This is a genomic window from Streptomyces sp. HB132 (genome assembly GCF_016909575.1).
Classification (GTDB): Bacteria; Actinomycetota; Actinomycetes; order Streptomycetales; family Streptomycetaceae; genus Streptomyces.
On the sequence record NZ_JAFBGA010000011.1, the window covers coordinates 1 to 55,132 of the forward strand.

General features: G+C 70.9%; 55 protein-coding genes, 1 pseudogene and 1 riboswitch. Of the genes and pseudogenes, 29 read left to right on the forward strand and 27 right to left on the reverse strand.

Features of this window, described 5'->3' with window-relative positions:
- Positions 1-212: 212 nt before the first annotated feature.
- From JOC24_RS22885 to JOC24_RS22910, 6 genes are all read right to left on the reverse strand, one after another.
- Entirely contained in the window at positions 213-614 is a 402-nt protein-coding gene (locus JOC24_RS22885; RefSeq protein WP_205022256.1) for a CBS domain-containing protein, read from the reverse strand.
- A gap of 182 nt (positions 615-796) precedes the next feature.
- The gene (gene hisN / locus JOC24_RS22890; protein ID WP_205022257.1) at positions 797-1,600 is read right to left on the reverse strand and encodes a histidinol-phosphatase; all 804 of its coding nucleotides are present in this window, start codon (positions 1,598-1,600) and stop codon (positions 797-799) included.
- Positions 1,601-1,673: 73 nt separating this feature from the next.
- Positions 1,674-1,997, reverse strand: a complete 324-nt coding sequence (locus JOC24_RS22895; RefSeq protein WP_205022258.1) for a DMT family transporter — start codon at positions 1,995-1,997, stop codon at positions 1,674-1,676.
- A 122-nt stretch (positions 1,998-2,119) separates the two neighbouring features.
- A complete protein-coding gene (gene rsgA / locus JOC24_RS22900) occupies positions 2,120-3,136 on the reverse strand; it encodes a ribosome small subunit-dependent GTPase A (protein ID WP_205022259.1) in 1,017 nt (338 codons plus the stop codon).
- 4 nt (positions 3,137-3,140) lie between these two features.
- On the reverse strand, positions 3,141-4,520 hold the full coding sequence (gene aroA, locus JOC24_RS22905) for a 3-phosphoshikimate 1-carboxyvinyltransferase (protein ID WP_205022260.1): 1,380 nt from the start codon (positions 4,518-4,520) through the stop codon (positions 3,141-3,143).
- A 136-nt stretch (positions 4,521-4,656) separates the two neighbouring features.
- A complete protein-coding gene (locus JOC24_RS22910) occupies positions 4,657-5,370 on the reverse strand; it encodes a M50 family metallopeptidase (RefSeq protein WP_205022261.1) in 714 nt (237 codons plus the stop codon).
- Between the two features lie 75 nt (positions 5,371-5,445).
- Between JOC24_RS22910 and JOC24_RS22915 the strand changes: the two genes are divergently transcribed.
- From JOC24_RS22915 to JOC24_RS22955, 9 genes are all read left to right on the forward strand, one after another.
- Positions 5,446-6,261: an SOS response-associated peptidase gene (locus JOC24_RS22915; protein WP_205022262.1), complete on the forward strand. Its 816-nt coding sequence runs from the start codon at positions 5,446-5,448 to the stop codon at positions 6,259-6,261.
- 17 nt (positions 6,262-6,278) lie between these two features.
- Complete coding sequence (locus JOC24_RS22920) at positions 6,279-6,932, forward strand: alpha/beta hydrolase family protein (RefSeq protein WP_205022263.1); 654 nt, start codon at positions 6,279-6,281, stop codon at positions 6,930-6,932.
- A 322-nt stretch (positions 6,933-7,254) separates the two neighbouring features.
- On the forward strand, positions 7,255-7,911 hold the full coding sequence (locus JOC24_RS22925; protein WP_030123667.1) for a sigma-70 family RNA polymerase sigma factor: 657 nt from the start codon (positions 7,255-7,257) through the stop codon (positions 7,909-7,911).
- A complete protein-coding gene (gene rsrA, locus JOC24_RS22930) occupies positions 7,908-8,225 on the forward strand; it encodes a mycothiol system anti-sigma-R factor (protein ID WP_053930450.1) in 318 nt (105 codons plus the stop codon). Before JOC24_RS22925 ends, rsrA begins: the two co-directional genes overlap by 4 nt.
- Before the next feature lie 198 nt (positions 8,226-8,423).
- Complete coding sequence (locus JOC24_RS22935; RefSeq protein WP_205022264.1) at positions 8,424-9,812, forward strand: HD-GYP domain-containing protein; 1,389 nt, start codon at positions 8,424-8,426, stop codon at positions 9,810-9,812.
- A complete protein-coding gene (locus JOC24_RS22940; RefSeq protein ID WP_205022265.1) occupies positions 9,809-11,056 on the forward strand; it encodes an HD-GYP domain-containing protein in 1,248 nt (415 codons plus the stop codon). The genes JOC24_RS22935 and JOC24_RS22940 overlap by 4 nt, the downstream gene beginning before the upstream one ends.
- Positions 11,057-11,147: 91 nt before the next feature.
- A complete protein-coding gene (locus JOC24_RS22945; RefSeq protein ID WP_205022266.1) occupies positions 11,148-12,140 on the forward strand; it encodes a tetratricopeptide repeat protein in 993 nt (330 codons plus the stop codon).
- Positions 12,141-12,221: 81 nt separating this feature from the next.
- Positions 12,222-12,860 (forward strand): peptide deformylase, encoded by a 639-nt coding sequence (gene def, locus JOC24_RS22950; protein ID WP_205022267.1) that lies wholly within the window; start codon positions 12,222-12,224, stop codon positions 12,858-12,860.
- Positions 12,861-13,043: 183 nt separating this feature from the next.
- Positions 13,044-13,781: a D-Ala-D-Ala carboxypeptidase family metallohydrolase gene (locus JOC24_RS22955; RefSeq protein ID WP_205022268.1), complete on the forward strand. Its 738-nt coding sequence runs from the start codon at positions 13,044-13,046 to the stop codon at positions 13,779-13,781.
- A gap of 22 nt (positions 13,782-13,803) precedes the next feature.
- On the opposite strand, the gene JOC24_RS22960 is transcribed toward JOC24_RS22955, so the two are convergent.
- Positions 13,804-14,778 (reverse strand): GlxA family transcriptional regulator, encoded by a 975-nt coding sequence (locus JOC24_RS22960; protein WP_205022269.1) that lies wholly within the window; start codon positions 14,776-14,778, stop codon positions 13,804-13,806.
- Positions 14,779-14,859: 81 nt separating this feature from the next.
- On the opposite strand from JOC24_RS22960, the gene JOC24_RS22965 reads away from it, so the two are divergent.
- Positions 14,860-15,072: a hypothetical protein gene (locus tag JOC24_RS22965; RefSeq protein ID WP_205022270.1), complete on the forward strand. Its 213-nt coding sequence runs from the start codon at positions 14,860-14,862 to the stop codon at positions 15,070-15,072.
- Here JOC24_RS22965 and JOC24_RS22970 read toward each other — a convergent pair.
- The 6 genes from JOC24_RS22970 to JOC24_RS22995 all read right to left on the reverse strand — a co-directional run bounded on the left by JOC24_RS22970 (position 15,069) and on the right by JOC24_RS22995 (position 22,272).
- Positions 15,069-16,085: a ribonucleotide-diphosphate reductase subunit beta gene (locus JOC24_RS22970; RefSeq protein ID WP_205022271.1), complete on the reverse strand. Its 1,017-nt coding sequence runs from the start codon at positions 16,083-16,085 to the stop codon at positions 15,069-15,071. The two genes, JOC24_RS22965 and JOC24_RS22970, sit on opposite strands and share 4 nt — an antisense overlap.
- Positions 16,085-18,481, reverse strand: a complete 2,397-nt coding sequence (locus JOC24_RS22975) for a ribonucleoside-diphosphate reductase subunit alpha (RefSeq protein ID WP_205022272.1) — start codon at positions 18,479-18,481, stop codon at positions 16,085-16,087. Before JOC24_RS22975 ends, JOC24_RS22970 begins: the two co-directional genes overlap by 1 nt.
- Positions 18,482-18,617: 136 nt before the next feature.
- Positions 18,618-18,755: riboswitch (cobalamin riboswitch) on the reverse strand.
- Positions 18,756-18,797: 42 nt separating this feature from the next.
- A complete protein-coding gene (locus tag JOC24_RS22980; protein ID WP_205022273.1) occupies positions 18,798-19,298 on the reverse strand; it encodes a GNAT family N-acetyltransferase in 501 nt (166 codons plus the stop codon).
- A 146-nt stretch (positions 19,299-19,444) separates the two neighbouring features.
- Positions 19,445-21,079: a monocarboxylate uptake permease MctP gene (mctP, locus tag JOC24_RS22985; protein ID WP_205022274.1), complete on the reverse strand. Its 1,635-nt coding sequence runs from the start codon at positions 21,077-21,079 to the stop codon at positions 19,445-19,447.
- The gene (locus tag JOC24_RS22990; RefSeq protein ID WP_205022275.1) at positions 21,076-21,330 is read right to left on the reverse strand and encodes a DUF3311 domain-containing protein; all 255 of its coding nucleotides are present in this window, start codon (positions 21,328-21,330) and stop codon (positions 21,076-21,078) included. Before JOC24_RS22990 ends, mctP begins: the two co-directional genes overlap by 4 nt.
- Before the next feature lie 177 nt (positions 21,331-21,507).
- Positions 21,508-22,272, reverse strand: a complete 765-nt coding sequence (locus JOC24_RS22995; protein WP_205022420.1) for a GntR family transcriptional regulator — start codon at positions 22,270-22,272, stop codon at positions 21,508-21,510.
- A 286-nt stretch (positions 22,273-22,558) separates the two neighbouring features.
- Here JOC24_RS22995 and JOC24_RS23000 point away from each other — a divergent pair, with 286 nt between their 5' ends.
- The 4 genes from JOC24_RS23000 (at position 22,559) to JOC24_RS23015 (ending at position 27,405) form a co-directional block, all read left to right on the forward strand.
- Positions 22,559-23,857, forward strand: a complete 1,299-nt coding sequence (locus tag JOC24_RS23000) for a sugar ABC transporter substrate-binding protein (RefSeq protein WP_205022276.1) — start codon at positions 22,559-22,561, stop codon at positions 23,855-23,857.
- A 129-nt stretch (positions 23,858-23,986) separates the two neighbouring features.
- Positions 23,987-25,003, forward strand: a complete 1,017-nt coding sequence (locus tag JOC24_RS23005; protein ID WP_205022277.1) for a carbohydrate ABC transporter permease — start codon at positions 23,987-23,989, stop codon at positions 25,001-25,003.
- Positions 25,000-25,872 carry a carbohydrate ABC transporter permease gene (locus JOC24_RS23010; protein ID WP_205022278.1) on the forward strand — a complete coding sequence of 291 codons (873 nt, stop codon included), beginning with the start codon at positions 25,000-25,002 and terminating at the stop codon, positions 25,870-25,872. Before JOC24_RS23005 ends, JOC24_RS23010 begins: the two co-directional genes overlap by 4 nt.
- A gap of 9 nt (positions 25,873-25,881) precedes the next feature.
- Positions 25,882-27,405, forward strand: a complete 1,524-nt coding sequence (locus tag JOC24_RS23015) for a glycoside hydrolase family 3 protein (protein WP_205022279.1) — start codon at positions 25,882-25,884, stop codon at positions 27,403-27,405.
- A 67-nt stretch (positions 27,406-27,472) separates the two neighbouring features.
- Here JOC24_RS23015 and nagB read toward each other — a convergent pair whose 3' ends face one another.
- Positions 27,473-28,258 (reverse strand): glucosamine-6-phosphate deaminase, encoded by a 786-nt coding sequence (gene nagB, locus JOC24_RS23020; RefSeq protein WP_205022280.1) that lies wholly within the window; start codon positions 28,256-28,258, stop codon positions 27,473-27,475.
- 526 nt (positions 28,259-28,784) lie between these two features.
- Here nagB and JOC24_RS23025 point away from each other — a divergent pair.
- Positions 28,785-30,251 (forward strand): sensor histidine kinase, encoded by a 1,467-nt coding sequence (locus tag JOC24_RS23025; RefSeq protein ID WP_205022421.1) that lies wholly within the window; start codon positions 28,785-28,787, stop codon positions 30,249-30,251.
- A 186-nt stretch (positions 30,252-30,437) separates the two neighbouring features.
- On the opposite strand, the gene JOC24_RS23030 is transcribed toward JOC24_RS23025, so the two are convergent.
- A complete protein-coding gene (locus JOC24_RS23030; protein WP_003953983.1) occupies positions 30,438-30,695 on the reverse strand; it encodes a WhiB family transcriptional regulator in 258 nt (85 codons plus the stop codon).
- A gap of 320 nt (positions 30,696-31,015) precedes the next feature.
- Positions 31,016-31,984 (reverse strand): diacylglycerol/lipid kinase family protein, encoded by a 969-nt coding sequence (locus JOC24_RS23035; RefSeq protein ID WP_205022281.1) that lies wholly within the window; start codon positions 31,982-31,984, stop codon positions 31,016-31,018.
- A gap of 149 nt (positions 31,985-32,133) precedes the next feature.
- Here JOC24_RS23035 and JOC24_RS23040 point away from each other — a divergent pair, with 149 nt between their 5' ends.
- A complete protein-coding gene (locus JOC24_RS23040; RefSeq protein ID WP_205022282.1) occupies positions 32,134-32,583 on the forward strand; it encodes a hypothetical protein in 450 nt (149 codons plus the stop codon).
- Positions 32,584-32,611: 28 nt separating this feature from the next.
- Here JOC24_RS23040 and JOC24_RS23045 read toward each other — a convergent pair whose 3' ends face one another.
- From JOC24_RS23045 to JOC24_RS23055, 3 genes are all read right to left on the reverse strand, one after another.
- Positions 32,612-33,574, reverse strand: a complete 963-nt coding sequence (locus JOC24_RS23045) for an RNA polymerase sigma factor SigF (protein ID WP_374104518.1) — start codon at positions 33,572-33,574, stop codon at positions 32,612-32,614.
- A complete protein-coding gene (locus JOC24_RS23050; protein WP_014154139.1) occupies positions 33,571-33,984 on the reverse strand; it encodes an ATP-binding protein in 414 nt (137 codons plus the stop codon). The genes JOC24_RS23045 and JOC24_RS23050 overlap by 4 nt, the downstream gene beginning before the upstream one ends.
- Before the next feature lie 230 nt (positions 33,985-34,214).
- Positions 34,215-34,475 carry a UBP-type zinc finger domain-containing protein gene (locus JOC24_RS23055; RefSeq protein ID WP_205022283.1) on the reverse strand — a complete coding sequence of 87 codons (261 nt, stop codon included), beginning with the start codon at positions 34,473-34,475 and terminating at the stop codon, positions 34,215-34,217.
- A gap of 35 nt (positions 34,476-34,510) precedes the next feature.
- Here JOC24_RS23055 and JOC24_RS23060 point away from each other — a divergent pair, with 35 nt between their 5' ends.
- Positions 34,511-36,112, forward strand: a complete 1,602-nt coding sequence (locus JOC24_RS23060) for a Na+/H+ antiporter (RefSeq protein WP_205022284.1) — start codon at positions 34,511-34,513, stop codon at positions 36,110-36,112.
- Here JOC24_RS23060 and JOC24_RS23065 read toward each other — a convergent pair.
- The 4 genes from JOC24_RS23065 to JOC24_RS23080 form a co-directional block, all read right to left on the reverse strand.
- Complete coding sequence (locus tag JOC24_RS23065) at positions 36,088-37,020, reverse strand: 1-aminocyclopropane-1-carboxylate deaminase/D-cysteine desulfhydrase (RefSeq protein WP_205022285.1); 933 nt, start codon at positions 37,018-37,020, stop codon at positions 36,088-36,090. The genes JOC24_RS23060 and JOC24_RS23065 overlap by 25 nt on opposite strands.
- Positions 37,021-37,048: 28 nt before the next feature.
- On the reverse strand, positions 37,049-37,639 hold the full coding sequence (locus JOC24_RS23070; RefSeq protein WP_205022286.1) for a peptidoglycan recognition protein family protein: 591 nt from the start codon (positions 37,637-37,639) through the stop codon (positions 37,049-37,051).
- 168 nt (positions 37,640-37,807) lie between these two features.
- Positions 37,808-39,004 (reverse strand): globin domain-containing protein, encoded by a 1,197-nt coding sequence (locus JOC24_RS23075; RefSeq protein ID WP_205022287.1) that lies wholly within the window; start codon positions 39,002-39,004, stop codon positions 37,808-37,810.
- 134 nt (positions 39,005-39,138) lie between these two features.
- Complete coding sequence (locus JOC24_RS23080) at positions 39,139-39,591, reverse strand: RrF2 family transcriptional regulator (protein ID WP_205022288.1); 453 nt, start codon at positions 39,589-39,591, stop codon at positions 39,139-39,141.
- A 97-nt stretch (positions 39,592-39,688) separates the two neighbouring features.
- Here JOC24_RS23080 and JOC24_RS23085 point away from each other — a divergent pair, with 97 nt between their 5' ends.
- Entirely contained in the window at positions 39,689-41,116 is a 1,428-nt protein-coding gene (locus JOC24_RS23085) for an FAD-binding oxidoreductase (protein WP_205022289.1), read from the forward strand.
- A 7-nt stretch (positions 41,117-41,123) separates the two neighbouring features.
- Here the strand turns inward: JOC24_RS23085 and JOC24_RS23090 are convergent, their stop codons facing one another.
- Positions 41,124-42,134, reverse strand: a complete 1,011-nt coding sequence (locus JOC24_RS23090; RefSeq protein ID WP_205022290.1) for a questin oxidase family protein — start codon at positions 42,132-42,134, stop codon at positions 41,124-41,126.
- Positions 42,135-42,404: 270 nt separating this feature from the next.
- Between JOC24_RS23090 and JOC24_RS23095 the strand changes: the two genes are divergently transcribed.
- The 3 genes from JOC24_RS23095 to JOC24_RS23105 all read left to right on the forward strand — a co-directional run bounded on the left by JOC24_RS23095 (position 42,405) and on the right by JOC24_RS23105 (position 46,115).
- Entirely contained in the window at positions 42,405-43,808 is a 1,404-nt protein-coding gene (locus tag JOC24_RS23095) for a family 2B encapsulin nanocompartment shell protein (protein WP_205022291.1), read from the forward strand.
- 96 nt (positions 43,809-43,904) lie between these two features.
- Positions 43,905-44,948: a family 2 encapsulin nanocompartment cargo protein polyprenyl transferase gene (locus JOC24_RS23100; protein ID WP_205022423.1), complete on the forward strand. Its 1,044-nt coding sequence runs from the start codon at positions 43,905-43,907 to the stop codon at positions 44,946-44,948.
- A 501-nt stretch (positions 44,949-45,449) separates the two neighbouring features.
- A complete protein-coding gene (locus tag JOC24_RS23105; RefSeq protein WP_205022292.1) occupies positions 45,450-46,115 on the forward strand; it encodes a DUF6304 family protein in 666 nt (221 codons plus the stop codon).
- A 100-nt stretch (positions 46,116-46,215) separates the two neighbouring features.
- Here JOC24_RS23105 and snpA read toward each other — a convergent pair whose 3' ends face one another.
- The gene (snpA, locus tag JOC24_RS23110) at positions 46,216-46,887 is read right to left on the reverse strand and encodes a snapalysin (RefSeq protein WP_205022293.1); all 672 of its coding nucleotides are present in this window, start codon (positions 46,885-46,887) and stop codon (positions 46,216-46,218) included.
- Between the two features lie 257 nt (positions 46,888-47,144).
- Between snpA and JOC24_RS23115 the strand changes: the two genes are divergently transcribed.
- The 5 genes from JOC24_RS23115 to JOC24_RS23135 all read left to right on the forward strand — a co-directional run bounded on the left by JOC24_RS23115 (position 47,145) and on the right by JOC24_RS23135 (position 51,726).
- A complete protein-coding gene (locus JOC24_RS23115; RefSeq protein WP_205022294.1) occupies positions 47,145-48,098 on the forward strand; it encodes a LysR family transcriptional regulator in 954 nt (317 codons plus the stop codon).
- 84 nt (positions 48,099-48,182) lie between these two features.
- The gene (locus JOC24_RS23120) at positions 48,183-49,175 is read left to right on the forward strand and encodes an NAD-dependent epimerase/dehydratase family protein (RefSeq protein WP_205022424.1); all 993 of its coding nucleotides are present in this window, start codon (positions 48,183-48,185) and stop codon (positions 49,173-49,175) included.
- Positions 49,176-49,184: 9 nt separating this feature from the next.
- Positions 49,185-49,538 carry a DUF952 domain-containing protein gene (locus tag JOC24_RS23125; protein ID WP_205022295.1) on the forward strand — a complete coding sequence of 118 codons (354 nt, stop codon included), beginning with the start codon at positions 49,185-49,187 and terminating at the stop codon, positions 49,536-49,538.
- Positions 49,535-50,416, forward strand: coding sequence for an NAD(P)H-binding protein (locus tag JOC24_RS23130; RefSeq protein WP_205022296.1), 882 nt, complete (start codon positions 49,535-49,537; stop codon positions 50,414-50,416). The genes JOC24_RS23125 and JOC24_RS23130 overlap by 4 nt, the downstream gene beginning before the upstream one ends.
- A gap of 263 nt (positions 50,417-50,679) precedes the next feature.
- On the forward strand, positions 50,680-51,726 hold the full coding sequence (locus JOC24_RS23135; protein WP_205022297.1) for a peptidoglycan-binding protein: 1,047 nt from the start codon (positions 50,680-50,682) through the stop codon (positions 51,724-51,726).
- A 147-nt stretch (positions 51,727-51,873) separates the two neighbouring features.
- Here JOC24_RS23135 and sodN read toward each other — a convergent pair whose 3' ends face one another.
- A complete protein-coding gene (gene sodN / locus JOC24_RS23140; protein WP_205022298.1) occupies positions 51,874-52,269 on the reverse strand; it encodes a superoxide dismutase, Ni in 396 nt (131 codons plus the stop codon).
- A 178-nt stretch (positions 52,270-52,447) separates the two neighbouring features.
- Between sodN and sodX the strand changes: the two genes are divergently transcribed.
- On the forward strand, positions 52,448-52,885 hold the full coding sequence (gene sodX, locus JOC24_RS23145) for a nickel-type superoxide dismutase maturation protease (RefSeq protein ID WP_205022299.1): 438 nt from the start codon (positions 52,448-52,450) through the stop codon (positions 52,883-52,885).
- On the opposite strand, the gene JOC24_RS23150 is transcribed toward sodX, so the two are convergent.
- Entirely contained in the window at positions 52,789-53,418 is a 630-nt protein-coding gene (locus JOC24_RS23150; RefSeq protein WP_205022300.1) for a CGNR zinc finger domain-containing protein, read from the reverse strand. The genes sodX and JOC24_RS23150 overlap by 97 nt on opposite strands.
- A 157-nt stretch (positions 53,419-53,575) precedes the next feature.
- Between JOC24_RS23150 and JOC24_RS23155 the strand changes: the two genes are divergently transcribed.
- Both JOC24_RS23155 and JOC24_RS34260 read left to right on the forward strand, forming a co-directional pair.
- Positions 53,576-54,265, forward strand: coding sequence for a class I SAM-dependent methyltransferase (locus JOC24_RS23155; protein WP_239580879.1), 690 nt, complete (start codon positions 53,576-53,578; stop codon positions 54,263-54,265).
- A 258-nt stretch (positions 54,266-54,523) separates the two neighbouring features.
- Positions 54,524-54,967 (forward strand): annotated as a pseudogene (locus JOC24_RS34260) (transposase); the annotation flags it as partial.
- Positions 54,968-55,132: the final 165 nt, after the last annotated feature.

Consider the following 55,132-nt stretch of genomic DNA (forward strand, 5'->3'; position numbering starts at 1 on the left):
GGGGGGGGGGGGGGGGGGGGGGGGGGGGGGGGGGGGGGGGGGGGGGGGGGGGGGGTGGGGGTTGGGGGGGGGGGGGGGGGGGGGGGGGGGGGGGGGCGGCGGGGGGGGGCGGGGGGGGGGGGGTGGGGGGGGGGGGGGCCCCCCCGCCCCCCCCCCCCCCCCCCCACCGCCGTGCGCGGGGCCGAAGGCACCGGGGAGGAGCGGACCGGGGATCAGAGGGGCATGCCTGCGGCCTGTCTCCTGGCCGGCGCCCAGCACCTGATGATGTCGCGCACCGAGACGATGCCGACCGGACCGTCGCCGTCCAGCACGATCAGATGCCGGAAGCCACCGTGCGTCATGGCCTGCGCGGCCTCCTCGAGGGTCCAGGCCGGGGAGGCGAAGACCACGTCGGTGGTGGTGTGGGTGGAGGCGGTCTCGACATCGGGGTCCAGCCCGGTGCCGACCGCGTCGAGAATGTCGCGCTCGGTGATGATGCCCAGGCCGCAGGTGTCCGGATCGTGGACGACGGCCGCTCCGACGCGGCGGGCCGACATCAGCCGCGCTGCCTGTCGGAGCGTGTGGGCCGGGCCGATGGTGAGGACCAGGGTGCTCATGGCGTCACGGACAAGCATGTAGGGAGCCGCCTCCTTCGGGAAGTGAGCTGTGCGGTCGCCTTCGTGAGGCGATTCACAAGTTCACAAGTGGGGGGGACTCCCAGAGTCGCACCCAGGAGGGGAGCCAACAAGAGGGAGGGCGCCCGCCGTCGGTGAATACCCGCGGCGGGCGCCCTCGGCCGGTCAGCTCCCGGACCGGGTCACTCGTAGCGCTGGTTGAGATAGCCGAGCAGCTCGTGGTGCAGCAGCCCGTTGGACGCCGCCGCGTTGCCGCCGCCCGGGCCGGACACCCCGTCCAGGCTGGTGAACCGGCCGCCGGCCTCCTGGACGATGATCGCGTTCGCCGCCATGTCCCACAGGGAGAGCTCAGGCTCCGCACAGATGTCCACCGAACCCTCGGCGACCATCATGTACGGCCAGAAGTCCCCGTATCCCCGGGTGCGCCAGCAGGCCCGCGTGAGGTCCATGAAGCCGTCGAGCCGGCCCTGTTCCTCCCAGCCGGTCATGGAGGCGTACGCGAACGACGAGTCCGAGATCCGCTCGACCTTCGACACGTGCAGCCGCGACGCGGAGGTCAGGCTGCGGCCCGAGAAGGCGCCGGCGCCCTTGGCCGCCCACCAGCGACGGCTCAGCGCGGGTGCCGACACCACGCCGACCACCGGCTGGAAGCCGTTCTCGCCGGCTTCCATGAGGGAGATCAGCGTCGCCCAGACGGGGACGCCCCGTACGTAGTTCTTGGTGCCGTCGATCGGATCGATGACCCAGCGCCGCGGGCCCGTGCCCTCGATGCCGTACTCCTCGCCCAGGATCGCGTCACGCGGACGCGCCCGGTGCAGGTGCCCGCGGATCAGCTCCTCCGCGTGTTTGTCGGCCTCGCTCACCGGCGTCATGTCCGGCTTGGTCTCGACCTTGAGGTCCAGAGCCTTGAACCGGTCCATCGTCGCCGCGTCGGCGGCGTCCGCCAGTACGTGGGCGAGGCGCAGATCATCGTGGTAATCGGGCATGCCGTCACAGTATCCACAGCCACCCGCCCGGGCTACACGGCCCCGCGGGGGCGGTTCCAGGCGGGCCCGGGGCTCATTGCGCCGAACCGGACAGCTGCAGACCGATCACGCCGACGATCACCAGCGAGATCGACGCCAGCTTGAGCGCCGAGACCACGTCGTCCAGGAAGACCATCCCGTAGATCGCGGTACCGGCCGCACCGATGCCCGTCCACACCGCGTACGCCGGGCCGACGTCGAGCTTCTTCAGGGCGAGCGTGAGCAGACCGAAGCTGCCGAGGGCGAACGCGCAGAACGCGACCGTCGGCCAGAGCCGGGTGAATCCGTGCGAGAGCTTCAGACACACGGCGAAGCCGGTCTCGAGCAGTCCAGCGACCACGACCAGCAACCACGCCATCGTCAGGTGCCTCCCACGTAGGTGACGCTTCGTCTCGCTTGCGCGATTATGCCCTTACCAGCCGTGGGAGACCGCAAACGTGCGCGAGTCGGGCAGTCCGGCGTCCGTCGCCGTGCCGCGCCTCAGTCGCCCTCGCGCCGTTCCCGGGTCGCGAGCAGCCGTCGCAGGGAGTCGAGCCGCGCCGGATCGGCGTGCCCCTCCGTGACCCACGCGTCCAGGGCGCACTCCGGCTCCTGGCCGTCATGGGTGCAGCCGCGGGGGCAGTTCTCCGTGCCCGGATGGAGATCGGGGAAGGCGTTGATGACCCGTGAGGGGTCGACGTGGTGCAGCCCGAACGACCGCACGCCCGGAGTGTCGACGACCCAGCCCCGGCCGTCGGGCAGCGGCAGTGCGAGTGCCGACGTGGTGGTGTGCCGGCCGCGCCCCGTGACGGCGTTGACCACCCCGGTCGTGCGCCGCCGGTCCTTCGGCACCAAGGCGTTGACCAGCGTCGTCTTACCGACCCCCGAGTGCCCGACGAACGCGGTCACCCGGTCGTTCAGCAGCTCTCGCACCCGGTCCGCGGCGTCGCCGTTCTCCAGCTCCTCACGGCTCGTCACGATGTAGGGGACACCCAGGGGGGTGTACGCCTCCAGGAGCTTGTCCGCCGAGGCCAGGTCCGACTTGGTCAGCACCAGGAGCGGGGTGAGCCCGCCGTCGTACGCCGCCACCAGACAGCGGTCGATCATGCGGGGACGTGGCTCGGGGTCGGCCAGCGCCGTGACGACGGCCAGCTGGTCCGCGTTTGCGACGACCACCCGCTCGAAGGGGTCGTCGTCGTCGGCCGTGCGGCGGAGCACCGACGTACGCGCACCGATCCGCACGATCCGGGCCAGCGTGTCCTTGTCGCCGGAGAGGTCGCCCACCAGGGAGACCCGGTCGCCCACCACGGCGGCCTTGCGGCCCAGCTCGCGGGCCTTCATCGCCGTCACCGTGCGGTCGTCGACCAGACAGGTCAGCCTGCCCCGGTCCACGGTGAGGACCATGCCGTCCTGTGCGTCCTCGTGCTTGGGGCGGGTGTGCGTCCGCGGCCTGTTGCCCTTGGGGTTGGGGCGGACGCGGATGTCGTCCTCGTCGGGGTTCTTCCCGTAGCGGCGCATGCCCTCAGACCCCGCGGCTTCCCGCGGAGGCGCCGAGCGCGCCGGGCGACACGCCGACGGCACCCGAGGGCTCCCCGAGCATGGCGGTCCACATGTCGGGGAAGTCCGGCAGGGTCTTGGCCGTCGTGCCGACGTTCTCGATCTCCACGCCCGCGACGGCGAGGCCGATGATCGCGCCCGCGGTGGCCATCCGGTGGTCGTCGTACGTGTGGAAGACGCCGCCGTGCAGGGGGCGGGGCCGGATCCGCAGACCGTCGGCGGTCTCCGAGACATCGCCGCCGAGACCGTTGATCTCCTTGGTGAGCGCCGCCAGCCGGTCCGTCTCGTGCAGCCGCAGGTGCGCTACGCCGCTCAGGGTGGACGGGGAGTCCGCCAGGGCGGCGAGAGCCGCGATGCCGGGCGTCAGCTCACCGACCTCGCTCAGGTCCACGTCGATGCCGTGGACCGAGCCCGAGCCCGTGAAGGTGAGTCCGTGCTCGGTCAACTCGCACGTGCCACCCATCGCGGTGAAGATCTCGCGCAGCGCGTCACCCGGCTGGGTGGTCCGCAGCGGCCAGTCGGGGACGGTGACACGGCCGCCGGTCACCAGTGCGGCGGCCAGGAAGGGCTGGGCGTTGGAGAGGTCGGGCTCGACGGTCAGGTCGCGGCCCAGCAGCGCGGAGGGGGAGACGCGCCAGACGTTCGGTTCGCCACCCGTCTCCGGCTCGTCGACCTGGGCGCCGACCGAGCGCAGCATGTCGACGGTCATCCGGATGTGCGGCATGGACGGCAGGGCCGAGCCGGTGTGGCGCACTTCCACCCCCTGGTTGAACCGGGGCGCGGACAGCAGCAGGGCGGAGACGAACTGGGAGGACGAGGAGGCGTCGATGGCCACGGGCCCGCCGTCCAGCGCACCCGCGCCGTGCACGGTCAGCGGCAGCGTCCCCCGGCCGTCGTCGTCGATCCGTGCGCCCAGGGACTTCAGCGCGCCGATCACGCCGTGCAGCGGGCGTTCGTAGGACCGCGGGTCGCCGTCGAAGTGGACGGGGCCGTCCGCGAGGCAGGCCACGGGCGGCAGGAAACGCATCACCGTTCCCGCGTTGCCCACGTCCACCCGGGCAGGGCCGTGCAGGCCGGCGGGGATGACCCGCCAGGCCTCGCCCGAGCCGTCCGGGCCGACGCCCTCCTCGATGCCGACGCCCATCGCGCGGAGCGCCTGGGCCATCAGCAGGGTGTCGCGGGAACGCAGCGGGCGGCGCAGCCAGCCGGGCTCCGAGGACAGCGAGGCGAGGACGAGCGCGCGGTTGGTGACCGACTTGGATCCGGGCACGGTGACGGTCGCGTCGACGGCCCCGGTCGCTCGGGGGGCGGGCCAGAGGGCGGGGCGCACGGAACTTTCGGTCATGCCCCTCACTTTAGTGGCTCACAGCAAACCCAGATCCTGAACATAAGGGCCGAAACCGGGGCGTAACGCAAGGGTGGTAAGGGCAGGCAGTCGCCCGTGGCCGGGTCGGCGTCCTCACCGTGCCGGGGCACGTCTCTCACAGTCCGAGCAGCCAGCGTCCCCCGCCGATCAGCGAGCAGAGCGACACCGCGTGGAAGAGGAAGAGCCAGATCGCGGCAGGTGCGTGCGTCAGCCGGGCGAGCTGGTCGGCGTCGGAGTCCGGGGCGCCCCCGTGCCGGCGCTTGGACTGGAGCTCGAATGCCGGGCGCACACCGCCGAGCAGCAGGAACCAGACCACGGTGTACGCGAACGCCGACTGGACGTCGGCCGAGGTCAGCCACGACACCAGCAGGAAGGCCGCCCCCGTGAGGATGACCGTCAGCGCCCCGTACAGGTTGCGGATCATCACCAGCATCACCGCCAGGAGCGCGGTCGCCAGCCACAGCAGCAGCGTGATCCTGCCGTTGGTCAGCAGCCAGGCACCCCCCAGGCCGAGCAGCGGTGGTGCCGTGTATCCGGCCGCCGCGGTGAGGATCATGCCGATGCCGGTGGGCTTGCCGCGGCTGACGGTCAGGCCGCTGGTGTCCGAGTGCAGCCGGATACCGGAGAGCTGCCGCCCGGTGAGGAGGGCGACAAGTCCGTGTCCGCCCTCGTGCGCGATGGTGATGGCGTTACGGGAGAGGCGCCATATGAGGTTCGGCACCACGGCGACGAGCGCAGCCGTGGCCGTGACGACCACCAGCCACTGCTCGGGGGCGGGCTGGGTTCCGAAGACGCGATCCCACAGATCGCCCAGTTCGCTGCTGTCCATGGTGCGGGCGGCTCCTTGAGGTGCTTGAGGGGATCGGGTCCCACTCGGCCGGCGGGTCGTGGCAGTCTGGCACTTATGTGCGGACGGTATGCAGCGAGTCGGCGGCCGGAGGACCTGACCGGACTCTTCGGCGTGGAGAAGTGGGAACCCACGGAGACCCTGGAGCCCGACTGGAACGTCGCGCCGACCAAGAACGTCTACGCGGTTCTCGACCGTCCTGTGAAGGACGCGGACGACCAGCGTCCGGTTCGCCAGCTGCGCTCCCTGAAATGGGGACTCGTGCCGTCCTGGTCGAAATCGCCGGAGGGCGGGGCCCGCATGATCAACGCCCGCGCGGAGACCGTCCACGAGAAGCCGTCCTTCCGCCGGCCCTTCGTGTCGAGGCGCTGCATCCTGCCCGCCGACGGCTACTACGAGTGGGTCACCGGGGCCGACGAGCGGCAGCTGGAGGAGAAGAAGGGGAAGAAGCGGCCCCGCAAGCAGCCGTACTTCGTTACGCCCGCGGACGGCTCGGTCTTCGCCATGGCCGGCCTGTACGAGTTCTGGCGCGACCGGACGCTGCCCGACGACCATCCGCAGGCATGGTGGGTGACCTGCTCGGTGATCACCACCGAGGCGGAGACGACCCCGCTCGCCGTGGCCCCCGCCGAAGGTCCCGCCTCGCTCTCCGACATCCACCCCCGGATGCCGCTGATGCTGACCCCGGACCGCTGGGACGCCTGGCTCGACCCGTCGCGCACCGGCATCGACGAGCTCAGGGCGCTGTTGGAGCCGCCGCCGGGCGGGCTGATGCGGGCCTATCCGGTGGCGACGGCCGTCAGCAACGTCCGCAACAACGGCCCGGAACTCCTGGAGGAGCTGGCCGCGCCCGAGGTGGGCACGCTCTTCTGAACAGGCAGGATGGCTCCGTGAGCCGAACTGCGGGGACAACGAAGAGGACAGAGAGCGTCGGCACGGACGCCGGGGAGGCCAGGATCACCTGGATCCCCGCGAAGGACGCGCGGCTGGTGCTCGCCGTCGGCCACGGGGCCGGCGGGGGCATCGAGGCCCGTGACCTCCAGGCCCTGGCCGCCGTGCTGCCGGGCCGCCGGGTGACCGTGGCCCTGGTGGAGCAGCCGTGGCGGGTGGCCGGGAAGAAACTCGCACCGGCGCCGAAGGCCCTCGACACCGGCTGGCGGGGGCTGTGGCCGGCCTTGACCGCCCCGGGGCTTCCCCTAGTCGCCGGAGGGCGCAGCGCGGGGGCCAGGGTGGCCTGCCGCACGGCGGCGGAACTCGGGGCCCGCGCGGTGCTGGCGCTGAGCTTTCCGTTGCATCCTCCGGGCAGGCCCGAGAAGTCCCGCGCCGACGAACTGCTCGGCACGGGCGTGCCCACCCTCGTGGTGCAGGGCGGCCGCGACCCCTTCGGACGGCCGGAGGAATTCCCTCCCGGCGGCCACGGACTCGTCGAGGTGCCGTACGCCGATCATGGCTTCGCCGTGCCGAAGAAGGCACCGCTGACCCAGGATCAGGCGATGGACCTCCTCACAGGGGCGGTCGCCGGATGGCTGGACGGACTCTCCTGACGACGTAGCCCCGCTCACACTCCCCGCGCCCGCCGGGACACCGGGAATGCGCCGTGAGGGGCGGCTGTTGTGGCTGGTGTCGGTACACCGCCGATGTCGGTACCACGCCGTCGTACGTGGAGAGGGAGTCCGTCGCATGGGTTCGACCATCTGCCCGAGCCGCTCGAATGCCGCAGAACTCGAGTGGACGGTGCTTCACGCGGCCAGGAGCACTCCGGTGCGGGCCCCCGGCGAAGCCGATCGGCAGCCCGCGAAGAAGCAAGGTCGACTATTCTCCGAGGCGAGCGGGTCCGGTCTCGGTTCCGCCACATCGTTGGAGGAGGTGGGTCCGGTCACTGGGACCGACACAGGGACCGACGACGGCCGTGCGCAGGAGACGACCGCCGAGCGCAACGCGCGCTTCGAGCGGGACGCCCTGGGATATCTCGACCAGATGTACTCCGCGGCGCTGCGCATGACACGCAACCCGGCGGACGCCGAGGACCTGGTGCAGGAGACCTACGCGAAGGCGTACGGCTCCTTCCACCAGTTCCGTGAGGGCACGAACCTCAAGGCGTGGATGTACCGCATCCTCACCAATACCTTCATCAACTCGTACCGCAAGAAGCAGCGCGAACCCCAGCGGAGCGCCGCCGAGGAGATCGAGGACTGGCAGTTGGCGCGTGCGGAGTCGCACATGTCGACCGGTCTGCGCTCGGCGGAGTCCCAGGCACTCGACCACCTGCCGGACTCCGACGTGAAGTCCGCGCTGCAGTCGATCCCGGAGGAGTTCCGCATCGCCGTGTATCTCGCCGATGTAGAGGGCTTTGCCTACAAGGAGATCGCGGACATCATGGGGACACCCATCGGTACGGTGATGTCCCGGCTGCACCGGGGACGCCGTCAGCTGCGCGGCATGCTGGAGGACTACGCGCGTGAGCGCGGGCTCGTCCCGGCCGGAGCCGGTGAGTCGGACGAAACGAAAGGCTCGGCCTCATGAGCTGCGGAGAGCCGCACGAGACGGACTGCTCAGAGGTTCTCGATCATCTCTACGAGTTCCTCGACCATGAGATGCCCGAGGGCGACTGCACCAAGTTCGAGGTGCATTTCGAGGAGTGCTCCCCGTGCCTGGAGAAGTACGGCCTGGAGCAGGCCGTGAAGAAGCTGGTCAAGCGCTGCTGCGGACAGGACGACGTCCCCTCCGACCTGCGCTCGAAGGTGATGGGGCGGATCGACCTGATCCGTTCGGGGCAGGCCGTTCCCGAGCAGGACGTGGCCATGGGCGGCGCCGACCGTCCGGCCGCCGCTGAGTGACCGCCGACGGTCCGGCCGCGGCGGGGTGAACCGCCGCTCGTCCGGCCGCGGCGGGGCGACGGCCGGACATCCCTCCGGCCGCCCGCCCGACCCAGGCCATGTCACCCGAATGTGCTAATCGGACTCGTTCGGGCCCTGACCGTCCCACCGCTCGCTAGCGTGGCGCCTCCATCGACCATGCGGGGGCGGGCGGTACGGGTGAGGGGCACACCGGGGGCGGCACGCGTCCACATCCTGTGCGCGGCGCTCTGCGCCGCGCTCTGCGCCGTTCCCGCACTGTCCCCCGGTGCCGGCACCCCCTGGGGCACCCTGGGACTCCTGGCCGCGCTCTCCACCGCCTGTGAACTCCCAGGCCGCTGCCGCTTCTTCGGCAGGGCCGTGCCGGTCGGTGCCGGATCGTTCTTCCCCGTGCTGCTGACCGCGGCCTTCCTGCTGCCGCCGTCCGCGGCCGTCCTCGTCGCCGTACCCGGCGCACTCGCCGGGCGTGTGGACCGGCCGCCCGTCACGGCCCGCCGCCTCTGGCGGGCCGCCCAGCTCGCCCTGACCGTCGGTGCGGCCTCATGGACCTACGCGATCCTGGGAGGGCCGGCCACGCTCGGCGGCGCCTCCGGGGGCACCGTTCCCGATCTCCCGTACGCCCTGGTCCCCGCCTGCGCCGCCGCGCTCGTCTTCAGCCTCGTGCTGGCCGCGCTGGACGGCGGCATCCGCGTCACGGCCGAGCGGGTGGCGGTCAGGCACGCCTGGCGCGGACTGCCGGCCCGCTCCGTCGGACCGCATCTGGTGCACGCGCTCGCGGGACTGATGATGGCCGTCCTGTGGCGCAGTACCTACGGACCGCTGTCCGCGCTGGTCGTCCTGCTGCCGATGTACATCTCCTGCTGGGTCTTCGCCCAGTACCACCGACGGAACGCGGCGCACCGCGCCACCATCAGGGCGCTCGTCCAGGCCGTCGACATCAAGGACGGGTACACCCGTGGACACAGCGAGCGGGTGGGCCGCGCCTCCGAGCTGATCGCACGTGAACTCGGCATGGAGGAGAGCCGGATGGAAGCCCTCCGCTTCGCCGGCATCCTCCACGACGTCGGCAAGCTGGGCGTCCCGACGAGGATCCTGCGCAAGGACGGGCCCCTCACCCCCGAGGAGCGACGGGTCATCGAACTGCACCCGGAGTACGGCCACGAGATCGTCCGCGGCATCGGCTTCCTGGACGAGGCGCGCGCCGCGATCCTGCACCACCACGAGCGGCTGGACGGCAGCGGCTATCCGTACGGCCTCGCCGGTGACGGGATCCCCGAGTTCGCCCGGGTCGTCGCCGTCGCGGACGCCTTCGACGCGATGACCTCGACGCGCTCCTACCGCCGCGGACGGCCCGTTCCCGCCGCCGTGGAGGAACTGCGGCGCTGCGCCGGAAGCCAGTTCGACCCGCGGATGGTGCGAGCGCTGGCGCGCGCCCTCGACCGCCACGGCTGGTCCGCCGCGGCCAACATGGTCACCTCGGACGAGGAACGACCGGGTCTGCCGACGCAGCGGGCGGGGTCCCGGCCGCCCGCCACCGGGTCCCCGGACCGGCCGGGGCAGCCGCGATGACCCCCGTCCGGACGCCGCCGGCCGTCCTCGCGGTGCGTGGGGCCGCGCTCGGCCTCGCTGCCGTCGCGCTCGGGTACACCCTGTGGCACGGCGTCGTCGAGCCCGGGCACGCCCTGGCCTTCGGAGTGCTGGTCACCGTGGGTGAGATGGCCCGCTGGGGCGCCCAGCCCGGCGAGCGGGAGCCCGCGCCGCTGGGGGCGGCCGGCGCCCTCGCGTACGCGCTGCTCGGACGCAGCGCCGGGCAGGACACGTCGCACGGCGTCCTCCAGGTGGTCACCGTCGTGGTCGCGGCCCAGCTGCTCGCCTCCGTGCCGCACATGGCGCGCGGCAGCGCTCCCGGGCCCGACCAGGCGGCCCGCCGCGTGCTGGCCGTGGCCTTCGCCGCCGTGTGCTTCCAGCCCCTTCATCATGCGGGCAGGTCGGACCGCTGGTTCGGGGAGGGACCCTACTTCGCCCTCTTCCTGCTCGTACTGCTGGTGCTCACCGCTCTCTGCGACGCCGTACTCGCCGCCCTGACGGCAGACCCCTCCCGTCCGTTCGGGCCGCGGCTCCGTGACGAGCTCCGCGCGCTCAGCGGCATCGGCTCGGCGGTCGGCGCGACCGGCGCCGTGATGGCGCTGGGGGTCGCCGTCGCCGGACTGTGGGCCCTGCCCGTCCTGTGCGTTCCGCTGCTGCTCACCCAGGTGTCGTTCCGCCGGTACGCCGCCGTCCGCACGACGTACCGGCAGACCATCGCGTCGCTGGCCCGCTCCACGGAGATCGCCGGCTACACCCCGCACGGGCACGCCCGCAGGGTGGCTGAGCTCTCCACGGCCGTCGGGCGGGAGCTGGGGCTGGCCGGCCCCGAGCTGACCGTGCTCGAGTACGCGGCGCTCATGCACGACATCGGCCAGCTCTCGCTCGTCGACCCGGTGGCCGACGGGGCCACCGCCGTCCTCCCGGTGGCCGAGCAGCGGCGTATCGCCCTGCTCGGCGGGGCGGTGGTCCGGCAGACCGGGGTGGATCCCGCGGTCGCCGTGGTGGTGGAGCAGCAGGCCGATCCGTACCGGGACCAACAGACCGCCGCCAGGATCGTCCGTGCGGTCAACGCGTACGACGACCTGTGCGGGGAAGGCGTGAAGGGGCCTCTGGGGGCTCTGGAGCAGCTCAGGCTCGGCACCGGCAACGACTACCAGCCACAGGTGGTGGAGGCGCTGGCCAGAGTCCTGGCGCGGGGTGGTCCGGCCCCGGTGGGGGCTGGGTAACCCATGGGTAATGAGCGGGCGTCCGGCCGGGCATGGTTGGATGCGAAGGAGAGCGGAAAACGAGGGTGTCCAGTCGGGACAGGCGGGAATCGTGAGGATCTTCGGGAAGGTACGGCATCGGCCGTCCGCCTCTTGGCGGCAGGCCACGGACCGCGCGTTCACGCTGATCGGCGACGGCCGGTACGAGGACGCGGGGGCCCTGCTGACGCGCGCGGCGGACCTGGAGCCCTGGCTCTCCGAGTCCTGGTTCAATCTCGCGCTGCTGCACAAGTTCCGGCACGACTGGGAGCAGGCGAGGGCCGCGGGCCTTCGTGCCGTGGCCCTGCTCGACCGTGAGTCCGGGGCTCCGGACTGGTGGAACGTCGGGATCGCCGCGACCGCGTTGCAGGACTGGCCGCTGGCGCGCCGGGCCTGGCAGGCCTACGGGCTGAGGGTGCCGGGCAGCGGTCAGCACGGCGCCGCGGCGAACAGTGAGCCCACCGGTATGGAGCTGGGCAGCGCGGCCGTGCGGCTCTCGCCCGAGGGCGAGGCGGAGGTCGTGTGGGGCCGGCGGCTCGATCCGGCACGGCTGGAGGTCCTGTCGATCCCGCTGCCGTCCTCGGGGCGGCGCTGGGGCGAGGTCGTCCTGCACGACGGGGTGCCGAACGGCGAGAGGGTCACGGCGGCGGGGCCGTCGTACCCGGTCTTCGACGAGATCGAGCTGTGGGCGCCCTCGCCGGTCCCCACCTGGGTGGTGCTCCTGGAGGCCGCCACCGAGTCGGACCGGGACGCGCTGGAGCAGCTCGCCTCCGACGCCGGCTTCGCCGCCGAGGACTGGTCGTCGTCCGTGCGGCTGCTGTGCCGTGCCTGTTCGGAGAGCCGGATGGAGAGCGACGAGGGTGATGGCGAGCATCTGGACCCGCACGACCACAGTGAGCCAGGCCACCCCGGCCCCCTGGGGCACCGCACCGCCGGTGACCTGTGGGTACCGGAGCGTGAGTGCGGCATAGCGGCCCCGGCCGGGCTGGTCCGCGGTCTGCTGGACGGCTGGGTGGCGGACAGCCCGGACAGCCGTGAGTGGCGGGATCTGGAAGAAGTCTGCTGAGCGGTGCCCGTAGGCTGTACGGGCACCGATTCCGGTGCGGGTACTCACGGGTTCAGGTTTGCAGGAAGGCGTACGGCGGACATGTCGCAGCAGGAGACGGACGAGCAGACCGGTGTGGACGACGAGGGCTTTCTCGTGGACACCGAGGACTGCGAGGCGCGCGAAACCGCGCACCGGGAGCGCGGCACCTCCCGCCCGGTCACGGTGGTCGGCAATCCGGTGCTGCACAAGGAGTGCAGGGATGTCACGGAGTTCGACGACGAGCTCGCACAGCTGATCGACGACATGTTCGCCAGCCAGCGGACGGCGCAGGGTGTGGGCCTGGCCGCCAACCAGATCGGTGTGGACCGCAAGGTCTTCGTCTACGACTGCCCGGACGACGACGGGGTGCGGCACGTCGGTGCGATCTGCAACCCGGTGCTGGAGGATCTCGCGCCGGAGCTGCGCAACCTCGACGACTCCAACGAGGGCTGCCTCTCCGTGCCCACGGCGTACGCCTCGCTCGCGCGTCCCGACTACGCGGTCGTGCGCGGCCAGGACGCCCGGGGCAACGCGGTGAAGGTGCGCGGCAGCGGCTACTTCGCGCGTTGCCTCCAGCACGAGACGGACCACCTGTACGGCTATCTGTACATCGACCGGCTCTCGAAGCGGGACCGCAAGGACGCGCTGAAGCAGATGGCGGAGGGCACCCCCCGTTACGAGACCGTCCCGAACGACTGACCTGGGTACGCACGGAGAGGGGCCCCGCCGCCGGCGGGGCCCCTCTCCTGTGCCCCGGTGGTGCGGACGCTCGGCGGGCCTTGATCAACCGGCTTTCCGCGCCGCGTAGTTGACGCGCGTCGACCCGTCCGACAGGCTCGTCCCCACACCTCACCTCTACGCCTCACCGTGCAGGGAGATCCCATGCTCAGACGTACCGCACATCTGTTGCTCGGCCTTGTCATGACCATGGCCTTCGCCATCGGCGGTGCCGTGGTCACAGCCGGTACCGCCCAGGCCGACGGCTGCTACACCTGGACCCGCACCCTGTCACCCGGCGCCACGGGCAACGACGTCACGCAGCTCCAGATCCGGGTGGCCGGCTATCCGGGGTACAACTCGGTGCTGGCCATCGACGGCTCCTACGGCCCCGCCACCACGGCTGCGGTCAAGCGCTTCCAGTCCGCCTACGGACTCGCCGCGGACGGCGTCGCCGGCCCGGCCACCCAGTCCAAGCTGTACGCGCTCCAGGACGACGACTGCACGCCGATCCACTTCACCTACCCCGAGCTCAACCAGTGCAACAGCACCTGGGCGGGCGGAGCGGTCGCCGCGGGCACGGCCAAGGCCAACGCCCTGAGCAGCATGTGGAAGCTGGAGGCCCTGCGGCACGCGCTCGGTGACCAGTCCATCCGGGTCACCAGCGGCTTCCGGTCCACCTCCTGCAACTCGGCGGTCGGCGGAGCGACGAACAGCCGTCACCTGTACGGCGACGCCGTCGACCTCGGCTCCGGACCGCACTCGTTGTGCACGATCGCCAAGCAGGCCCGCAACCACGGCTTCAACGGCATCCTCGGCCCGGGTTACGCCGGCCACAGTGACCACATCCACGTCAACCAGGGGCCGAACCACTTCTGGTCGGCCTCCGGCTGCGGGATCTGACGGCTCTCCGGGGGCCGTCCGGTCAGGCCGCCTCGGTCATGCCGGCCGGCCCCCGGAAGGTGCGGCGGTACGCGTTCGGAGTCGTGCCCAGCGAACGTACGAACTGATGGCGCAGTGCCGCCGCGTTCCCGAAGCCGGTCTGTCCGGCGATCGTGTCCACGGTCTCGTCCGAGGTCTCCAGCAGGTGCTGTGCGAGCAGCACCCTCTGCCGGAGCAGCCAGCGGTACGGGGTCGTGCCGGTCTCCTGCTGGAAACGGCGGGCGAAGGTCCGGGGCGACATGTGAGTCTGGGCGGCCAACTGCTCCACGGTCATCTCCTCGTCGAGGTGGCGTTCCATCCACGCGAGGGTCTCGCCGACCGTGTCGCACCGGGTGCGGGGCAGCGGGCGCTTGATGTACTGCGCCTGCCCGCCGTCCCGGTGCGGGGGGACCACCATGCGGCGCGCGAGGGCGTTCGCGACGGCGGGACCGTGAGCCTGGCGGACCAGGTGCAGGGCGGCGTCGATTCCGGCGGCCGTACCCGCGGAGGTGATGACCGGGCCCTCGTCCACGTAGAGCACGTCCGGCTCCACGTGCGCCTCGGGGAAGCGGCGGGCCAGCTCGTCGGAGTGCCGCCAGTGGGTGGTGCAGCGGCGGCCGTCCAGCAGTCCGGCGGCACCGAGGACGAAGGCGCCGGAGCAGACGCTCAGCACCCGGGCGCCGCGATCCACGGCCCGGCGCAGGGCGTCGAGGGCCTCCTCGGGGTACTCCCGGTCGATGAAGTGGCTCCCGGCGGGTACGGCGATGAGATCGGCCTCCTCCAGGCGATCCAGCCCGTAGGGGGTGCTGATGGAGAAACCGGCGTGGGTCTGGAGGACCGGCCCCTCGGCCGACACGACCGCGAAGTCGTGGACAGGCAACCCGTCCTCGGACCGGTCGAGCCCGAACACCTCACATATGACGCCGAGTTCGAAGGGATGGATCTCGTCGAGCAGTAGGGCGGCGACGTTCTTCAGCATGACGCCAGTGTGGCAGTAATTCGATGGTGTGTGACAGTCCTGCCACTGACGAAATCGTGGCGGGCGGACGACAGTAGAGCCATGAACACATTCCTGAGCTACCTGGCCATAGCCGCCCTTTTCGCCCTCGTCCTGCTGCCCGCCCTCGTCGGCCTCGCTCGGGAGCGCCGGATCGACCGCGAACTGCGGGACGCGCGACGGGGCATGGGGGAGGCGCCCCCGCGGACGGCGGGCGCCGTGCGGCCGGTCACGGCGACACGGCGCCCGTACATCAGGTCCTGGGCACGGATCTAGAAGTCGTCGTCGAAACCGACGGACCCCTCCACCGCCACCTGGTAGGCGGAGGGACGGCGCTCGAAGAAGTTCGTCAGCTCCTGCACCCCCTGGAGCTCCATGAACGAGAACGGGTTCTCGGAACCGTAGAGCGCGGGGAAGCCGAGCCGGGTGAGCCGCTGGTCGGCGACGCACTCCAGGTACTGGCGCATGGACTCGGTGTTCATGCCCGGCAGGCCCTCGCCGCACAGATCCCGGCCGAACTGCAGCTCCGCCTCGACGGCCTCCCGCAGCATGTCGGTGACCTGCTGCTGGAGCTCGTCGTCGAAGAGCTCGGGCTCCTCCTTGCGGACGGTGTCCACGACCTCGAAGGCGAAGTTCATGTGCATCGTCTCGTCACGGAACACCCAGTTGGTGCCCGTCGCGAGACCGTGCAGCAACCCGCGCGAGCGGAACCAGTAGACGTACGCGAAGGCGCCGTAGAAGAAGAGTCCCTCGATGCACGCGGCGAAGCAGATCAGGTTGAGCAGGAAGCGCCGGCGGTCAGCCTGTGTCTCCAGCCGGTCGATCTTCTCGACCGAGTCCATCCACCGGAAGCAGAACTGCGCCTTCTCACGGATCGACGGGATCTCCTCGACCGCGTCGAAGGCCGCGGCACGGTCCTCCGGGTCCGGCAGGTAGGTGTCGAGCAGCGTCAGATAGAACTGGACGTGCACGGCCTCCTCGAACAGCTGACGCGACAGGTAGAGGCGCGCCTCGGGCGAGTTGATGTGCTTGTAGAGCGTCAGCACCAGGTTGTTGGAGACGATCGAGTCACCCGTCGCGAAGAACGCGACCAGCCGGCCGATCATGTGCTGCTCACCGGGCGAGAGCTTCGCGAGGTCGGACACGTCGGAGTGGAGGTCGACCTCCTCCACCGTCCAGGTGTTCTTGATCGCGTCCCGGTAGCGCTCGTAGAAGTCCGGGTACCGCATGGGACGCAGGGTCAGTTCGAAGCCCGGGTCGAGCAGGTTCTTGTTGTCGGTCGAGCTCATTACTGGCAGGCCTCGCAGGACTCGGGGTTTTCGAGGGAACAGGCGAGCGCGTCCGCGTCGGGAGCCGACGCCTGCTGTACGGGAATGGGGGCGGCGGCCGACGCCGCGCCGGATGCCGCGCGGGCGATCCGGGTCGCCGGGCGCGAGCGCAGGTAGTACGTCGTCTTCAGCCCCTGCTTCCAGGCGTACGCGTACATCGAGGAGAGCTTGCCGATCGTCGGCGTCTCCAGGAAAAGGTTCAGCGACTGGCTCTGGTCGAGGAACGGCGTACGGGCCGCCGCCATGTCGATCAGGCCGCGCTGCGGGATCTCCCACGCCGTGCGGTACAGCGCCCGTACGTCCTCGGGGATCCAGGCGAAGCCCTGAACGGAGCCGCTCGCCTCGCGCAGTGCCTCACGGGTCCGGGCGTCCCAGACGCCGAGCTTCTTCAGCTCGTCCACGAGGTAGGCGTTGACCTGGAGGAACTCACCGCTGAGCGTCTCGCGCTTGAAGAGGTTGGAGACCTGCGGCTCGATGCACTCGTACACCCCGGCGATCGAGGCGATCGTCGCGGTCGGCGCGATGGCGAGCAGCAGGGAGTTGCGCATCCCGGTCTTCGCGACCCTGGCGCGCAGCGCGTCCCAGCGCTCCGGCCAGTTCAGCTCGGTGTCGTAGTGGTCGGGGTGCAGTACGCCCCGGGCGGCGCGGGTCTCGGACCACGCGGGCAGCGGGCCGGACCTCTCCGCGAGGTCGCAGGAGGCCTCGTAGGCGGCGAGCATGATCCGCTCGGAGATCCTCGTCGACAGCGCGCGGGCCCCGGGGGAGTCGAACGGCAGCCGCAGCTGGAAGAAGACGTCCTGCAGGCCCATCGCGCCCAGGCCCACCGGCCGCCAGCGGGCGTTGGAACGGCCGGCCTGCTCGGTCGGGTAGAAGTTGATGTCCACGACCCGGTCCAGGAAGGTCACGGCGGTGCGCACGGTGGCGTCCAGCCGCTCCCAGTCGATGGTGCCGTCGGCGACGAACGCGCCGAGATTGACCGAACCGAGGTTGCAGACGGCCGTCTCGCCGTCGTCGGTGACTTCGAGGATCTCGGTGCAGAGGTTCGAGGAGTGCACGACCCGGCCCGGCTCGGCGGTCTGGTTCGCCGTGCGGTTGGAGGCGTCCTTGAACGTCATCCAGCCCTGGCCGGTCTGCGCGAGGGTGCGCATCATGCGGCCGTACAGCTCACGGGCCGGCATCGTCCTGCGGGCCAGCCCCTTCGCCTCGGCCGAGCGGTACGCCGCGTCGAACTCGTCGCCCCACAGGTCCACCAGCTCGGGGGCGTCGGCGGGAGAGAACAGCGACCACTCCGTGTCCGCGTCGACACGGCGCATGAACTCGTCAGGGATCCAGTGCGCGAGGTTGAGGTTGTGCGTACGCCGCTGGTCCTCGCCGGTGTTGTCGCGCAGCTCGAGGAACTCCTCGATGTCCGCGTGCCAGGTCTCCAGGTAGACGGCGGCGGCGCCCTTGCGCCGGCCTCCCTGGTTGACCGCGGCGACCGAGGCGTCGAGCGTCTTGAGGAACGGCACGATGCCGTTGGAGTGCCCGTTGGTGCCCCGGATGAGTGAACCCCGGGCGCGGACACGGGAGTACGAGAGACCGATGCCGCCCGCGTGCTTGGACAGGCGCGCCACCTGGTGGTAGCGGTCGTAGATCGAGTCGAGCTCGTCCAGCGGCGAGTCCAGCAGATAGCAGGAGGACATCTGCGGGTGGCGGGTGCCGGAGTTGAAGAGGGTGGGGGAGGAGGGCAGGTAGTCCAGCCGGCTCATCAGGCCGTACAGCGCTGCCACTTCCTCCAGGGCCCGCTCGGAGGTGTCCTCGGCGAGGCCCGCGGCGACGCGCAGCATGAAGTGCTGCGGGGTCTCGATCACGTGGCGGGTGAGCGGGTGGCGCAGCAGGTACCGGCTGTGCAGCGTGCGCAGCCCGAAGTAGCCGAAGCGGTCGTCGGCGCCGTCGGCGAGCGCCCGGTCGACCAGGGCGTCGAGAGCGGCGGCGTGCAGCGTGACGAACTCGGCCGTGCGGTCGGCGATCAGACCCTCGCGATGCCCGACGGCGACCGACGACGAGAAGGAGACAGCGCCCTGGCCGGCGGCCTCGTCCGCCACGGCCCGGGTGAGCAGCCGCGCGGCGAGCCGGGAGTAGGCCGGGTCCTCGGAGATCAGACCTGCGGCCGCCTCGGTGGCCAGCGACCGCAGCTCCGCCTCGTCCGACCGGGCGTTGCGGCCGCGCAGCGCGGCGGCGGCGACCCGCCCGGGGTCGGTGTCGGGCAGATCGGCCGTGAGGCCGGTCAGGGTCCGCAGCAGTGCGGTCCCGGGCGCGTCGGGCGTGTGGCCTTCGAGTTCCGTGGCTGAAACCGGGTCGGCTGGCGCGATGGTCACTGGGGCTATCCCTCGCTCGGCTCGGGGCCTGCGGGAGCGGGGCAGCCGGGCACGGAGGCACCCGGGGAGGGGCGGCGCGGCGCACGGCGTCCACCGGCCCTCCGCGGGGCCCGGACGTCTCTGCGTCCGGTTCGGTCGAGCCGGACGCGCTGTCGACAGGTCTTCGGACTATCGCGGTGCACAGAAGCACACCGGTCACACCGTTGCGGGACAGTTCCGGATTCGCACCGGATTCCCCTGCGGCGACAGCGAGGTCGAGCATACATGTGGGGGCTGCTGATTGAGGCAGCCCCCACATGTAGTGTCGCGGCGCGGTTCAGAGCTCCAGGCGGAATGTCAGGAGTACGAAGCCGGGCAGCGGACTCCAGTCCCGCTCCGGGGACCGCGCGAAGCCCAGCCGCCGGTAGATCCCATGGGCGGCCGACATGGACGACTGCGTCGACAGCACGATGCCGGACAGCCCTCCGCGAGCCCGTGCCCGGTCGATGCAGGCCCGTACGAGCGCCTCACCCACGCCCCGGCCACGGGCCTCCGGCGAGACGGCCAGCATCCTGAACTCCGCCTCGTCCTTCCCCGCGATGTCCGCCCACGGACTGCCCGGCTCGACGTAGGTGACACCACCCAGCAGCCGGCCGTCGTCGTCCAGCGCGACCAGCACCTCGGCCTCGGCCGCACGCCGCTCCACGGCGCGGAGCTGCTCCAGGTAGGGGTCGCCGGCGCCGAAGTCCAGCAGACCGTCTCCGAGATACGCCTGAGCGGTGATCTCGCCGAGTTCCTCGAACTGATCCCGGCGGACCGGCCTGATCGATGCGTCCATGGGCCGCAGTCTGCCGCAGAGGGGGAGCGTGGCGCGCCCCGTTTTGACGGCGGCACCGCTCTCGCGGGCCCTGCCCGGTACGACGCCGTCCCGGCAGGTGGACCTGCCGGGACGGACGGATGTCACGCCGGACGACTGCCGAGGGATCAGTGACCGCCCGGCGCGCCCGCCGTGGCCGGCGGGAGCTCGGCCTTGACGCCCGGGTCGCCCACGTCCGCGGTGTAGTCGGACGGCGAGGTCTCGTCCACACCGGCCGGTGCCTTCAGCGCGTTGAGGACGAAGGTCAGCACGACCACGACGACGATGTTCAGCACGATCGCGGTGAGACCGATGTAGCCGATCTCGCCGATGCCCGGGATCTCCTTCGAGGAACCGCCGAAGTGCTTCTGGGTCGGGCTGGCGACGCCGTACGCGGCCGCCGTGCCGTAGAGCATGCCGACCGCCCAGCCGGCGAGCAGGGCCCAGCGGTGGAACCACCGGGTGAACAGGCCGCCCACGAGGGCCGGCATGGTCTGCAGGATCCAGATACCGCCCAGCAGCTGGAAGTTGATCGCGACCGTCTTGTCCATGGTGAGGACGAAGGCGAGCGCGCCGACCTTGACCAGCAGCGAGACCAGCTTGGAGACCTTCGTCTCCTGGGCCGGGGTCGCGTCGGGCTTGATGAAGTCCTTGTAGATGTTGCGGGTGAAGAGGTTCGCCGCGGCGATCGACATGATCGCGGCCGGTACCAGGGCGCCGATGCCGATCGCGGCGAAGGCCACGCCCGCGAACCAGTCGGGGAACATGGTCTCGAACAGCTGGGGGATCGCGAGCTGGCCGTTGTCCACCTTGATCCCGGCGGCGATCGCCATGAATCCGAGCAGGGCCAGCAGACCCAGCATCAGCGAGTACAGCGGCAGGATCGTGGTGTTGCGCCGGATCACCTCACGGCTGCGGCTGGAGAGCGTCGCCGTGATGGAGTGCGGGTACATGAAGAGGGCCAGGGCCGAGCCCAGAGCCAGTGTCGCGTAACCCCACTGGCCCATGTCGCCGGGCACCAGCGCGCCGCGCGGCTGGCCCGTCGCCTCGTTGGTCTGTGCGAACGCCTCGCCCGCCTTGGAGAAGATCTCGTCGAAGCCGCCGAGCTTGATCGGGATGTAGATGATCGCCACGGCGATGACCAGGTAGATCAGGCCGTCCTTGACGAACGCGATGAGCGCGGGCGCGCGCAGTCCCGAGGAGTAGGTGTACGCGGCGAGGACCGCGAAGGCGATCAGCAGCGGCAGGTCCTTGATGAACCAGTGTGTGGTCTCGCCGCCGCCGACGCCCATGACGTCCAGCACGGCCTGGATGCCGACCAGCTGGAGCGCGATGTACGGCATCGTCGCGAGGATGCCGGTGAGGGCGACCGCCAGCGAGAGCCCCTTCGAGCCGAAGCGGCCCCGGACGAAGTCCGAGGTGGTGACGTAGCCGTGCTTGTGCGACACGGACCACAGACGCGGCAGGAAGGTGAAGATCAGCGGATAGACGAGGATCGTGTACGGGACGGCGAAGAAGCCGGCCGCACCCGCCGCGTAGATCGCCGCGGGCACCGCGACGAAGGTGTACGCCGTGTAGAGGTCGCCGCCCAGCAGGAACCAGGTGACCCAGGTGCCGAACGACCGTCCGCCCAGGCCCCATTCGTCGAGGCTGGCCTCGTTCTCGGCCTTCCGCCAGCGCGAGGCCATGAATCCGATGACCGTGACGGCCAGGAAGAAGAAGATGAATACGGCGAGTGCGACGCCGTTCACGCCGTCCTTCATGCTGACGCACCCCCGTTGCGGGCACGCTGGTCACGCTGCCACAGCTTGTAAGCGATCATGGTCAGAACGGTCGAGACCAGCACCCAGAGCATCTGGTACCAGTAGAAGAACGGGATGCCGATGAAGGTCGGTTCGAGCTTCGCGTACGAACTGACCCAGAGCAGCGCCACGAACGGGGCGATCAGACATAGTGCGATGACCACCCTGGCGGGTGTTACCGTCGGTGGTTTCGCACCGGTTTCTTCTTGCATGTGGCGACTCCGTCCCCTCGCTGATCACCTGTGTAATGCGCAGGAAATCTAAGCGAGAGTTCCGGCCACCGTCACCCCCCGTCCGCATTGCGGTCCTGCAACGGTCCGGTGTCGCCCGGAACGTCCGATCCCCCCGCGTGTGCAGGGGGATCGGACGTTCCGGGGGCCGGGCCGGTCTCAGTCCGTGGGGCGCTTCAGGCGGGCCACGAACTTGTACCGGTCGCCCCGGTACACCGAGCGCACCCACTCCACCGGTTCGCCGTCACCGTCGATCGAATGGCGGGACAGCATGAGCATCGGAAGGCCGACGTCGGTGCCGAGCAGACCCGCCTCGCGCGGCGTGGCGAGCGAGGTCTCGATGGTCTCCTCCGCCTCGGCGAGCCGGACGTCGTACACCTCGGCCAGTGCGGTGTAGAGCGAGGTGTACTTCACCAGCGAACGGCGCAGCGCGGGAAAGCGCTTCGCCGAGAGGTGGGTGGTCTCGATGGCCATCGGTTCGCCGCTGGCGAGCCTGAGCCGTTCGATCCGCAGTACCCGCCCTCCCGCCGTGATGTCGAGCAGTCCGGCGAGCGTGTCGTCCGCCGTGACGTAGCCGATGTCCAGGAGCTGGGACGTGGGTTCCAGGCCCTGGGCGCGCATGTCCTCGGTGTACGAGGTGAGTTGCAGCGCCTGGGAGACCTTCGGCTTGGCGACGAAGGTGCCCTTGCCCTGGATGCGTTCCAGCCGGCCTTCGACCACGAGCTCCTGGAGGGCCTGGCGCACGGTGGTGCGTGAGGTGTCGAACTCCGCGGCCAGGGTCCGCTCGGGCGGCACCGGGGTGCCCGGCGGCATGGTGTCCGTCATGTCGAGGAGATGGCGCTTGAGCCGGTAGTACTTGGGGACGCGTGCGGTACGCGCACCCGCACCGGTCTCGCTCGTGCTGCTGCCCCCGTCGGCACCCATGGCCCGCCTTCCCGACTGCTGCGTTGCTGCCGTCACCGGCTCCTCCGTCTGTCGCGGCTCACATGGTGGCACGGCCTCGTCACGGGTCGTCGCCCTCCCTCAGGTGTCGGTCCGATAACGGACGCGAGTGCACTTCTTATACACCCTTGACACCCCTAAAGGTCTAGGCCAAGCTCCCGGTACTGGTCTAAACCATTAAAGACCAGGTCCCAGACCCACAGGTAGCGCCAGGCGTACGTCTTCGCGGTGGGCGGGGGGTTGCTGGTATCCCTGAGGAGGGTGTGGCATGAAGCGCAAGCTCATTGCGGCAGTAGGCGTCGCAGCGATGATGACCGGAATCGCGGCGTGTGGTGGGGACAGTGACGACAACGCTTCGAAGGACCCGAAGGACCGCACCGAGAGCCTGACGGTCTGGCTCATGGTCGACGCGCAGAGCACCTGGCCGGAACTGGTCAAGGACGTCAACGCGCAGTTCAAGAAGAAGTACCCCAAGGTCAAGGTGAACGTCCAGTACCAGCAGTGGGCGGACAAGGCCAAGAAGCTCGACACATCCCTCGGCGGCGACAAGTTCCCGGATGTCGTCGAGCTCGGCAACACCGAGACGATGCAGTACATCCTCAACGGCGCCCTGGCCGAGATCGACCCCAAGAAGTACGACAACTCGGACACCTGGATCAAGGGCCTCAAGGACACCTGCGCCTTCGAGGGCAAGCAGTTCTGCGTGCCCTACTACGCGGGTGCCCGTGTCGCGGTCTACAACAAGGACATGCTCAAGAAGGGCACCGGCAGCGACGCCCTTCCGCAGACCGAGGACGAGATGCTCGCCGCACTCGACAAGGTCTCGGCCGAGTACGGCAAGAAGGACAAGCGCTTCTCGTCCCTCTACCTGCCGGGCCGCTACTGGTACGCGGCCATGTCCTACGTCGCGGCCTACGGTGGCTCCATCGCCGAGTACGACGAGGGCGCGAAGGAGTGGAAGGGCAACCTCTCCGCCCCCGAGTCCCAGAAGGGCATCGAGCACTTCGTCGACCTGGTCAAGAAGTACAACAAAGCCGACCAGACCAAGGACGAGCAGGACCACGCCAACGTGATGGCCAACGAGAAGGCGGCCCTGATCTACGGCAACGGCTGGGAGGCCGGCTCCGTCGTCGACGGTGCCAACAACGGCAACCCGAAGCTCGAGGGCAAGATCGGCACGGCCGGTATGCCCGGCCCCGACGGCAAGGCCCTCCCGTCCTTCATCGGCGGTTCGGACCTCGCGGTGACCGCCAAGTCCAAGGTCACCGACCTGGGCGAGGAGTGGATCTCGATGTTCACCAGCGAGAAGTCGCAGGAGGTGCTCACCTCCAAGAACATCCTTCCGAACAACGAGAAGCAGCTCGAGCCGCTGAAGTCGAAGCCTGAGACGGCCGCAGTCGCCAACGCCGTGCCGGACGCCTGGTTCACGCCGATCGCGCCGGGCTGGACCTCGATCGAGAAGGAGGAGGTCCTGGAGAACATGCTCCTGGAGATCCTCAAGGGCGCCTCGGTCGCCGACTCCGCCAAGAAGGCCGACGACAAGATCAACGAGCTCATCAACAAGTAGTCCCCGGGCCTTCGGCTCTCCAGGTGGGGGTCCGGCGAAGACCGGGCCCCCGCCCCCCCTTTTTTCTCAGGTAGAAACGCCGTGATTCCCGGGTGCAGATCCCGGGGATCCCGATGGAAGGTCAGTCACGTGACTGCTGCCGACACCAAGGCCGCCGGTCCACCGGTCCCCGTACCGCGTGTCCCGGAGAAGACCGGGGCCTCGCCGTCCGAGCGGGAAGCCGGCGGGCCGAGCCCGAAGAAGCGGCGGAAGAAGGGTGAACTCCTTCCCTACTTCCTGATCCTGCCGGCGATCCTGGCCATCGCCGCCGTGTACGTCTACCCGCTGGTCAAGACCGTGATCATGTCCTTCCAGGACCTGGGACGGGCGGCCCTCTGGGGCAACGGCGAGACCCCCTGGGTCGGCTTCGAGCAGTTCACCAACATCCTCGGCGACCCGGAGTTCTGGGCGGTCGTCGGCAGGACCGTCGTCTTCATGACCGTCTGCGTCGTGCTGACCATGGGCATCGGCCTGCTGATCGCCCTGATGATGCTGAAGGTCTCCACCTGGGTGCGACTCGTCCTCACGGTCGCCCTGATCGCCGCGTGGTCCATGCCGCTCATGGTCGCCGCCTCGGTCTTCCGCTGGCTCTCGGACTCCGACTACGGCCTGATCAACACCCTGCTCGCCGACCTCACCGGCGACGAGGACCGGTGGCTCGGCCACAACTGGTTCCTCGACCCGTGGCAGGGCTTCGGCATCATCACGCTCCTGGTCGTCTGGGGAGCCATCCCGTTCGTCGTGATCACGATGTACGCGGCCCTCACCCAGGTCCCCAAGGAACTGGAGGAGGCGGCCTCCCTCGACGGGGCCACCGCGTTCGGCGTCTACCGCTTCGTGACCTGGCCGGTCATCAAGCCGGTCTTCACCATGGTCGCCACGCTGTCGGTCATCTGGGACTTCAACGTGTTCGGCCAGATCTGGCTGCTGCGCGGCAACAAGCCCGAACCCGACTACGAGACCCTCGGCCTCTACTCGTTCTCCAAGGCGTTCGAGTCCACCTCCTTCAGCCAGGGCAGCGCGATCGCACTGATCACCGTCCTGATGCTCTCCGCCGTCGCCGTGTACTACCTGCGCCAGCTGATCAAGACGGGAGAGGTCGAATGAGCGCCTCCACGCCCACGAACGCGCCGGCCCAGGTCCTGAGGCCCGACCGCAAGAGGAACCGTCTCGGCTACAACATCCTGGCGCTGGTCACGGCCGGGCTCATGGCCTTCCCGGTCTACTGGCTGATCGTCAGCTCGCTGCGCCCCAACCACGAGATCCGGTCCTACGACCAGACCCTGTGGCCGTCCTCCTTCACCTTCGACAACTTCGCGCGCGCGGTGAAGCAGGACAACTTCGCCACGGCGATCCAGTCGAGCCTCATCGTGTCGGTCACCGCGGTGGTCGGCGGCATGATCATCGCGACGCTCGCCGCGCTCGCCATCGGTCGCTTCCGCTTCTTCGGGCGGAAGGCGCTGATGATGATCATGATCCTGGTCCAGATGCTGCCGCCGACCGCGATGCTGATCCCGATCTACCTCCAGCTCAACGCCCTGGGCGGCATCGACGAGTACTGGGGTCTCATCGTCGTCTACCTGGTGTCCACACTGCCGTTCGCGACCATCATGATCCGCGGGTTCGTGATCAACATCCCCGTGGAGCTGGAGGAGTCCGCGATGGTGGACGGCTGTACGCGCATGGGGGCCTTCCGCCGGGTCATCTTCCCGCTGCTCGCCCCGGGTCTCGCGGCCGCGTCCATCTTCGCCCTGGTGAACGCGTGGAACGAGTACCTCTTCGCGTACATCCTGATCAACGACAACTCCAAGTACACGCTCAACGTGTGGCTGATGACCTTCACGACGGAACGCGGTACGGACTACGGCGCGCTGATGGCCGCCTCCACGCTCATCTCCATCCCGGTCGTCATCTTCTTCATGATCATTCAGGGGAAGATGGCCACGGGGCTCACCTCCGGCGCCGTGAAGGGATAACGCAGCCCCATGACCACCCTCGTATCCACCACGGACACCGTCACCCGCGACGCGCTCGCCGTCCTCCAGCCGGGTTTCACCGGCACGAGCGCCCCGGACTGGCTCCTGCGCAGGGTCGGCGAAGGCCTGGCCTCCGTCGGACTGTTCGGCCGCAACATCCACTCGCCCGAGCAGCTCGCCGAACTCACCGCCCGGCTGCGGGCCGAACGGGACGACGTACTCGTCGCGATCGACGAGGAGGGGGGCGACGTCACCAGGCTCGAGGTCCGCAACGGCTCGTCCTTCCCCGGCAACTTCGCCCTCGGTGCCGTCGACGACGTGGACCTGACCAGGGCCGTCGCCCGGGAGCTCGGCCGCCGGCTCGCCGAGTGCGGGGTCAACCTCAACTGGGCCCCGTCCGCGGACGTCAACTCGAACCCGGACAACCCGGTCATCGGCGTACGCTCGTTCGGCGCCGAGACCGGGCTCGTCGCCCGTCACACCGCCGCCTACGTCGAGGGCCTCCAGGCCGCCGGTGTCGCCGCCTGCACCAAGCACTTCCCCGGTCACGGCGACACGGCGGTGGACTCCCACCACTCGCTGCCCCGCATCGATGTGGACCTCGACACCCTGCACGCCCGTGAGCTGGTGCCTTTCCGCGCGGCCATCGCAGCGGGTTCCAAATCGGTGATGAGCGCCCATATCCTGCTTCCCGCACTCGACCCGACGCGGCCGGCGACCCTGAGCCCGCAGATCCTCACCGGTCTGCTGCGCGGTGAACTGGGCTACGACGGGTTGATCGTCACCGACGGCATGGAGATGGACGCCATCGCCGGCACGTACGGCATCGAGCGCGGATCGGTGCTCGCCATCGCCGCGGGCGCCGACGCCATCTGTGTCGGCGGCGGCCTGGCCGACGAGGGCACCGTGCTGCGCTTGCGCGACGCGCTGGTGACGGCGGTGCGCGGCGGTGAACTGCCCGAGGAGCGGCTGGCCGACGCGGCCGCACGTGTACGGGCCCTCGCGTCCTGGACGCGGAGGGTCAGGGGGGCTGCCTCGGAGCCGGGCGCGGACATGCAGGAGGGGACCGCGCCCGGCGCCGGAGCCGGCGTCGGGCTGGTCGCGGCCCGCCGGGCCGTGACGGTGACGGGCACCGCCGAGCCGCTGCGGGAGCCCGCGTACGTCGCCGCGTTCACCCCGGTCGCCAACATCGCGGTCGGCGACGAGACGCCGTGGGGCGTGGCCGCCGAGCTGGCCCGGACGCTGCCGGGCACGGAGACGGGCACCTACGGCAGCGGGAGCGCGTCACCGGCCGCCGAGGTCCTGAGGGCGGCGGGGGAGCGGCGCATCGTCGCCGTCGTCCGCGACGTCCACCGGCACGCGTGGATGAGCGCGGCGCTGGACGCCCTGGTGGCCGCTCGTCCCGGCACGGTCGTGGTCGAGATGGGCCTGCCCGTGGCGCCGCCCCGGGGCGCGCTGCACATCGCCACGCACGGCGCGGCACGGGTGTGCGGGATCGCGGCCGCGGAGGCCATCACGGGCGCGGCCCGCTGAGACGTGCGGCGACGCGTGAGGGCCGGGTCACCGTGCGGGTGACCCGGCCCCCACGCGTCCGGGGCTCCTACAGGCCCTGCCACTGCGGCTTCGCCGCGTACGTCGCGCGGAAGTAGTCCGCCAGCTTCAGCTTCGACGCCGCCGCCTCGTCGACCACCACCGTCGCGTGCGGGTGCATTTGCAGCGCCGACGCGGGCACGACCGAGGCGACGGGGCCCTCGACGGTCAGCGCCACCGCGTCGGCCTTGCCCGCGCCGGTGGCCAGCAGAACAGGGTGGCGGGACTCCAGGATCGTGCCGATGCCCTGGGTGATGACGTGGTGCGGCACCTGCTCGATGTCGTCGTCGAAGAAGCGCGCGTTGTCGATCCGCGTCTGCTCGGTCAGCGTCTTGATGCGGGTACGGGAGGCGAGCGAGGAGCACGGCTCGTTGAAGCCGATGTGTCCGTCGGTGCCGATGCCGAGCAACTGGAGGTCGACGCCGCCCGCCTCGGCGAGCGCCTTGTCGTAGGCGTCGCAGGCCGCCTGCACGTCCGTGGCGCTGCCGTCCGGGCCCATGAAGGACTTCTCGGACAGACCGAGCGGCTCGATGACCTCGCGCAGCACGACCGAGCGGTACGACTCGGGGTGGCCGGCGGGCAGCCCGACGTACTCGTCGAGCTGGCAGATGCGGGCACGCGCCGCGTCCACGGCGCCGGAGCGGACCTTGGCCGTCAGTGCCTGGTAGATGGGCAGCGGGGTCGAGCCGGTGGCAACGCCGAGCAGGGCGTCGGGCTTGCGGCTCAGCAGGGCGGCGATGGCCTCCGCGATGAGTTCGCCGCCTGCCGTGGCGTCCGGGACGATGACAACTTCCACGCTGTGCCTGCCGATCTGGAGAGTGGCGTCATGTGGTATAGACCAATCTTGGACCCCAATCTAGCAGAACGGCGCGGCACGGAGGTGAACCGTCCACGTGTGCGCCACCGCTTGTCGCCCTGTCGGCGGACGGTCCCGTCCGCGAGGTGAAAGCCCCCGGAAACACCCGCGGGCCGCGGCGCCGGGACGGGACCCTCAGCCCGTCCGGCACCGCAGCCCGGAGCTACCTGGCCGGCGGTGTGCGGTGCCTCCGGCCACTGGAGGCACCGGCGCAGTCAGGGCAGAGAGCGCCGGATACCTCGGTCCGCCCTCCTGTGCGGGGAGAGCGGAGGTCTGTCGCGCAGGGGAGGCATCCTGCCTGTCATGCCCCTACGTGGTGCATTGTGGACTAGACCAATAGCCGATGTCTATCCATCGGCGCGGACATTCTCCGGTCCGGATCCTTCCCTCACAGTGTCACGCATCCGCGGGCCGATCGGTTCGGAACCTCTTCGCCTCCACGGGTACGCTCGCACCTGTGCCCTCCATGAACGACCTCGTCCGCCAGCACACAGCCCTGAGTGACACCGACCTCGAGTGGCTCCACCTGCTGGTCTCGGAGTGGCAGCTGCTCTCCGACCTGTCCTTCGCCGACCTCGTCCTGTGGGTACCCACCCGCGACGGGACCCGTTACGTGTCCGTGGCCCAGATGCGGCCGAACACCGGCCCCACGTCCTACCAGGACGACATGGTCGGCCACCTCGTGCCCCGCGGCCGCCGGCCGCTGCTGGACGCCGCCCTGGACGAGGGCCGCATCGTGCGTGAAGGCGATCCGGAGTGGCGGGAGGAAGTGCCCGTCAGGGTCGAGTCGATCCCCGTACGGAGGGAGGGCCGGATCCTCGGCGTCATCGCCCGGAACACGAACCTCCTCACCGTGCGGACGCCGTCCCGGCTGGAGCTCACCTACCTCCAGTCCGCCTCCGACCTCGCCCAGATGATCGCCGCCGGATCCTTTCCCTTCCCCGGCCAGCAGGTCGACATGGACGCGTCGCCGCGCGTCGGTGACGGGCTGATCCGGCTGGACGCCGACGGCGTCGTGCAGTACGCGAGCCCCAACGGCCTCTCCGCCTACCACCGGCTCGGCCTGGCCTCGGACCTCGTCGGCCACAACCTCGGCGAGACCACCGCGGAACTCGCGCCGTCACGCGGGCCGGTGGACGAGGCCCTGGTCAAGGTGGCGAGCGGCTACGCGCCCCGGGAGTTCGAGGTCGAGGGCGCGGGCGGGGTCATCCAGCTGCGTGCGATCCCGCTCAAGCCCAAGGGGGTGCGCATCGGTTCGCTGGTGCTGCTCCGTGACGTCACGGAACTCCGGCGCCGCGAGCGGGAATTGATCACGAAGGACGCCACCATCCGGGAGATCCATCACCGGGTCAAGAACAACCTCCAGACGGTGGCCGCACTGTTGCGGCTCCAGGCGCGCCGGATGGACTCGGAGCGTGGCCGTGAGGCGCTCAACGAGGCGGTGCGGCGCGTCGGTTCGATCGCCATCGTGCATGAGACGCTGTCCCAGAATCTGGACGAGCGCGTCGAGTTCGACGAGATCGCCGACCGGGTGATCGCGATGGTCGCCGAAATCTCGCCGGGCAAGGTGACCTGCCGCCGCACGGGACGCTTCGGAATCCTCGACGCGGAGGTGGCCACCCCGCTCTCCATGGTGCTCACCGAGGTGTTGCAGAACGCACTGGAGCACGCGTTCACCGTGGCGGAACACGGCACGGTGGAGGTGTCCGCGGTGCGCGGCGGCTCTCCGGCCGAGGGCCGGCTGCTGATCACCGTGACGGACGACGGTCGTGGGCTGCCCGAGGGGTTCGACCCCCAGCGCGCGGGCAATCTTGGGCTGCAGATCGTGCGGACACTGGTCGAGGGCGAGTTGGGTGGAACGTTCGGCATGGTCCCGGCGCCGGTGCGCGGCACTCAGGTGGTGCTCGACATCCCGGTCCAGAACGACAAGTAGCCGGACGGGACGGCGGTCGCCGCCACACAGCAGTGGGCCCGGACCGTGGTGACGGTCCGGGCCCACTGCGTGGTGCTCACGATGCGATGCGCTTCGGGGGTACTGCGCGCTGCGACTCGAAGGCGGGGCTGTGCGTACGCTCTGTACGCGCCGCCTGGCTGAGGCTCGTCGTGCGGGGGGCGTCGGTCAGGCGCTGGCGTTACGCGCCCGGTTGCGAGCGGCGCGGCGCTTCATTGCGCGGCGCTCGTCCTCGCTGAGGCCACCCCAGACGCCGGAGTCCTGGCCGGACTCGAGCGCCCACTGCAGGCACTGCTCCATGACGGGGCAGCGACGGCAGACGGCCTTGGCTTCCTCGATCTGCAGCAGCGCAGGACCGGTGTTGCCGATGGGGAAGAACAGCTCCGGGTCTTCCTCACGACAAACGGCGTTGTGACGCCAGTCCATGGCTGCTACCTCTCCTTGGTATTACATGCTGATGCTTGTGAATGTGAACGCTTTCACGAATCCCCCCGCGGACAAAGGTCCTACGCCCAGTTGAGCTGGATGTGGTCCTGTTGTGGTGAGGAGGGGTTCTGGCTCCCAGTGGAGGCCGATGTTGCGGGCCGTCCCGATCGCCAAGTAGAGATTCGCAAACCTCGGCGACGGATACAACCCCTTCTGGAAAGTTTTTTTTGATTCCTCGGTGTCGACTAGGTCACAGCCGTACTTCTAAGGGGTGGGGGCCAGCCCAAACGTTCGAGTTAAAGGACTTTGGCCGCTTCCACTCACACAATCACACGCAGTGCACGGCGTACGCCTGTGAACGTCACGCTCGTACGCAGTCCCAGGTGGTCGCCGTCCATCTGGAAGGGCAGTGGAGCCTTTGAATGCAAGGTGAAGTCGGTGAGGTCGTGCATGGAGACGGCGTGCTTACCGTGTGGGCCCTTCTCGGGGCTCGAAGTGAGCAGCTGAGTGGCGTACCGGGTCATGGCGGGGGTGGAGAGACGCCTCAGGCCGAGGATGTCCAGGGCGGTGTCGAAGGAGGCCTTCGGCGACGCGTATATCGGCCGGTTCCCCAGGTAGGTCCAGGGGGCGGTGTTGCAGATTATCGACAGCGCGAGGTCCGTGACCGGGTCCCGGCCGGGGACGTCGAGGGTGATCTGGCCGTCGCGCCGGTGCGGCTCCTCCACGAACTGCCGGAGCACCTGGCGCACGTACAGCGCATGCGTGGACCGCTTGCCCCGCTCGCGCTTCTGTTCGACCCGGCCGATGACGCCCGCGTCGAAACCGAGTCCGGCGCAGAAGGTGAACCAGCGCCCCGGAACTGCCTCGTCGGCCGTGCCCGGGGTGCCGGCCGCCAGGCCGAGTCCCACCGTGCGCTCGCTGCGGTCGGCCAGGGCGTCCAGGATGGCGCCGGTCGCCTCGACGGCGTCGTTGGGGATGCCCAGGGCGCGGGCGAACACGTTGGTGGAACCGCCGGGCACCACGGCGAGGCTCGGCAGGTTCTCGGGGTCCGGTCCGTCGTGCAGCAGTCCGTTGACCACTTCGTTGACGGTGCCGTCGCCGCCGAGGGCGACCACCAGGTCCACGTCGTCGGAGTCGGCGGCCCGCCGCCCGAGGTCCCGGGCGTGGCCGCGGTACTCCGTGGTCACGGCCTCGATCTTCATCTCGCTCGCGAGGGCGTGGATCAGTACGTCACGGGTCCGCGCACTGGTAGTGGTGGCAGCTGGGTTGACCACGAGAAGTGCGCGCATGTCCGCCAGAGTACCTACCGCGCCGTACCGCCCGAAGTCGCGATCCGCCGGGTCCACGCCCGATGACACAGCGTGACCGGTCTTCCGGTGACGCGGGCGTCCCGGCCCCGGCTTCGCTTCCGGGGGTCCGGGATGCGAATCTGAAAGGCGTGAGCACTCAGCAGAGCACCCCCTCCCCGTCGCCCTCGGCCGGCCCGGAGAAGCCGGGCCGGATCGCCGCCCTGGCCGCAGTCAACGCGCTCGAAGGCGCGGCGCTCGTCATCGGCGGGATCTACATGCTGGCCGTCGGGCTCCTCGGGCGGCCCGACAGCATCCAGCAGGCCGAGATGGGCGGGCTCACGCTGGTGGCACTCGGCCTGATCCCGTTGTTCGCCGCACGTGGGCTGCTGCTGCGGCGCAGCTGGAGCCGAGGCCCAGCGCTCATCACCCAGCTCATGGCGCTGCCGGTGGCCTGGACGCTCCTGCGGTCCCAGGGCGCACTGATCCCCGCGGGCATCGTCCTCGCCGTGGTCGCCGTGACGGGGCTCGTCCTGGTGCTCAACCCCGCGACCACCGAGGCGCTGGGCATCCGGGGGTCGCGGACGACCCCCGACGCCTGACCCGCCGCGGTCCCTGCCCCCTGGCCGGCTACTCCTCGACGAGCAGCCGCTCGCGCAGCTGGGCGAGCGTCCGCGCCAGGAGGCGGGACACGTGCATCTGGGAGATGCCGACCTCCTGGGCGATCTGCGACTGGGTCATGTTGCCGAAGAAACGCAACAGCAGGATCCGCTTCTCGCGCGGCGGGAGGTCCTCAAGCAGCGGCTTGAGCGACTCGCGGTACTCGACACCCTCCAGGGCCTCGTCCTCGGAGCCCAGCGTGTCCGCGACCGCCGGGGACTCGTCGTCCGTGTCCGGGACGTCGAGCGAGAGCGTGCTGTAGGCGTTGGCCGACTCCAGTCCCTCCAGGACCTCCTCCTCGGAGATCCCCAGGCGCTCCGCCAGCTCGTGCACGGTGGGGGAGCGGCCGTGCTGCTGGGAGAGTTCGGCGGTGGCCGTGGTCAGCGACAGCCGCAGCTCCTGGAGGCGCCGCGGCACCCGCACCGCCCAGCCCTTGTCCCGGAAGTGGCGCTTGATCTCGCCGACGACCGTGGGGGTCGCGTACGTCGAGAACTCGACGCCGCGGTCGGGGTCGAACCGGTCCACCGACTTGATCAGGCCGATGGTGGCGACCTGGGTCAGGTCGTCGAGCGGCTCGCCGCGGTTGCGGAACCTGCGGGCCAGGTGTTCCACGAGCGGCAGGTGCATCCGCACCAGCCGGTTGCGCAGCTCGGCCTTCTCCGCCGAGCCGTCGGGAAGCTCCCGGAGCTCGATGAAGAGCGCCCGCGCCCCACTGCGGTCGCGTGGATCGTGGTGCGCGTGCTCGCTCATCTGGACCGCCCGCTCCGCCTGCGACTGCTCCAACGCGACCGGACGGCCCTTCGCTCCGTCCGCACCGTCCGCCTCGCCCTCCGGATGCGGCCGCGCCTGCTGTTCCGGGAGGGCTGCCGGGCGCACCGCTTCCGACCGGATCGTCTCGTCACGCACAGGACCGTCCCCGTTCCCGTCGCTCACGCCGGCCCGGGTCCCGCGCCGCGCTGTTTGTACAGGCTGATGCTGACCGTACGGTCGTCGGCGACCGTGGAGTCGACCTTGCCGGCCAGTGCGGAGAGCACCGTCCAGGCGAAGGTGTCGCGCTCAGGGGCGCGGCCGTCCGTCGTGGGCGCCGAGACGGTCACCTCGAGGGAATCCCCGACGAGTCGGAAGACGCAGCTGAGGACGGAGCCCGGCACGGCCTGCTGGAGCAGGATCGCGCAGGCCTCGTCGACCGCGATGCGAAGATCCTCGATCTCGTCGAGAGTGAAGTCCAAGCGCGCTGCGAGGCCGGCCGTGGCCGTACGCAGCACCGACAGGTAGGCACCCGCAGCGGGCAGCCGGACCTCTACGAAGTCCTGGTTCCCGGGCTCGCCTGCGATCTGGGACACCCTCACCTCCAAGGTGGCACACACTCGTTCGAGGCTCCGGGACGAGTGCCCGGGGCCATACGGTCCGTCGTCGGTTCTGTGGTCCGGCGACGCTGTCGCCACCCATGATGCCGTGTCGCCGAGACCGCAACCTTGTGATTACTCATCGTATGCATATGAGTACACACAGTGGCTAGAGGTCTGCGGCGGTCAATTGCGAAGAACCGGCGCCGGTTTGACGTACCCAGGCGTCAGACGATCGAACCGTCCACGAAGCACCAGCGCCAGCTCTCGGCACTGTCGAAGCTGCGCATCACCGGGTGGCCGGTCGCCTCGAAGTGGGCCGAGGCGTGCTTCAGGGGCGAGGAATCACAGCAGGCGACGCGCCCGCAGACCAGGCAGAGCCGCAGCTGCACGGGATGCGTGCCGGCCGCCAGACACTCCGGGCAGGTGTCGCTGAGCGGGGCCGGCTCGGGGCGCGGCAGTTCGGATACGTGGAGGCACTCACTCATGATGGCCACGTTACGTCGGATGTGAGGACAGCGAGATGGACGCATTGCCGCTGGTTGCGCTCGTCGCGGTGAGCGCGGTGGTCGCGGGGGCGGCCCGCCGGACACCGGTGCCCGCACCGCTGCTGCTGGTCGCGGCCGGGCTGCTGGCCTCCTACCTGCCCGGAGTGCCCAGCTACACCCTGGACGCGCACATCGTGCTGCCCCTGCTGCTGCCGCCGTTGCTGTACACGGCGGCGGTCGACAGCTCGTACCTGGATCTGAGGGCCAACCTGCGGCCGGTCGCGCTGCTCTCCGTCGGGTACGTGCTCTTCGCGACGGTCGCGGTGGGGTGGCTCGCCTACCTGCTCGTGCCGGACCTGCCGCTCACCGCCGCGCTCGTGCTCGGCGCCGTCATCGCCCCGCCGGACGCCGTCACCGCCGCGGCGATCGCCCGCCGGGTGGGCCTGCCCGCCCGGGTCACCACGATCCTCCAGGGGGAGTCCCTGGTGAACGACGCCACCGCGATCACCGCCTTCAAGGTGGTGCTCGCCGCGGCGGTCGGCGAGGGCGTGAGCTGGGGCGAGGGGATCGGCGAGTTCCTGCTGGCGTCGGTCGGTGGAGTCGCCGTCGGCCTGCTGCTGATGGTTCCGCTGCACTGGCTGCGCACCCACCTCAAGGAGGCGCTGCTCCAGAACACCCTGTCGTTGCTGATCCCCTTCGTGGCGTACGCGGCCGCGGAGCGGGTGCACGCCTCCGGGGTGCTCGCCGTGGTCGTCGTCGCGCTCTACCTGGGGCACCGCTCCTGGCAGGTCGACTTCGCGACCAGGCTCCAGGAGGCGGCGGTCTGGAAGATGGTCGCGTTCGTCCTGGAGTCGGCGGTCTTCGCGCTCATCGGGCTGCAGCTGCCGTTCGTCCTGCGGGAGCTGGGCGCCTACAGCGTGATGGACGCCTTCCGGTACGCGGTCCTCGTGTTCGTCGCCGTGGTGGTGGTGCGCTTCGTCTGGGTGTACCCCGCGAGCTACCTGCCGCACTGGTTCTCCAAGCGCGTCCGGGAACGCGAGGGGCCGATGCCCTGGACGTCTCCCCTGATCGTCGGCTGGGCCGGGATGCGGGGTGTCGTCTCGCTCGCCATCGCCTTCTCCATCCCCATGGTCACGCACGGCGGGGAGGACTTCCCCGCGCGCAGCCTGGTGCTGTTCCTGACCTTCACCACCGTCATCGGGACCCTGGTCGTCCAAGGGCTGAGCCTGCCCCTGCTGGTGCGTGTGCTGAAGCTCCCGGGACGCGACGTGCGCACCGAGACGCTGGCCGAGGCGCAGGCGCAGAGCGAGGCGTCGGCGGCCGCGGACGAGCGCCTGGACGAGCTGCTGGCCGACCCCGTCAACGCGCTGCCCGACCCCCTGACCCAGCGGCTGCGCACCGTCATGGAGCGTCGCCGCAACGCCGTCTGGGAGCGGCTCGGCGCGGCGAACCCGGCCACCGGCGAGTCGGCGGACGACACCTACCGGCGGCTGGCCAGGGAGATGATCGCCGCCGAGCGCGAGGTCTTCGTACGCCTCAGGGACGAGCGGAGGATCGACGACGAGATGCTGCGTGCCCTGCTGCGCCGGCTGGACCTGGAGGAGGCCGCCGCCTACCGGGAGTCGGACACCGGCTGACCGTCACCGGCCGTCCCGGGCCGTCCGGTCACGACAGCGGTGACCGCGGACCCCGGGGCGAAGGCGCCCTCCCCTGCCAGCACGGTCAGTCCGTACAGGAGTTTCGCCATGTAGAGCCGTTCGACGGGCAGGCCGTGCCGGTCCTCGAAGTCGTCGGCGAAGGCGTGCAGCTCCGGTGTCGTACGGGCGTACCCGCCGAAGTGGAAGCGGTCGTCCAGGGACCACCGCCCGACGGGCGCGCCGAACGCCTCGCGCTGCAGATCTAGCACCGCCGCTCCCAGGAAGCCGCCGCGCAGGACGGGGACGCCGAGTGCGCGTTGCCGGGGGCCGAGGCCTGCGGCCAGCCCCGCCAGGGTGCCGCCGGTGCCGCAGGCGACCGCCACGGTGGCGGACCGGCCGCGCAGTTCGCGACCGAGCTCTGTGCAGCCCTGTGCGGCGAGCGCGTTGCTGCCGCCCTCCGGGATGACCACGCACTCCCCGAAGCGGCTCAGCAGGCCGTCCAGGACCGCGGGGACGGTCTTCGCGCGGTAGGTCGCGCGGTCCACGAAGTGCAGTCGCATGCCGTCGGCCGCGCAACGTGCGAGGGAGGGGTTCAGTGGCCGGTGGGCCAGCTCGCCGCCCCGCACGACACCGACGGTGGGGAAGCCCAGCAGCCGCCCGGCGGCGGCCGTGGCCCGGAGGTGGTTGGAGTAGGCACCGCCGAAGGTCAGTACGGTACGGCCCGCGGCGGCCCGGAGATTGGGGGCGAGTTTGCGCCACTTATTGCCCGGCAGGTCCGGGTGGATCAGGTCGTCCCGCTTGAGCAGCAGCGTCACACCGTGCCGTGCGAACCGCTCGTCCTCGACCGGCTGCAGGGGTGAGGGCAGCACCGGCCGCAGCCGGGAGAGACCGAGCGTTTCGTCGTCCATGCCTCCATTGTGTGCGGCCGGTGCCGCGCTACTTCAGCCGGTCGTGGACGCGGTTGCGCATGCCCGTCATGGAGAAGCCGCGCGGATCGACCTTGCCGGGCTGCCACTCCCGGTGTCCGACGACCGAGGGGGCGTCCCAGCCGTGGAAGCGGCAGACCGCCGCTGCGGCCTTCTCGACGGCCTCGAGCTGGACGGCGGGCCAGGGGTCCTTCCCGTCGCCGAGGTTCTCGCACTCGAAGCCGTAGAAGTGGCGGTTCCCGTCGGTGTTGGACTCGTTGTCCGAGGGCAGGCGCTTCTCGGCCACCACGGCGCGCAGGACGTCGTCGTCGCCGAGGCCGGCGTGGTTGGCACGGCCGTAGCCCACCAGATGGACCCGTCCGTCTTTGGCGATCACGCCGTGGCAGAGCGGTCCCGGCAGCCCCGGGTGCCCGTCCCGGCAGATCTCGACGGTGCGGGCCGTGCCCTCCGTGACGGTGTGGTGCAGCATCACACCGTGCACCGGCCCCCAGGGGCCCTTGTGGTTGCGGTTGTGCGTACGCCAGTCGCCCACCTGGACGACGGTGAGCCCCTCGTTCTTCAGGGCCTTGAGGAAGTTGCTGGCTGACATGGGTGAGGACATGGCCGACTCCTTGTCTGGCGGGGGAGCGTGTCCGTACAGCGCTTTTACCGGAACACCTGGCTCCGGCAAACCTGTTCGGGCGTTGTTTGCGCCCTGTGCGATTTGATCCGGACAGTTCGGTGCCTGCGGTTCGTCCTGAGGTTCCGCGCGTGCCCCGAGAGGGTGTGCTCAGCCCTGGGCGAGCCACAGGTCGGGACCGAACACCTCGTAATGGATGTCGGCCGCCGCGACCCCCTTGTCCAGCAGCTGGGCGCGGACGGTGCGCATGAAGGGGAGCGGTCCGCAGAGATAGGCGTGGGTGCCCGGGGCGACAGGGACACCGCTCAGGTCGACCGTGCCGGTGCGCTCCGCCGGGTGGCCGGGCTCCGGGTTCTCGTACCAGAAGTGGGCGACGGCGTCGGGCAGCTTGCCGGTCAGCGCCGCGTGGTCCGTGCGCAGTGCGTGGTCGGCGGGCGACCGGTCGCCGTGCACCACGGTGACGGGTGAGCGGTGCCCCTCCTCCGCCAGCTGTTCGAGCATCGACAGGACCGGGGTGCAGCCGATGCCTGCCGAGGCGAGGAGCAGGGGGGCATCGGAGCCGTCGAGCACCAGGTCGCCGTACGGCGCGGAGACGCGCAGCCGGTCGCCCGCGCGCAGTCGCGCGTGCAGTCGCGTGGAGACCTCGCCCTCCGGGCCCGCCGCGCCCCGAACCCGCTTGACCGAGAAGGAGCGCAGGCCGGGGCCGGACGCCCCGGTGAGGCTGTACTGGCGTATCTGGCGTGCGCCGTCGGGGAGTTCCACCTGGACGGAGACGTACTGGCCCGGGCGGAAGGCGGGGGCGGGCGCGCCGTCGGAGGGAGTGATCCGGAAGGTCGCCACGTCAGGGGTGTCCTCGATGCGGGAGGCCACCGTCCACTCGCGCCAGACGTCCCCCGCCGTCACGCCCTGCTGTGCGTAGAGCCGTTCCTCGATCGCGATCAGCGCGTTGGCCATCAGCCAGTAGACCTCGTCCCAGGCGGCGGCCACCTCGGGAGTGACGGCGTCGCCGAGCACCTCGGCGATCGCGGCGAGGAGGTGTGTGTGCACGATCTCGTACTGCGGGGCGGTGATGCCCAGTGAGGCGTGCTTGTTGGCGATGCGGCCCAGCATCACGTCGGGCCGGGTGTCCGGATGTTCGACGAGCCGGGTGGCGAAGGCGGCGATGGATCCGGCGAGCGCCTGACGCTGTGTGCCGGACGCCTGGTTGCCCCGGTTGAACAGGTCCCGGAGCAGCTCGGGGTGAGCGTCGAACAGCTTCCGGTAGAAGAGGTCCGCGATGTCCCCGATGGCCGCCCCCACGGCGGGGAGCGTGGCTCGGACGGTGGCGGTCGACGTCTCGGAGAGCATCGGGTGACTCCTGGGGTGTGAGCCGGCCGTGTCGACGACCGGACAGGTAATTGGTATATGAGATGCGTATTTTTGGGCAGCGCGATCCCCTCCGTGCGCAGCGGGTACGCAGGGGGAGGGGTGTGGCCGGATCATCAGCCCGGCGCGGGGCGGCCGCGGCTGATGCCGAGCAGCAGCGGGCCGGTTGGGGAGGAGGTGAGATCGCTGACGGTGAGCGGGTCGAGCGAGGCGTGGAACGCCTCCTCGGCCCGGCGCAGTGCGGAGCGGAGTCGGCAGGCGGAACGCAGGGGGCACGGGGTGCTGCCCTCGCACTCGACGACCTCGCCCGGCCCTTCCAGCTCCCTCACCAGGGCGCCGATCGAGGCGGACCGGCCGGCGGCCGTGAGGGAGAGGCCCCCGCCGCGGCCCCGCCGTGCGTCGACCAGGCCGAGGTGCTGGAGGCGGGCGACGACCTTCGCCGCGTGGGTGTAGGGCACCTGCATGGCGGCTGCCACCTCGCGGGTGGTCGGCGGGTCCTCACTCTCGGCCGTGACGGCGAGGAGCATCAGTACCCGGAGTGCCACATCGGTGAATCGCGTCAGCCGCATGGCGGCAGCGTAGATAAGTTGCATGACAGATGCAACTTAGGCCCCTGGTCCTGCGCGTGAGGGGGCGGGCCATCATGGAGGTGCGGCCCCGTGACGGATGCGGGGCGCGCGAGAGCAGGAGAGGCGGTCAGCGGCCGTGCCGAAGCCGAACGCAGCCGACGGGATACCGGCGAGCAAGGTCATCACCGACCCGGAGAGCCTGGGCCGTTACGCGCGCGACGAGGCGGAGTGGGCCCCGGCGGGTCTGCCCCTCGCCGTCGTGCGGCCCCAGGGCACCGATGAGGTGCGGGCCGTCGTCGCGTACTGCGTCGAACACCGGATCCCGGTGATCCCGCGCGGCGCGGGCACGGGCCTTTCGGGCGGGGCGAACGCGGTGGACGGTGCCGTCGTCCTCTCCTTCGAGGACATGAACCGGATCCTGCGCATCGACCCGGTGGAACGCCTCGCCGTCGTCCAGCCGGGCGTCGTCAACGACGATCTGCGTGCCGCGTGCGCCGCGCAGGGCCTCTGGTACCCGCCGGATCCGGCGAGCTCCCCCTGGTCCACCATCGGCGGCAACACCGCCACCAACGCGGGAGGCATGTGCTGCGTCAAGTACGGCGTCACCCGCGACTACGTGCTCGGGCTCGAGGTGGTCAACGGCCTCGGAGAGGTCGTGCGGGTGGGCCGGCAGACCGCGAAGGGGGTCGCCGGGTACGACCTGTGCGGTCTGTTCGTCGGCTCCGAGGGCACGCTCGGCGTGATCACCGAGATCACCGTGAAGCTGCGCGGCGCGCGGCCGGCCGAGCGTACGGTGGCCGGCTTCTTCGACTCGGTCGTCGCGGCCGGTGACGCGGTGAGCCGGGTCACGGCCGCGGGAGTCGTGCCTTCGGCGCTCGAACTCCTCGACCGGCACTGCCTGAAGGCCGTCGACGAGTGGAAGAACATGGGCCTGTCGGCGGACGCGAACGCGATCCTGCTCGGCCGCGTGGACACCCCGGGAGCCGCGGGCGACGCGGAGGCCGAGGCCATGAGGGCCTGTTTCGCGGAGGCCGGGGCCGCCTGGGCCGAGGTCTCCACCGACCAGGCGGAGGCGGACGCCCTGTTCCAGGCCCGCCGACTCGCCTATCCGGCGCTGGAACGACTGGGGCCGGTGCTCACCGAGGACGTGGTCGTGCCGCGGTCCCGGGTGCCGCAGATGCTGGCGCGTATCGAGGAGATCGCGGGCGAACACGATGTCCTCATCGCCAACATCGCCCACGCAGGCGACGGCAACCTCCACCCCCTGATCATCACCGAACCCGGTGACGACGCGGCCAGGGCCCGCGCCCAGCTCGCCTTCGAGGACATCCTCGACGCCGCGATCTCCCTCGGCGGCACGGTCACCGGTGAACACGGCGTGGGCCTGCTGAAGATGGGCGGCATGGACCGCGAGATCGGCCCCGTCAACCTCGCCATGCAGCGAGCGGTGAAGGCGGCCCTGGACCCCCACGGCATCCTCAACCCGGGCAAGGTCGTCGTTTCGGGAGCACCGCTCGCGTACTGAGCGCCCGTCATCGCAGAGGTTCACTGAGCTCGACGGCACGCAGGGCTGCCGCGAGCGACTGCTCGTCGCCGAAGTCCATGGCCGTGTCGGTCAGCTTGATGACGTGCTCGTCGCCATGCGCCAGAGCACGTTCCACGACCTCTTCCGGCGTGATCCGGCCAGGCGGTGCGCAGGCCACCGGGGCGTCCGGCGCGTACATGGCGGTCACCGCCGCGGACGCGGTCCAGGCGGCCCTGAGGCCCGGTACCCACAGGGCCTCAGGGAGCGCGGGGAGGGTTCGCAGGACGGCGTTGGGGGCCGTGGCCGCGTGGACCAGCATCGTCTCGTCGCCGTGGCCGTGGGTGGCGTACCGGTGGGTGGCCGCCCGGACCAGTTCGGTGAGCCGGTGGCGCGCCTCGGCCGGATCCGTCACCCCGGCGGCCCACACCGGCAGGCTCCTGACCCGGCCGAGCCGGTCGGGGAAGCCGCCCTCCCCTTTCGCGACGGGCGCCACCGCGTCGAGGGCCGCCGCGGCACTGTCGGCGCCGGGTGTGGGAACGAGGCCGGCGACGGGGTGGTGACGGGCCGCCCAGTAACCGAGGCCGTGGGCCAGTTCGGTCAGACGCGGCCCGGTCTCCTCGCCCGCCAGGAGTGTGCGCACGGCGTGGCCCACGCGGATCACCGGATGCGTCGATCCGCCGTACATGCCGGGCAGGAGGCGGGGCCACCACAGTGTGAGCACCTCGCGCCAGGGCTGCTCGGCGATCCTCCGGCCGAAGTAGCCGATCCAGTCGGCGGCGCGGCGCGGGTCGCCGAGTGCGGACCGCCAGTCGGCGTCCGTGACCGCCTCCACGCCGGCGGGGAACTCCTCGAGCCTCGGCGCGTAGAGGTCGAGCCAGCGGTGCACGGCAGCCGACCGGCCGTTGGCCGCGAGGGCCTCGACGGCCATCGGCGCGTGATTTGTAGGCCGCCCGAGCCGCTCGGGACCTGAGAGGTGCAGCCGCTGGAGAGCCTCGTCGAGAGTGCCTGTCGTATCCACGGCACGAACGCTAGGCGCCTGCGCGAGGCGCCGTAACGGGCGCGGGTCCCGGATGAGGAGCGGGCTGAAGTCCTAGGACCTGGGCCGTGCTCGCAGTGCGCCCGCCATCCGCTGCACCCGGCTCGATGCGGGGCGTATGCGGACGCCCAGGCGTGGGCAACGTTCCCGCCCCGGGCCCGAATAGTCACACTCTTTTGTGTAATAGCGTGCCGTGTCCTCCAGCTGCAAGTCTTCTTCTCGCAGGTCAGTCCATGATCGAGAGGATGTCGGATGTCCGTTGGTGAAGAGGTTCGCGACACGCAGCCGCCGCAGCAGAGTCTCGGCACAGCGGCTGCGCGGAACCTCGCGACGACCACCAAGTCCGCCCCGCAGATGCAGGAGATCACCTCGCGGTGGCTGCTGCGCATGCTGCCGTGGGTACAGGTGCAGGGCGGCACGTACAGGGTGAACCGCCGGCTGAGCTATTCGGTCGGAGACGGCAGGGTGACTTTCGTCCAGACGGGCGACCGGGTCACGGTCATCCCCGCCGAGCTCGGTGAACTTCCCGCCCTGCGCGATTTCGGTGACGAAGAGGTACTGGCCGAACTGGCGCGCAGGTGTGAGCAGCGCGATGTCGCGGCCGGAGAGGTGCTCGCCGCGTCAGGGGAGGCTGCCGACCGGGTCCACCTGCTGGCCCACGGCAAGGTCGAGAAGATCGGGGCCGGGCCGTACGGCGACGAGACGGTGCTCGGAGTCCTCGCCGACGGCGCCTACTTCGGCGACCACGTCCTGCTCGACGGCGACGCGACCTGGGAGTACACGGCCCGTGCGGTGACCGCCTGCACGCTCCTGACCTTGCGCCGGTCCGACGTGCTCAACCTCGCCGCCCGCGCGGACTCGCTGCGCGACCATCTCGCCGGGCTGCTCGCCATTCCGCACCAGCGCACCAACAAGTACGGCGAGGCGGAGATCGACCTCTCGGCGGGACATGTGGGGGAGAGCATCGTCCCGCACACCTTCGTCGACTACGAGTCGGCGCCCCGCGAGTACGAACTGAGCGTCGCCCAGACCGTGCTGAAGGTCCACAGCAGGGTTGCCGACCTCTACAACCAGCCGATGAACCAGACCGAGCAGCAGTTGCGGCTCACGGTCGAGGCGCTGCGTGAGCGCCAGGAGCACGAGCTCATCAACAACCGGGAGTTCGGGCTGCTCAACAACTGCGACTACGGGCAGCGGATCCAGCCGCACGACGGGGCGCCCGGCCCCGACGACATGGACGAACTCCTTTCACGAAGGCGCGGGTCGAAGCTGTTCCTCGCCCATCCGCGCGCCATCGCGGCATTCGGACGGGAGTGCAACAAGCGGGGCCTCGTACCCGAGAGCGTCGAGGTCGGGGGGCACCACGTGCCCGCCTGGCGGGGAGTGCCGATCTTCCCGTGCAACAAGATCCCGGTCACGGACGCCCGCACCACATCGATCATCTGCATGAGGACCGGCGAGGCCGACCAGGGCGTCGTCGGGCTCCAGCAGAGCGGTATCCCGGACGAGATCGAGCCGAGCCTCTCGGTCCGCTTCATGGGCATCGACGAGCAGGCGATCATCTCGTACCTCGTGACGGCCTACTACTCCGCCGCCGTCCTCGTGCCGGACGCCCTCGGTGTCCTGGAGAACGTGGAGGTGAGCCGCTGGCGGTGACGCTCGCCGGGGCCCGGGCGGCAGCCGCCCGGGCCCCGGCAGGCCGAGCCGTGACCAAGGCGCCCCCGGGCGCCCGGGAAGGAGTGACCCGTGACCATGACCAGTACCGATGCCGCGATGGAGGGGCACAAGGCAGCCGTGCTCCTGGAACACACCCGTAACGCCGTCGACCCGCACCTGCGCGCAGCCGTCGAAACACTGCCCGGGGCGATACGCCGGGTCGCCATGTACCACTTCGGCTGGCAGAACGCCGACGGTACGCCCGCCTCCGGCCAGGCCGGCAAGGCCATCAGGCCCGCGCTCGTCCTGGCCGCCGCGCGCGCACTGGGAGGGGACGCCGAGGCGGCGATGCGGGCGGCCGTCGCAGTGGAGCTCGCGCACAACTTCACCCTGCTCCACGACGACGTCATCGACGAGGACACCACCCGGCGGCACCGGCCCACGGCCTGGGCTGTGTTCGGTGTGCCGGACGCCGTCATCACGGGTGACGCCATGCTCGCCCTCGCCCTGCGGCTGCTGGCGGACGACCCGCACCCGGCGTCCGGACAGGCCGCGGTGCGGCTCTCGACCTGCGTGATCGAACTCTGTGCGGGACAGCAGGCCGACTGCGCCCTGGAGGAGAGGGGCCCCGACGACGTCACGCTGGATGAGTGCATGGCCATGGCCATGGCCAAGACGGGCGCTCTCCTGGGCTGTGCCTGCGCCCTCGGGGCGCTCTACGCCGGAGCGGGGGAGCGGGCGGTCGACGCCATGGACGGCTTCGGCCGGGAGGCGGGTCTCGCCTTCCAGCTCATCGACGACCTGATCGGCATCTGGGGGGACACGGCGCGCACGGGCAAACCCGTCGGGGCGGACCTGACCGCCCACAAGAAGTCCCTGCCGGTGGTCGCGGCGCTCACGTCGGATGCCCCGGCCGCCGCCGAACTCGCCGCGCTCTACCGGGGTGCCATGAACACACCGGCGGAGGTCCGGAGCGCCGCCGACGCGGTCGACCGGGCGGGCGGCCGGGACTGGGCCCAGATCGCCGCTGCGGACCGGATGGCCCGTGCCGTCCATCACCTGTCCCGTGCGGTGCCCGCGCCGGCCGGTGCGGGAGACCTGCTGGCCCTGGCCGAGTTCGTCACCCGTAGAACGCACTGACCCGGCCTGTCCGTGACCGGCCCCGACGGCCGGCTCCAGGATCCCGTGGACCCGTTGGGTCGACCGTCACGGGACGAAGAGAGCGGGGCCGGTCGCGGGCGTACGCGTACGGCAGGCGGACCGGCGGGACAGGGACCAGGTCGTGAGAACCCCTGAACGAACCTGCCACGACGCCCCGGTGAGTCGCCGGGTCCTTCCCGACAGGGAGACCGGCGTCCGGTGCACGGCAAGTTCCTCCGGGTCTTCGCCGACGTCGTGACGGACGGAAGGAGGCGGCCGGGTGGGGCTGCCCGCCCGTCCGGAGGCGGGCGACGCGCAGCCGCGGTTTCCACGAGAGGCTCGGGTTCGGCTTCGTGGGACGGACCGCCGACCTTCCCGAGGCTCCTCGATGTGGCCCATGTGTCGCGAACTCCGCGCCGGATGAGCGGGATCGGACTCCGGGGGCGCGGAAGGGGAGGGTGCCACGGGCCGGGCCCGGGGCACGGACTACAGTCCCTGCTCATGACAGATGAGTCGTGGGCAGGCTGGTACCGGGACCGTCAGGGTTCCGAGGCCGTCATTCTCACCACGGACGGACAGCAGCTCCGTATCCGCGTCCGGGGCACGGACTTCGAGGGCGAGAGCTTCGACGGTCTGGGGCCCGTGACGGACGCACCCCAGGAAGGGCTGTTCGACCTGGTGGACGGGGTGCTCGACGACTGCGTCCTGGAGTGGGACCTCCCGCTCCCGGTCCTCGTCTCCGGGACGGTCCGCCAGGCCACCCTCAGCTGCCTGCTGTCGCTGCGCAGGGCTGACCCGGACCTCTACCTCGCACTCCATCTGGACGGGGCGGTGTACGAGTCGAACCGAGCCGAGGGGGACTTCGCCGCGGCGCTGGCGACGGTCCAGCGGATCCTGCCGCCGGACATGCGTCTGCAGACGTGCATAGCCTGCGCGTTCTCCGACTACTTCCCTGCCCCGGCCCGCGGTCTGTCCGGCGGCCTCGCCTGCTTCCGCGGCGCCAAGGACGCGTACCGCGACGCGGCGGGCGGGGACGATGTCGCGGGACTCTGGGACCGGCGCACCGGATTCGTCCAGGAGATATGGAGCTGCCGGGAGTTCGAACCGCGGCCGGCGCACGGAGCCGGCACGGGCCATCGGGGCGCCTTCCCGCTCGAACTCGCCTGAGCCCTGCCGGGGCGCCCCGACCTGCCGGGCCGTGCCCGTGGGGCCGCCCCGCTCACGCGGAACGGCCCCTGCGCCGGTGGTGCCGGTGTCGCCTTGCCTGTCAGGACGTGGTGCGGGCGAGAGCGGACGCGAGGCCGTTCTGCCAGAGGCTGTTCACCTTCGAGCGCTCAGTCGCGTTCGGATAGGCGTTGGTGCAGGACGTACCGGGCCCACCACCCGACATGAGCTCGCTGCACGGACCGGTGTAGTGGTCCGGCAGCCCCAGCACGTGCCCGGTCTCGTGGGCGGTGACCCGGGTGGAGTTGTACTGCTGGTTCTGCGCGTAGTCGAGGAAGATGTAGCCGCTGCCGTGCCCGTTCGTGCTCGCGTACGAACCCCGGGAGTCGTTGCCCTCGTAGTAGTCGAAGTCGGAGTTCGAGCCCTCCTGCAGCTTCACGTTGCTGACCGAGCTGTTCCAGATGCTGGTGCTGCTCGCTATCTGGCTGCGGAAGCTGGGGGCGTTGGTGGTGCTGTAGACCACGGTGACGGCCGTGGCGCCCGGGTTCGCGGCCCGCTTCTCGGCGACCGACTTCATGACGGCGTCGAAGAACGCCTTGTTCGCGGCGGCGTTCTCGCGGGAACCGGCGTACGCGGCGTAACCGGCCTGCGCCGAGGTCGCGGTGGCCGTGGACGCGGGGGCGGCGGCGACCGCGGGGGTGGTGCCCAGCGCGGCGGCGAGGGCGAGTCCGAGACCGGCAACGGCCGACACGACGGCTGTCCTGGGGTGTCTCATGGGGGGTGTCTCCTACCTGTCCGATGGACCCCGTCCGGAAGGCGGACGGGGAACGGGTGGGGGGGTACGGAGAGAGTGTCGGGGCAGCCGGGCCCGCAGCGGATGATGTCAACCGGCGATAACACCGCCCTATCGCCCGGACGGGAAGCACACAGGATCAGCACGTGCCGGTCGCCCCGACACCCCCTGAATCGCGCCGGTTGGTGGGGGTTGGGGCATCTGGTGCTCGGCGTACGAACAGTCATACGCTCGCTGTCATGGAGCTCGAGGTGAGACACCTCAGGGCGCTCTGCGCCATCGCCGACACGGGCAGCCTTCACCAGGCCGCACGGCGGCTGGGCGTCAGCCAGCCCTCGTTGACGACGCAGCTCCAGCGGATCGAGAAGACCATGGGCGCGGAGCTGTTCCGCCGGGGCAGGACGGGGTGCCTGCCGACGCTCCTGGGGCGTGCCGTCCTCAGCCGCGCCCGCCCCCTGGTGGACGGCATGACCGCCCTGGTCGGCGCCGCGACGGCGGAGGCCGAGGCCGCCCGGGCCGGTGGCCCCTGCCTGCGGATCGGATCCACCGCGAGCCGCGTCATCGGCGGCTGGCTGCGCGGACTGCGGGTGAGACTGCCCGGCACGGACATCTCGCTCCGGGTCGACGTGTCGGCCCGGGCGCTGCTGGGCGCGGTGGCGGCCGGCCGGCTCGACGTGGCCTTCGTGCACGAGGTGGAAGGGTGTCCGCTCGCCGTTCCCGACGGACTGATCCAGCGCGTACTCGTGGAACGAGAACCGCAGTTCATCTCGCTGTCCCGGGACCATCCGGCGGCCGGAAGGCCGGTCGTGGACCTCGACGACCTGGCGGGAGACCGGTGGATGGTCGACCCCTCCGTGGACGGGGAGTGGGACGGGGTGCGGCGGGTCCTCGGCGCCGCTGGTCTCGATCCGCCCGTCCTGCACGGCGACTACCTCACGGCGGCCTCCCTCGTCGTGCTCGGCGAGGCGGTCGCGCCCTGCCAGCCGACCTCGGGCCCCCGCGACGACATGGCGATCCGCCCCCTGCGCGGCGACCCGCTGGCGGTGCGGCTGCTGCTGGTCTCGCGGCCGGGCGCGGACACGGACGCCGTGTACGAGGAGCTGGAGGCGGCCTACCGCGACGCGGCGCGGCGGGCGGAGGAGTACCACCGGTGGCTGCTGCACCATCGCAGCCCTCTCGCGTACACCTCCTGACCGGAGAGTTCCCCGTTCTGCCGACAGCGAGGTTCTGTTCCCACGGCCTGTTCCGCCGGGCACGATCACCGTATGAAGCTCTTGATGCTCGGCGGTACGGAATTCGTGGGGCGCGCGGTCACCGACGCCGCCCTCGGGCGTGGTTGGGAGGTCACGGTCTTCCACCGGGGCCGCCACGCGGCACCGGCCGGGGTCCGGACGCTGACCGGTGACCGGACGACGGGCGAGAGGGGGCTCGCGGAGCTGGCCGACGGCACCTGGGACCTGGTGGTCGACACATGGAGCGGCGCGCCCTCGGCCGTCCGGGACGCGGCCCGGCTCCTGGCGGGCCGGGCGGGGCACTTCAGCTACGTCTCCAGCAGGTCCGTGTACGCCTTTCCCACCCCCGCGGGGCTCCCGGAGGACGGGCCCCTGGTGGCCGGGGCCTCCCCGGACGCGGGAGCGGACACTCCTTACGCCGAGGCCAAGCGCGGTGGGGAGCTGGCGGCGCTCGACGCCTTCGGCGACCGCGCGCTGCTGGCCCGGGCCGGGCTGATCCTCGGCCCCGGGGAGAACATCGGCCGTCTGCCGTGGTGGCTGAACCGGACGGCCCGGGGCGGACCCGTCATCGCGCCGGGGCCGGCGGACGCCGGGCTGCAGTACATCGACGCCCGTGACCTGGCCAACTGGCTCCTCGACGCCGCGTCGGACGGCCTGTCCGGCGCGTACAACACCGTGAGCCGCCCGGGGCACACGACCATGGGCGAGCTCTTGGACGCCTGCGTCCGTGTGACCGGTTCCCGCGCCCGACTGCGCTGGACCGAACCCGAAGTGCTCCTCTCCGCGGGTGTCGAGCCGTGGACGGACCTGCCGGTCTGGCTGCCCGCCGGAGCGCTCTACGACACCCTGCACATGGGTGACGTCTCCAAGGCGCACGCAGCCGGTCTGCGCTGCAGACCGGTCGGCGACACCGTCGCCGACACATGGGCCTGGCTGCGCGCGCGGGGCGGCACGGCCCCGCAGCGGCCGGACAGGCCCTCACCCGGCCTCGACGCGCAGACGGAGGCGAAGCTTCTCGGCGCGCCAGGCAGCCCTTAGCGTGGCCGGATGACCGAACAACTGCTGCACCTCACGGAAGAGCCCCTGTGGGAGGCCGCCCGAAGGGCGGGTACGTACGAGATGTCCACCCGCGGCCGCACCCTGCGGGAAGAGGGGTTCATCCACTGCTCGCTGCCCCATCAGCTCCCCGCCGTGGCACAGGCGTTGTACGGATCCGACGACGACGGCCTGGTGGTGCTCGTCATCGACACGGGTCGTCTCCAGGCACCCGTCCGGTACGAGGCCATGGAGCCCGGTGGCGAGGAGTTCCCGCACATCTACGGGCCGCTGCCGGCGAGCGCGGTCCTGGAGGTGCGCTCCTGGACCGCGCACATGGCGCATGAGGGGGGAGAGGCGGGATGACGAGTCCTCTCGTGGCGGTGACGGGCGCCGGCGGGGCGGTCGGCGGCCGGGTGGCCGCACGGCTGGCCCGGACCGGTGTGCCCGTGCGCCTTCTTGGCCGGAACCCCTCCAGGCTGCCCGAGCTGCCAGGCGCGGTCGCCGGACCACCCGCCCCGTACGGCGACGGCGAGGCGATGCGCCGAGCGCTCGACGGGGCGCACACCATGTTCCTCGTCTCGGCGCACGAGAGCCCGGACCGGGTGCGCGAGCACATCACGGCGGTGGACGCGGCCGTCGCCGCGGGCGTCGAACGGATCGTGTACGTGTCCTTCCTCGGCGCTGCTCCGGACGCGACGTTCACCTTCGCGCGCGACCACTGGCACACCGAGGCGCACCTGCGGATGGTGGGCGTGCGCCACACCTTCCTGCGCGACAGCTGGTACCTGGCGGGACTTCCCGCGATGACGGGTGCCGACGGCGTCCTGCGTGGACCGGGCGGCGACGGGCGGGTCTCCGCCGTGGCGCACGAGGACATCGCCGACGCTGCGTCAGCCGTGCTGCTGGAGGAGGGGAGCGGTCACGACGGTATGACGTACGACCTCACGGGGCCCGAGGCGTTCACCCTCGCGGAGGCGGCCGAGGAGCTGAGCCTTCGCGCCGGCCGCACCATCCGCTACGTCCCCGAGACCAGGGAGCAGGCCTACGCCTCCCGCGCCCACCACGGCGCCCCGGACTGGGAGGTGGCCGGCTGGGTCACGTCGTACGAGGCCATCGCGGCGGGGGAGCTGGCAGTGGTCTCGAACGCCGTACCCGCCCTCACGGGTCACCCGGCCAAGAGCCTGGCCGCCTACCTGCGGGAGAACCCGGACAGCTACCGCCACCTCCTTCCGGGAGCCTGACCGGGTCGGGCCCTCGGCCGTCCCGGCCCGGGCGCGGGCCCGGGCCGGGCGCGGGCTCCGGGCCCATACCCCGGGCCCACACACAGGGCCCTGACGGGGCCCGTTTCTGGGCCCGTGCGCGGGCCCGTGGACCTATGGCCGGATCGGCGCACCTTCCCTAGTGTCTATGCGGGTAGATAGTGGCGTGCCCATTACAAAGCGGCTCCTGAGGGGATGCCCGACTCCGACTACACGTGCCGATCAGCGGCCCTGAGGGAGCGAACATGTGTGAATCCTGTGCGACAACGGCCGAGACGACCAAGCCTGAAGGGGCTGAGCCGCACGGCGGACTGTCCCGTCGCGGCCTGCTCGCCGGGCTGGGACTCGGCCTGGGTCTCTCCGCGGCGGGTCTGCCCGCCGGAGCCGCGACGGCTTCCACGGCCCGGTCGGCTTCCGCGGCCTTCGAGGCCACGGCTTTCGGGGCCGCCACGTCGACGGCCGCGGCGGCTTCGGCGAAGAACGGCAGATGGTCCAATCCCGCACTGGGCCGCTTCCCCGGCGGCGGCCACTACGGCGCTCCCCGGGGCAGTGCCGCGCACGCCGGTCAGGACGTATCGAACCCGACAGGCACCGGGATCTACGCGGCAGCGGCCGGCGCGGTCGTCCGCCGCTCGTGGGGAGGCGGCCTCACCGGCCGGACCGGTAACGCGCTGGTCATCTCGCACGGCGGCGGCCAGTACACCTACTACGGTCACCTCAACGCCTACCGGGTCGCGCTCAACGCCACGGTCGCTGCCGGTCAGCGCATCGCCGACATGGGGGCCACCGGCAATGTGACGGGCCCCCACCTGCACTTCGAGACGCACTCGGGCGGGCTGGGCAGCACGGTCAACCCGGTCACCTTCCTGGCTGCCCGGGGTGTGGACCTGGGCGGCGGCTGGCCCAGGATCGACCCCGGCGCGAGCGGCAGGACGGTCGTCGTCATCCAGCACCTCATGACGCAGCGTGGCTACGGGCTGGTCGCCGACGGGCAGTACGGCACGGTCTCGTCCGACGCGGTCAAGCGCTTCCAGCGGGCCAAGGGCCTGGTGGCCGACGGTCAGGCGGGCCCGGCGACCTGGCCGCATCTCGTCCACACCTTGCGGCAGGGCAGCAGCGGTTCCCACGTCCGGGCCCTGCAGAACGCGCTGAACAGGCGGAGCGCCGACGTGGCGGTCGACGGTACGTTCGGCGCGGTCACGGCGACGGCCGTGCGTACCTACCAGGGCGTCAACCGACTGGTCGCCGACGGCGAGGCGGGTCCGGTGACCTGGCAGGCACTGGTCGGCTGACACCGTTCGTCCGGTGAACCCGGCTCAGCCGTGAAGGCGGACCGCACCCGGTCCTCGACGGACGCCGTTGCCGACGGTCCTCGGACCGGGTGCGGACAGTGGGCGGTCCGGCCCGTGGAAGCGCGGGTCGGACCGCCTGACCTGAGATCAGGCCTTCTTGGTCTCCCAGAAGATCCGGTCGACCTCGGCGATGAGGTCCAGAGCCTTCTGGCCCGTGGCCGGGTCGTTCGAACCCTTGGCCGCGGAGAGCGCCTTCAGGGTGTCGTTGACCAGCTGGTGCAGCTCCGGGTACTTCTCGAAGTGCGGGGGCTTGAAGTAGTCGCTCCAGAGCACCGAGACGTGGTGCTTCGCGAGCTCGGCACGCTGTTCCTTGATCAGAACGGCGCGCGTGCGGAAGTCCGCGTCCTCATTGGCCTGGTACTTCTCCTGGACGGCCTTGACGGACTCCGCCTCGATGCGGGCCTGGGCCGGGTCGTACACGCCGCAGGGCAGGTCGCAGTGGGCGCTGACCTTCACCTTGGGGGCAAACAGGCGGGAAAGCATGGAGCTGTCCTTCCTCGTGATCGTCTTCTCAGGTGGGACATTACTCCGTGGGAAGCCTCTTTCACCGGCTGCCCCCTGGTGCTTAGGCCAAAAGTCCGGGGTGAGGATGAGACCGGGGGTCGAGAACGCGAAGCGGCGCGCTGCAGCGCACGGGAGGATGGACCGGGAGGTGCCACAGATGCCGGAACCGGCGCAGGAGCCGTGGAGCGGGCGGGCGGCGTGTAAGCCGTTCCAGGTGGTGGAGGTGACAGGGCCGTCGATGGTGCCCACCCTCTACCACGGGGACTGGCTGCTGGTGCAGCGTGGGGCGCCGGTGCGCCCCGGGGACGTGGTGATCCTGCGTCACCCGTTCCAGCAGGACCTGCTGGTGGTCAAGCGGGCCGCCGAGCGACGGGACCGCGGCTGGTGGGTGCTGGGCGACAACGCGTACGCGGGCGGGGACAGCACGGACTACGGGACGGTGCCCGACGAGCTCGTGCTGGCCCGGGTGCGGGCCCGTTACCGGCCGCTGCGGAAGGATCAGCGGTCGGTGCTCGGGCTGCTGGGCTGGGTGGTGTCCGCGGTGCGCCGCGTCTCACCGGAGCGTTCCGTCTCCAGGCGTTTGCGGGCCCGGTAGGCGGCTACGTTGGCCCGGGTCGCGCAGCGGTCCGAACAGTAGCGCCGCGAGCGGTTGGTCGAGGTGTCGAGGTAGGCGTTGCGGCACGGCGCCGCCTCGCACAGTCCGAGCCGGTCCACGCCGTGCGAGGTGAGGTGGAAGGCCAGACCCATCGAGGCGATCGCCGCGAAGCCCGCCGTCGCGTTCGACGGGTGGTCGGCCAGGTGCATGTGCCAGTCCGGCTTGCCGTCCCCGTCCCGCGTGTCATGGCCGGAGATCTGCGGGCTCACCGGGAATTCCAGCAGCAGGGAGTTGAGCAGGTCCACCGCGAGCGTCTCGTCGCCGTCGTCGGCCGCCTCGAACACCGCACGCAGCCGGGCCCGCACCGACCGGAACCGGGTCACGTCAGCTTCGGTCGCACGGCGGGCCGCCTGGGCGTTGGCGCCGAACAGATCCCGGACCGACTCGACCGTGGTGAGGGAGTCCCTGCCCCGGGCCGGCTCCTCGGTGTTGACCAGACGCACGGCATAGTCCGAGTAATAGGCCAGTTCCACTTGTAGTCCTTACGGCGTCGGTCTATGGTCGCTGTGTCGACAGTGTAATGGGTGGTCTGGCTCAACAGGTCTTACGAAGGTGGAGGCTCCAGTGGCGGCGACGGGCACCGACTGGCAGTCCTGGCAGGAGAGCTGGGACCGGCAGCAGGAGTGGTACATGCCGGACCGCGAGGAGCGGTTCCGGGTGATGCTGGACATGGTGGAGGCGATCGTGGGACCACGACCGCGCGTGCTCGACCTGGCGTGCGGTACGGGCAGCATCACGGACCGGCTCCTCAAGCGGTTCCCCGGAGCGACCAGCACCGGCGTCGACCTCGACCCCGCCCTGCTCGCCATCGCCCGCGGCACCTTCGAGGGTGACGACCGGGTCGCCTTCGTGACCGCCGACCTCAAGGACGCCGGGTGGACGCGGCGGCTCCCGCACCCCACGTACGACGCCGTGCTCACCGCCACCGCTCTCCACTGGCTGCACAGCGAGCCGCTCGCCGGGCTGTACGGGCAGATCGGCGGGCTGGTCAGGGGCGGCGGACTCTTCATGAACGCGGACCACATGATCGACACCGGCACCCCCCGCATCAACGCCGCCGAACGTGCGCACCGGCACGCGGCCATGGACCGGGCCCGGGCCGCGGGGGCCGTTGACTGGGCGGAGTGGTGGGCGGTCGCGGCGAAGGACCCCGTCCTCGCGGCGCCCACCGCCGAGCGGTTCGCGATCTACGGCGAGCACGCGGACGGCGACATGCCGTCCGTCCACTGGCACGTCCGCACGCTCCGCGAGTCCGGCTTCGGCGAGGCCCGTACGGTCTGGGCCTCACCTTCGGACAGCATGGTGCTCGCGGTGAAGTAGGCGGAGGCGAAATGGGGTACGGAACCGAACCTTGCCGCCACGCTTCGCGCAGTCCTTCGTATGACCTTCAGGCGCTGCGGAGCGGTCCCTCCCGTGGTCCCGAAGAAGGGTGCTCCGGCGCGATGGGAGGTCGACCGCCCATTCCCTTCGAGCTCGTAACACGATCTTGTTGAAGTGCTGGTGGGGCTAACCGGTGTGACGATTCGGCTGTTCGTGAGGGGGTGCGGGTGCTCGATCACGAGATCGTGACGATGAGTTGTGGGCTCTGATCGAGCTGTTGCTGCCCCGTGGCCGGAGCGGTCACCGGGACCGTGGCGGCCGGTGGCGGACCGGCTCTGCTTGCAGGGCATCCCATCAGTCCTCTGCAACGACATGTCCTGGCGACTCCCACCCTTGGAGCTGGGGTTCGGCTCGGGACGGACCTGCTGGCGCCGCCGGGACCGGTGGCAGCAGGCGGAAGTTTTCGAGCCGTTGCACCGAATCCTGCTCGCCGAGCTGAATGCGACCGGCGAATTCGACTGGTCACCGCCTGGTGGACGGCTCCCGCGTCCGCGCAAAAGAAGTGGGCGTCGAGACCGGCTTCCGCCGGTCGACCGGCGGAAGCCGGGCACCAAACATCACCTGATCTGTGACGGACGCGGTACCCCGCTCAAGGTCATCACGACCGCGGCCGACGTCAACGAAGTCACGCAGACCCTCGCCCTGGTCGACGGCCGTCCCACCCGTCGCGGGACGCCCCGGCCGGCCCCGCCCACGACCATTGAGCCCTACTCGGCGACAAGAGCTACGACTCCGACGCCCACCGCGACGAGCTCCGTCGCCGACGAATCCTGCCCGTCATCTCCCGCAAGGGATCACCGACCATCA

Excerpts from the sequence above, each read along its gene's own strand:
- JOC24_RS23035 (WP_205022281.1), bottom strand. The coding sequence starts at position 31,984 with ATGCGCGCACTTCTCGTGGTCAACCCAGCTGCCACCACTACCAGTGCG.
- JOC24_RS23060 (WP_205022284.1), top strand. The coding sequence starts at position 34,511 with ATGGACGCATTGCCGCTGGTTGCGCTCGTCGCGGTGAGCGCGGTGGTC.
- JOC24_RS23065 (WP_205022285.1), bottom strand. The coding sequence starts at position 37,020 with ATGGACGACGAAACGCTCGGTCTCTCCCGGCTGCGGCCGGTGCTGCCC.
- JOC24_RS22960 (WP_205022269.1), bottom strand. The coding sequence starts at position 14,778 with ATGCTGAAGAACGTCGCCGCCCTACTGCTCGACGAGATCCATCCCTTC.
- JOC24_RS23070 (WP_205022286.1), bottom strand. The coding sequence starts at position 37,639 with ATGTCCTCACCCATGTCAGCCAGCAACTTCCTCAAGGCCCTGAAGAAC.
- snpA (WP_205022293.1), bottom strand. The coding sequence starts at position 46,887 with ATGAGACACCCCAGGACAGCCGTCGTGTCGGCCGTTGCCGGTCTCGGA.
- JOC24_RS22915 (WP_205022262.1), top strand. The coding sequence starts at position 5,446 with ATGTGCGGACGGTATGCAGCGAGTCGGCGGCCGGAGGACCTGACCGGA.
- JOC24_RS23125 (WP_205022295.1), top strand. The coding sequence starts at position 49,185 with ATGACCGAACAACTGCTGCACCTCACGGAAGAGCCCCTGTGGGAGGCC.
- JOC24_RS23130 (WP_205022296.1), top strand. The coding sequence starts at position 49,535 with ATGACGAGTCCTCTCGTGGCGGTGACGGGCGCCGGCGGGGCGGTCGGC.
- JOC24_RS23015 (WP_205022279.1), top strand. The coding sequence starts at position 25,882 with ATGACCACCCTCGTATCCACCACGGACACCGTCACCCGCGACGCGCTC.
- JOC24_RS22910 (WP_205022261.1), bottom strand. The coding sequence starts at position 5,370 with ATGGACAGCAGCGAACTGGGCGATCTGTGGGATCGCGTCTTCGGAACC.
- sodX (WP_205022299.1), top strand. The coding sequence starts at position 52,448 with ATGCCGGAACCGGCGCAGGAGCCGTGGAGCGGGCGGGCGGCGTGTAAG.
- JOC24_RS23055 (WP_205022283.1), bottom strand. The coding sequence starts at position 34,475 with ATGAGTGAGTGCCTCCACGTATCCGAACTGCCGCGCCCCGAGCCGGCC.
- JOC24_RS23155 (WP_239580879.1), top strand. The coding sequence starts at position 53,576 with ATGCCGGACCGCGAGGAGCGGTTCCGGGTGATGCTGGACATGGTGGAG.
- JOC24_RS22965 (WP_205022270.1), top strand. The coding sequence starts at position 14,860 with ATGAACACATTCCTGAGCTACCTGGCCATAGCCGCCCTTTTCGCCCTC.
- sodN (WP_205022298.1), bottom strand. The coding sequence starts at position 52,269 with ATGCTTTCCCGCCTGTTTGCCCCCAAGGTGAAGGTCAGCGCCCACTGC.
- aroA (WP_205022260.1), bottom strand. The coding sequence starts at position 4,520 with ATGACCGAAAGTTCCGTGCGCCCCGCCCTCTGGCCCGCCCCCCGAGCG.
- rsgA (WP_205022259.1), bottom strand. The coding sequence starts at position 3,136 with ATGCGCCGCTACGGGAAGAACCCCGACGAGGACGACATCCGCGTCCGC.
- JOC24_RS23100 (WP_205022423.1), top strand. The coding sequence starts at position 43,905 with ATGACCAGTACCGATGCCGCGATGGAGGGGCACAAGGCAGCCGTGCTC.
- JOC24_RS23115 (WP_205022294.1), top strand. The coding sequence starts at position 47,145 with ATGGAGCTCGAGGTGAGACACCTCAGGGCGCTCTGCGCCATCGCCGAC.
- def (WP_205022267.1), top strand. The coding sequence starts at position 12,222 with ATGTCGCAGCAGGAGACGGACGAGCAGACCGGTGTGGACGACGAGGGC.
- JOC24_RS23075 (WP_205022287.1), bottom strand. The coding sequence starts at position 39,004 with ATGCTCTCCGAGACGTCGACCGCCACCGTCCGAGCCACGCTCCCCGCC.
- hisN (WP_205022257.1), bottom strand. The coding sequence starts at position 1,600 with ATGCCCGATTACCACGATGATCTGCGCCTCGCCCACGTACTGGCGGAC.
- JOC24_RS23105 (WP_205022292.1), top strand. The coding sequence starts at position 45,450 with ATGACAGATGAGTCGTGGGCAGGCTGGTACCGGGACCGTCAGGGTTCC.
- JOC24_RS22990 (WP_205022275.1), bottom strand. The coding sequence starts at position 21,330 with ATGCAAGAAGAAACCGGTGCGAAACCACCGACGGTAACACCCGCCAGG.
- JOC24_RS23080 (WP_205022288.1), bottom strand. The coding sequence starts at position 39,591 with ATGCGGCTGACGCGATTCACCGATGTGGCACTCCGGGTACTGATGCTC.
- JOC24_RS23085 (WP_205022289.1), top strand. The coding sequence starts at position 39,689 with ATGCGGGGCGCGCGAGAGCAGGAGAGGCGGTCAGCGGCCGTGCCGAAG.
- JOC24_RS23120 (WP_205022424.1), top strand. The coding sequence starts at position 48,183 with ATGCTCGGCGGTACGGAATTCGTGGGGCGCGCGGTCACCGACGCCGCC.
- JOC24_RS22940 (WP_205022265.1), top strand. The coding sequence starts at position 9,809 with ATGACCCCCGTCCGGACGCCGCCGGCCGTCCTCGCGGTGCGTGGGGCC.
- JOC24_RS23030 (WP_003953983.1), bottom strand. The coding sequence starts at position 30,695 with ATGGACTGGCGTCACAACGCCGTTTGTCGTGAGGAAGACCCGGAGCTG.
- JOC24_RS23095 (WP_205022291.1), top strand. The coding sequence starts at position 42,405 with ATGTCCGTTGGTGAAGAGGTTCGCGACACGCAGCCGCCGCAGCAGAGT.
- JOC24_RS22970 (WP_205022271.1), bottom strand. The coding sequence starts at position 16,085 with ATGAGCTCGACCGACAACAAGAACCTGCTCGACCCGGGCTTCGAACTG.
- JOC24_RS23025 (WP_205022421.1), top strand. The coding sequence starts at position 28,785 with ATGAACGACCTCGTCCGCCAGCACACAGCCCTGAGTGACACCGACCTC.
- JOC24_RS22995 (WP_205022420.1), bottom strand. The coding sequence starts at position 22,272 with ATGGGTGCCGACGGGGGCAGCAGCACGAGCGAGACCGGTGCGGGTGCG.
- JOC24_RS22895 (WP_205022258.1), bottom strand. The coding sequence starts at position 1,997 with ATGGCGTGGTTGCTGGTCGTGGTCGCTGGACTGCTCGAGACCGGCTTC.
- JOC24_RS22885 (WP_205022256.1), bottom strand. The coding sequence starts at position 614 with ATGCTTGTCCGTGACGCCATGAGCACCCTGGTCCTCACCATCGGCCCG.
- rsrA (WP_053930450.1), top strand. The coding sequence starts at position 7,908 with ATGAGCTGCGGAGAGCCGCACGAGACGGACTGCTCAGAGGTTCTCGAT.
- mctP (WP_205022274.1), bottom strand. The coding sequence starts at position 21,079 with ATGAAGGACGGCGTGAACGGCGTCGCACTCGCCGTATTCATCTTCTTC.
- JOC24_RS22980 (WP_205022273.1), bottom strand. The coding sequence starts at position 19,298 with ATGGACGCATCGATCAGGCCGGTCCGCCGGGATCAGTTCGAGGAACTC.
- JOC24_RS23000 (WP_205022276.1), top strand. The coding sequence starts at position 22,559 with ATGAAGCGCAAGCTCATTGCGGCAGTAGGCGTCGCAGCGATGATGACC.
- JOC24_RS23135 (WP_205022297.1), top strand. The coding sequence starts at position 50,680 with ATGTGTGAATCCTGTGCGACAACGGCCGAGACGACCAAGCCTGAAGGG.
- JOC24_RS23010 (WP_205022278.1), top strand. The coding sequence starts at position 25,000 with ATGAGCGCCTCCACGCCCACGAACGCGCCGGCCCAGGTCCTGAGGCCC.
- JOC24_RS22955 (WP_205022268.1), top strand. The coding sequence starts at position 13,044 with ATGCTCAGACGTACCGCACATCTGTTGCTCGGCCTTGTCATGACCATG.